Here is a 50,320-nt window from a genome sequence, read left to right on the forward strand (position 1 = left end):
AATCTTTCATTAATACGACGTAGACTATCTCTTTCTGTTTGTAGTTTTTTAATCCTTTCTTTGAGTTGATTAATAATTACCTGGCTGGACTTATCAGAACGAGGTTGTGGAGTAGCTGGTTTCCCATTTCGTTCTTGTTCTCGTCTCAAGTCTTGAATGCGCTGTTTAATCTCTGGATACTTATAAAGATAGCTCACGCTCACGTCTGCTGCCCTGGCAATGTTGGCAAAAGAAAGTCGCTGTCCTTTTTTCTTGACTTCAGCGATCGCTTTTTCGGTTCTAACAAGACAATTTTGTTTTCTTTGTTCTTGAACAGCGTTAAGTTTTGCTATTCGCTTTTCTCTACCGCTCATTTATCTTCCTCCAGTGTCTTAATTATCTTGTCTAAATTCTGGAGGATGTCAGAGTTGACCTGGAGTTGACGCTGCCAATTATTAGCCTGGGCTTTATCTATTACCCTTAAAATACGTTCTCTATGTTCTTGGTGTTGTTCTAAAAACTCCTGCGTGGTACGAAAATCGCCACAAGTCAAGCAGGCGTTGCCTTTAGAACAAGTTTGAGTCACGGGTAATCCACAATAGCCATTGGGAAGAACTTCACCTAAGATTTTGCGTTTTAACCACTGTAGGTCTAGGTCTTCATCAAGCTCAGGATTATTAGATTGAATGACTTCCCCTGCGATATTGACAACTTTAGCGTGAAACTGCTCTATTTCTTTTTTTAGAGTTTGGTCGTAGATGTGGGCATAAACAGAGGTCATTTTGGGACAGAGATGTCCTAGATAACGCTGAACAATGTGCTGTGGGACACCATTGTTAATCATGCGAGTACCGACAGTGTGGCGAAATTGGTGACTTTGAAAGTTCCAGAGCTTACCATTAGCGTCTTTAATCTCGAATTTTTCCGCTAATTGTTTGATGTATTTTATGAAAGTTCCCATAGCCATCACTTTCGGAGCGGGAAAAAATTCAGTTGACCACAGAAAATTCCTACCTTTGGTTCTGGCAGCAAACAAATACTCAAATTCATCTCCTAGCTGGTCGCGGATAAACTTCTGTTGTTCCATAATTACAGCAGCTAATTCCGCTGAAATGGGAATGGTATCTTCTCGCAGTAGTTTCCAACGCATGAATTGGAGAAACCAACCACTTTGAGCATCCTGTTTTAAACAATCAAATCTCAACTGAAGCAGTTCTCCTACCCGCAGACCACATTCCTGAATTACTAGTACCATTCGCATAACTGGTGCAGGAAGAGCATCTAAATTCTGATTGAGTTGCTGAATTACTTCTTCAGGAATGAAGCGCGGTTGATGTCTAACGTCTTTAGGGTAATCTTCTTTAAGAATCAGATAAGGTTGTACTGAAAACCAATTATTGGTTGCGCCACACTCAAAGAATTTATTGATGGTGGATAATATTTTTATTTTACGGTGTGTTGAATAACCTCGTTGATTCATTTCAGCCATTGAATCTAAAATGACAGAACGATTTAGAGTCTCGAATCCTACCTTGGGATATTGGTCTGCTAAAAATTTGGATAGCCAATTAAATATTCCTATCTCACTGAGAATTGTTGAATACTGCTTAGTTGTCGCTATATAGCGAATGTACTTTTTCACAGCTTCCTTTAACCAATCTTGTTTGATATTGGTAAAAATCAACTTGGTATTTGATTGATGCCCATCAACCCGTAATCCTAAAGAGGTAGCTAACCAAACATCATCAGATAGAGGAATTCGGTAGTGACGATTATTTCTTTGATTGGGGTCATTAACACCCTCAACAAAATTTCGGTGGCAATCTTTGCACTTATAAATCTGTCTTCCCGTATCAGCAGAATGACCAAATTTAATGCAGTTAGATCCTCCACATCGAGGACAAGGTTCGAGTTGTTGTAGACGTTCGTAAATATCTTGGGCTTTACCTTCTGTAAAAGAACGCTTACATACATGGCATTTCCCTCTTGGTATGGGGCTTGATTTTCGTTTGATCAGGGAGAATTCACGACTGCCACAGTAGTAACAGATATCTTTGAAGTTAGCTGCTGCTAACGTATTCATTAATTCCTGATGAGGATTTTCAGCTTGTTGAATCTCAACTACCTGCTGAACATTTCGCAGTCGGTCATAGATTTGTTTGGTTAGTTCTCCAGTAAAGTACCGTTGGCAATCTTGGCATTTTTGTCGTTTGCGTCCTTTTTTATCTAACTTACTTGGAACAATATTACGACTACCACAGTGGTAGCAAATCCCTTGAAAGTTTGCTGCTTCTATTTGAGCTATTAATTCGGCGTTGGGAAGTCTATCTGGTTGAAGGGTTAATTGTTTGATTTCTTCTCTGGCTGCTTTGAGGGACTTGGGGTTAAATAGTTTTGGTTTTTGAGATGTTGGTGACATCGCTATGTTCTCGTTGCTGTAAATATTTTTGGTATTCTTGAGCCAAATCGTCTTCAGTCAAATGAACGTAGGTATTGATTGTGGTTTGAATGTTGGCGTGTCCTAATCGTTTCTGAATGTAGGACATATCCCAACCTGCTCTGATTAACTCGGTGGCATGGGTATGTCTGAAAAGATGGGGAGTGGCTTTGATGCCTGTTTTCCTCTTTAATCGCTTGAACAGTCCATTGACATTGCCCTGGCTCATGGGAATGCCGATGGGTTCTGACCAACAGTTGACGAATACGTAGTCAGAATCTAGATCGTCTGGGTACTCTTCAATTAGATAGTCGGAATAGAGACGCATTAGTTCTTTAGAAACGTGAATGACACGCTCTCCTGTTTTCGCTCTAGCATTGTTGAAGTTATCGCTTCGATTGGTTACATGAATCTCATTGATGCCTTGAGAATGGATATCTTCATGGCGTAATCCGAGTACCTCTCCTATCCTCATTCCTGTGGCATGAAGTAGACAAAGTAGAAATTTATCTCTGATGCGGTTACACCCATCAATGAGTTGTCTTATTTCATCTTGGATCAGACAGCCTGAAAAGGTTTTGGGTTCTTTAAGCTTGAGAATTTTGGTCTTGGTTTCCTTGCTTTTGGCTATGCCGTGAAGAAAGGGTTTATAGTTACGTCCAGGTTGAAATTGGTTACGGTAAGCGTTGATTCCTGTAGTTGTTCCAATCCGTTCGTGAAATTCATAGAACATACAGACAGTAGTCAATATGTGATTGATTGTTTTAGCTGACCTTTTTGATTCGAGTTCAAGGTCAGATGTAATATCTGAAGTGGGAATCTTTAACCAGTAAATGAATTCGGCAAGGTTTTCGATGGTTATTTGTTGCCAATCTAAGTGATTGTCTTTTAGGAATTCCCAGTAGAGTTTGAGATTGCGAGCATATCCCTGAATTGTATTGGGCGAGCGATTAAGGCTATCAAGATATTGAAGATACTTGGAGATAGCTTGAATTGGGAGGTAGTTGTCATCTAGTACTAGCCACACAGTTTTATTGTCTGGTGACAGTCCTCTTTGGACTTTCATTATCTACGTCATAGATGTTGTTTAATATTATATTAGATCTTTGCACAACGATTGGTTTTGAGGTTTGATTTGTATCGTTGTTGTTGTTGTTGTAGATAGTTATTTGTTTGGTTCACATAAGAAAACAGCCTAAAGCATTTTTGGTTGGTCAGATTGGAAAGAAATTAAGAGCCAATCCTGAAACAGTCGCGCCCATTATTGTCCAACAGGTTCGGGCTGCTTAATATCAGCTATTAAGGATATACATACCATTGAGAAGATTGACAGGTTATCAGTATCAATCTTCTTCTTTTATTCCCCTATTAGTTTTGTAAAGCATTTGTCATATCTGTAGTGTATGAAGCTGTAGTATGTGCTTTAGATGTATCTCTAAGCTTTTCTATTTCACATACACCATGAAAAAAGCTCTCTTCTTTCCTTTGCAGATTAGTCTTTGCACTGTCGGTTGTCTTTACGCTTCAAGTAGTATTACCCACGCCCAAGTTACCCCTGACGGTACAGTTAATACTCAAATCAATCAAGATGGTAATAGTGCAGTAATAACGGGAGGGGAAACTAGAGGAAGCAATCTATTTCATAGCTTTCAAGACTTCTCGGTTGGTACTGGGAATGAGGCGTTTTTCAATAATGCCAATGACATTTCTAACATCTTCAGTCGAGTTACAGGCGGTAATATTTCCAATATTGATGGTGCAATTCGAGCAAATGCTGGTGCGAGCTTGTTTCTAATCAATCCAGCAGGAATTATCTTTGGGGAGAATGCCAGATTAGATATTGGCGGTTCGTTTTATGGCAGTACAGCCAGTAGTGTTTTGTTTGAGGATGGAGAGTTTAGCGCAGCAGATTTAGAAAATCCTCCTTTGTTAACTGTCAATGCGCCTATTGGTTTGGGTTTTAGAAGTGATCCTGGGGATATTACTGTTAGGGGGAATGGTCAAGGTATACGAACTACAAATGACTTGATCGATAACGAAGATGCACTTCGAGTAAATTCAGATAAAACCTTCGCATTAGTTGGTGGGAATGTAACTCTTGAAGGAGGAGTTATCAAAACCGCAGGTGGAAACATCGAGTTAGGTAGCGTGGAAGGTAATGAACAAGTTAGTTTGAACCCCACAAACAGCGATTTTAGTTTGAATTATGAGGATACAACAAATTTTCGCGATTTAAGATTTACTGGTGCAGCAACTATAGATGTAAGTGGTTTAGGTGCGGGAAATGTTAGAGTCCAAGGTAAAAACATTACTTTGGCAGAAGGTTCTGTAATTGAAGCTAATACTTTAGGCTCTTTACCAGGAGGACAAATAGAAATCAATGCCTCAAACTCCACAGAATTATTAGGTCTTAGTTCAGAATCAGATCCACTTTTTACAGGTATATTTGCATTTGCATCTCCCGAAGCAACAGGTGATGGTGGCGATATTCAAATAAATACATCTTCATTAGTATTAACTGATATCGCTCAAATCGGAACTCAGACAGAAGGAGAAGCAAACGCTGGAAATATTGATATTAAAGCTTCTGATTTTGTGATCTTGAGCAATTTTAGCAATTTATCAGACACTTCATCTTTTTCTCTAATAATTTCCTTAGTTGAGGAGGGTGCAACTGGAAATGCAGGAAATGTAAGCATCGAAGCTAAGAGCTTAACCATTAATGAGAATTCTCAAGTAGGAACAGGCACTTTTGGTGCTTTTAACGATGGAGATGCGGGAAATACGCTCGTAATTGCTACTGATTTTGTTGAAATTAGAGACGAACAAGCTGATGGCTTGATCAATGGTATATTTGCTTTGCAAGGCGCAAATAATAGTACAGGTAGAAGTGGTGATTTATTTGTCAATACATCTCGTTTGAGTATTAGCGGTGAAGATTCCCAAATATCCGTAAGTAATTTTGGTAGTGGCGATGCGGGTGATATTAATCTCGAAATCAGAGAATTAATTATTGAAGGTGGTGCGGAATTACAGTCAATAACTTTTGGAGATGGAAATGCTGGAAATATAAATATTGAAGCATCAGAATCAATACAAGTAAGTGGAAGTTTGTTAGAACGTGGATTCTTAGGTGGTATTTTCGCTAGTGCTATTGGTGGAGGTACTGGAGATGGAGGTGATATTTCAATATCAACTGATAACTTGGTTGTTCAAGATTTAGGAACAATAAGTGTAGGGAATTTCCAGACTACTGGCGAACTTGAACCAGGCTTAGGAAATGTCGGTAATATAGGAATTGAAGCAAACAACATAACACTTGATAATGGCGATATTACTGCTGCATCTAATGCAAGTATCTTCGGTGGCAATGTCAGTTTGGAGACTTCTGAAGATATCATTCTAAGAAATAACAGTGTAATTTCTGTTCAGGCATTTCAAGAAGCTGGTGGAGGAAGTTTATTTATAGACTCAAGATTTGTTGTTGCTTTTCCTAGTGCTGGAACGGGTAGCGATCTTGTCGCAAATGCTGATGTTGGAAATGCAGGACAGATCATCCTCAATGCCGAGCAAACATTTGGATTAGAAGTTGGAACTGCTATTGATAGCAACAATAATTTTATAGAAAATAACTCTAATGATATAGATGCTAGTTCTAATGAAGGTATTGGTGGAAATATTTCTATCAACATTATTAATGTTGTCGATCCTCTCCAAGGCGTAACAGAATTACCTCAAAACATCGATCTCCCAGAACAGACAAGTCAACAAGCTTGTGAGGCTAATAGAGAAATAGCAGCGAAAAACGGTTTTACTATCAACGGCAAAGGAGGAATTCTTCCCGAACCAGGATTGCCATTAAATTCGCTCAACGTCACAGTCAACGGCGAAAACAATCCAACTTCAACCACATCTACACCCATAGAAACAGCCCAAGGCAAAATCCAGCCAGCTAGAGGAGTCAAGGTAACTGAGTCTGGAGAGGTAATCTTAACGGCATATCGCACCAACAATTCAGGCGAACGCATTCCTGAAAAGAGAAACTGTGGTTGAGTATAGGTTATCTGCGACAGTGTGAAGCCGTTATCTTGTCTAGCTTCTGATTGAATTCATCGGGAGTCAGCTGACAAATGGGTTCGCGTTTGGGGTGGACTTTGAGGATATTAGCTGCTGCATCCCTCCCCTGCCCTTCTGGGGGAGCAATTACCCAAGTGGGAACATCAAGCTCGATAATCTGGGGATACATTAGTCTAGCGTAGTCCTCCAGCCCCCCGATATCTTGGGCGTAGTCGGCAAATATCAACAGTGCTGCGGGTTGACCGCATTTGAGACAGGGAATTAGTTTGCTGGCAATCTTTTCGATTGATGTTGGTGGTTTGACCGCACCAGAAGGATCTTTCTCCCCTAGTATCTCTGCGCTGCCTCCCAAGGCTGCATCTAATTGACTGGTAATTGCTTCGCTAATGGGTTTGAAAATGTCGCCCCGCTTGGCTGTCATCGGATCTTCGGGGTCGCCAACTATTTCAGAAAGAATTTGGGTTTGCCCATCGGGTCGCTCTTGAAGCAGGATACGTCCTAAATCGCCGAGTTTGGCATGACGGAAATTAAAAGCAAATCCGTTGGGTACTGGCTCTTGCTGGTAGGAGATTTCAGGGGGGAGGTTAAACACGCTGGTTGCTGCCTAGAAGTTTTTAATCTAGGCTACGCCCTAACCTTCTTCTAAGGCGGTTAACTCAGCTTTTTTTAATGAGAGTGCGGTCGGCATTGATGTAAACACAGCAAAATGTATTAAGGGTTTTACACTTTGCTGTGTTGCTGAATAAACAGTAAAAGGTGTTAATCGCTGTAATGCTTTATTAATAGCCCAATTGCTTTATTGAACAGCTCGTTTTTCGTCACTCTACGCTTTTCTTTGCGCTTGAGTTTAAGCTGAAGCTCTTCGAGATCCAAGAAGTTTTCTTCTTCAATATAGATACTCGTCTTAATTAACTCTCCCCCCTCCTTTTTCTCTTCAGCGGGTGCGGACTTGGTTTTTGCTGCTGCCGTCTTTTTCTTTTTACTAGATGCAGCAGTGGTCTTAGTTTGCTTCTTTGGTGCGATCTCTGGCGTAGGCTTAGGCTCAACTTTTTGATCGTCGGTATTCTCTGCTTCTACCTGCTTGGCTGTATTGTCGGCTGTATCAAAAAAAGCCTCTGCACCTTTGGTTGGAATGCTTACTCTACGGGCTGATTCGGCAGAACTAGACTTGCTGCGTTTGCTAGCGAATGTATTTTCCAGTTTGTTCTTATTATTAGTTGCCATAGATCTCTTTTACTAAACTACGATAAGCCTTTGCTGCTTCAGATTGGGGTTGATATTGGGTGATACCTTGAGAGGAAAGTACGCTGTCTTGGAGTTTTACCGTGTAGGGAATTACCGTATCGAAAACTAATTCTTGATAATTCTCTTTGATATTTTGCAACGAGAGCTGCGAGTGATTGGTTTGTCTATTGAACATCGTGGGTAAGATGCCCTTGATAGTCAGGGCTTTATTAAGCCGACTGCGAACTTTCTTAACCGTCTCTAATAGTTGATCCATGCCCCGCAGTGAAAAATAAGAGGTCTGAACGGGAATGATTACTTTTTCGGCTGCGACTAAGGCATTTAAGGTCAACAGTCCCAACGAAGGCGGACAGTCAATTAAAATGTAGTCGTAATTATCTTTTACTTCAGACAACCTCTCTTTGAGAATTGAATCCCGCCCTGGTTCGTTGAGTAACTGAATCTCCGCAGCAGAGAGATCTATATTGGCAGGAAGTAGATGATAGTTTTCCAACTCCACGATGACCGAAGCCATAGGCAGCTCCGAATCACAGAGGGCGTTGTAGACGGTAATATCCAACTCTTCTGGAGGTACTCCCAGCCCGTCGCTTAAAGCCCCTTGGGGGTCGAGGTCTACTGCTAGTACCTTCTTGCCATCCTCTGCCAAGGCAGCGCAAAGATTAATAGTGGTAGTAGTCTTCCCTACCCCTCCTTTTTGTTGTGCGATCGCATAAATTTGAGATTCCATCTTTCTCTATCCGCTTTTATCGAGCAGCGTTACCAAATACAGCAAAGTGTATTGCTGTAAATACGGCAGTACGCCAAAAGGACTCGATTCGTTATTTACTTTATGCTGTTTTAGTGTAGATACGTAAAACCGTCAACACAGTTTAAGGTTTTAGTTACTATACTTTTTACTGTTTTAATGTATAAACAGCTTAAGGTTTTGCTGTGTTGCTGTTTAAGTGTAAAAACATCTCACTGTTTTGCAGTATTAATGTTTTTACTTCGTAGAGTATCAAGGTATTGCAGGTTCTAGGGTTTGCTGTAGTGCAGTTTTGCTGTGTTTACCTCAAATACTCCACCCTTGCCTAGTTCTCAAGTCCTGGCTGGGTTAGACTGCACTCACCAACTTGGGAGAATGAGCTGGAAGGTATGAAGCATAAGACCGCAATCAAGACTCTTGAGGAATTAGCAGAAGAAGCCAAATCAGCCCAGGCACGGCGAGAACAGCAGCAGCTCCAGCGTGCCAACGAGCGAGGAACGCAGCAGTTTGATTTGGTATCTGTTTTGAATTCTCATGCCCTTATGAGATATCCAGTTTTCTCCACCCGCTACGGCAGCCAGCAGCAGCAGGAAGAGCCAATCCTCTACTATTCATCGGATGGCTCGGTATCTGTAGAAGTAAAGGGCAGCTACGGCATCCCCAATCAGGCTGATGCCAACATTATCAGGTGGGCAATCTCAGTAGCCAGGCAGGTTAGGACTGAAACTGGGGTAGTTCCAGAGGAAATCTCTACTACTCGCTATAAGCTCCTGAAAGACTTAGGAAAAACCGTTACAGGGACAAACTACCGCAATTTAGAGCAAAGCCTCAAAGTTCTTGGGGGCATTAACATATCGGGTAATATTTTTGATAAAAATCAGGAGTTTACAGGTACTCTGATGGAGTTCAACTATACTCGTGATGGGTCGGGTAAAATCGACAAAATCGTAATGATATTCAACAAGAATTTCCGCCAACATCTTCAGAGAGATGAGTCGGTGCTGACTATTCCTGGTGAGGTTCTGGTGAGCAATAATCCTTTGCAAATCAGGCTGATTGAGGTCGCTCGATGTCATATGGGGAAAAAGCCCAAATGGGAAGTTCGTTTAACTAAGCTGATGAGCCTTTGCTACGAAAAGAGGCGTTCTAAGTACGAGTTTAAGCGAGCGGTAAAGAAGACAAACCTGCCCTACAGTGTGGAGTTTCGTAAGTCAGCCGACAACAAAGATGAGGTGGTGGTTTTTCAATCTTCGGTAGAAATTAAGTCTCTCGATTCAGCCAAAAATCAAACATAATTCTGTTTTACTACTGTCATCATCTCCGATAGGTACTGATATCATCTCCGACTTTTTGGCTTTACTACTGTCATCATCTCCGATTTTTGGTTCTTGCTACTGTCATCATCTCCGATGGGTACTGTCGCCATCTCCGACGATTACTGTCGTCATCTCCGACGATTGCTGTCATCATCTCCGAAAATATTCACCAGAACGTCACTAAAAGCCAATAAAAACAAATGGTTATACCACCCAGCCAAAACCCGTAAATATCTTTAAATATTTATAAATTAATACTATAGGTTCGTGCATTGAGATAAAAACCACGTTTTATATTTGCGGTGGTTTTTCAGGTGTTTGTCAGGGTTCGGTCGCTACGCGCCAACCGTCGAGGGCAACCGAGCCTAGCATTGCTCTAAAAGTAAGTGGAAACAGTGTTTTACCAAAGGTTTACCCTCTTGGTTTGTCAATTTACAGTGAGAAAGAGACTCAAACATCCCCTCAAATCCCTCAGAATCTATTCTAGGAGGACTTTATAGCCTCACCCTACCAAGACTATAGGTAAAGAAAAACCGACTCTTAGAGAAGGTCTGGGGAGTTCGGTAGAAATGCTAATCGCCTTGAGCTGGGGGTCTGAGGGTGTGCTTGCGACGCGATCGCTCGTGAAGAATGACTTCGCCCTTGTGCTTGAGATTTTGGTAGGTGGTCTGGTCGTCGAGGATGGGGGAGATTTCCAGCATTGCCCCCAGCAGTGCGCCTCGGTTTACGTCCGACAGTCCAGCGATTTCCACCAATCCACCCAGCTCGATCAGGCGACGAGTTCTGTTTTTCCTTTCTCGTTCTTTGAGCTTGGCTTTCGCCTGGAGCAGATCTGTTTGAACTTTCTTCTTTTTCTGCTCAAGGCGTTCTAATTCTGCCCTCAATTTTTCGGCTGGATCTGTCATAAAAGTAGCATTTTACAGGGTAAATTCACAGCAGTAATTCCGCTTCATAGAGGGTTATTGAGGGATTTCCCGCAGGGAAGGCATCAATACCTAAACACAGCAAAGTGGGTTAGTGTTTTTACCTTTTTACAGATAACCAGCATGGGGTTTTTACTTTTTACCGTAAACACTTCTTGATGTGGATACGGTTTGCTGTATGATTCTGGACTGAAGTTTTTCCGCAGCCACAGATGAAAATCGATGGCGAGGCGCGATTACACGTATCTTTCAACTGTGCTACGCAAAGTCTCAGATACGAATCGCTGAAGAGGGGCAAGCCCCGAAGAGAAAACCACGAAGCGAAGTTTTGACATGGCAGTACCCCACCTCTGCGTAAAATACGGCTCTCGGCAGACGGGTAGCTCGGCAAAAGATCACTTCAAGTACATCTGTCGGTTACAAGCTAATGCCAAAGACGATCTGGTATTTGTTAGCCATCAGAACTATCCAGCCTGGGGCAATAATCCAATAGATTTTTATCAGGCAGCAGATCTTTATGAGCGAGCCAATGCCAGACTATACCGAGAAATTGTGGTGGCTTTGCCCCGCGAACTATCCCAGGAGAGTCAGTTAAAACTGATTACTAAGTGGGCAGAATCAGAACTCGGCAAGTCTCATCCCTACACAATTGCCGTTCATTCTCCTCTGGCTCTTGATGGTAAGCCCAACGCTCATGCCCACATCATGTTTAGCGATCGCACCTTAGATGGTGTTGAGCGCGAGCCAAAACAGTTCTTCAAACGAGCAAATAGGAAAAATCCCGAACTTGGTGGAGCTGCCAAAGACGTAGACTGGAAGCGAAAACAGAAGGTGGTTGAACTAAGACAGTCTTGGGAGAAAGCCCACAATCTAGCACTAGAGCAAGCTGGGATAAGTAAAGAAGCAGCGATTTCGATGAAGTCTCTGAAAGACCAGGGAATCGACAGAGTACCAGAGCCAAAGTTAGGCGTGAGGCAATCCGCTATGCTCAGGCAGGGTAGGGAGAACAACAACACTCGATTAGTGAAGGCTCTGCGAGAAGTCCGCAATATGGAGGCTTCTTTAGGTGGGATACAGAAGGAAATTGATAGTACGATTCGTGATTTAGCTAAGACTGTAGTTCGGGATTCCTCGTTATTTATCCCAGCCAATGAAATTAAGTCTGAGGTAAGAAGTAGGAAATTAGATCTCTATGAGAAACTGCGAGAAATCGAGTCTCAAAGATACAAACTGGGGCTACTTCATACAGCTGATGGTGGAGTGTATCAAAAGTCATCAGACCAAAAGGTTAATCAGAAGCGAGCGGAAGTGGAAAAACGATTTTCTACGCTCAACCAACAGTTAGCTACAACTAAGAAATTTGAGAAGAATCTAAGACTTTTGGGCGAGATACCGATTGCGATAAAGAAGGGTAAGCCATTAGCGGATGAAAAATCGCTATGCGATCGCCCTGGTTTCTTACAGAAAGTAAAAGAAGCAAAGCAACAACTAAAAAGACTTGAATTGTCCAATCAAATTCAGCTCCAGCGAGATCCTCCACCATCTGCACCATTTACTTGAGGTAGATTACTTAAAAGACCCTGCCATAACAGCCACGTTACCGAATACTTCCGCGTGAGTTACCACTAGGCTGTAAGCAAGATGTTCTACCAAACCAAAAAGTCACTGCATCTGTTACTTGTCGCGGTGGCTGCCACAGTATTGATAGCCCTGCTATGGCACTTTGGTGTCTCATCATTTGAGCCATCGACCCAACTTGGGGGGAGATTTGCAGGTCTAACCTGTTTGATATTTGGGGGATTGCAGCACTATAAAGCTCGCTCTTTGGAAAATAACGTTACCAAAGGAACTCAACTAGTCACTCCCAAAAAATTCTCGAAACTAGTAAAAGGAGACGGTATTGGTATTCCCTATGTTTCTGATTCTCTAGGGTTTGGAAGTTCATCAAGCAAAGAACCTGGGCTAATGAAAATTAGAGCTAGCGATCATAGTAGCCACGTCTCGATCATCGGAGATACAGGCACGGGCAAGAGTGCCTTGCAACACACTATACTACGCCAGATACGAGAAGAAACTGATGATTCTGGAATCCTCTACGATCCTTCGGGCGAATACTGGAAGTACTGGGGAAACCCCGATACTGATATTTTGCTTCATCCATTTGCTAAGGATGCCCCATACTGGAGCATTACGGATGAAATAACTTGCAGCGCAGATGCCCAGGCACTAGCTAAGTCTTTCATTCCAGATCGGGTGGACGGAAAGCCTGAGTTTTGGGAAATAGCCCCCAGGAAGCTTTTGGGCTTTTTACTGATGGAACTCAAACGGCAGAAACTCTCAACTTCTGATCTGGTCAAATGGATAGCAGATGGAGAGCTTTTGACAGAGATGGTAGAAGGAACTGCCTTAGAGCCTCTAATCTCTGAAGGTGCAGCAGCACAGAGGTCTGGTGTCCTCGCCACGCTGTCTCTTGTTTCGGACGCTCTAAGCTTACTACCGCCATGTGACGGCAGACCAGTATTCTCCTGGAGGAGTTGGGCAAAAACGAGAGAAGGCTTTGTTTTTATCCCCACCACTGGGACTAGAGAGCGAGTGGCTCTAAAACCAGTTATCTCAGCGATGCTAGACACTGCTTTCAATTGTCTAATGGAGACAACAGAATCAAAATTTAAAACATGGGTCTTCGTGGACGAAATGCCAGCTCTGGGTAAGCTTTCTAGCCTAGAAACGGCTCTCTATGAATCTAGGAAATATGGGGTACAATTTTGTCTAGGCTTCCAGGGTCGTTCCCAGCTCCAATCTTTGTACGGGAAGTCCGCCGAATCTATACTCAGCTGTAGTACTACAAAGATATTTCTTCGCACAAGTGAGTACGATGCAGCAGATTGGTGCAGCAAGAACCTTGGCAAGCCAGAAAAGAGTAAAAGCGTAGAAACGTTTAGCTCTAGCCTGTTGAGTAATGGCAGGGACAGCATATCTTCTCGTACAGATCTTCTGACTGACTATCTGGTGATTCCAAACGAGATTCAAATACTACCGAAACTGACAGGGTACTTGGTCTACGATGGCTATGCAGCTAAATTTAAGTTCAATTACCCCAAATTAGTTGAGCGTAATAAGTTCCAAGACATAGGTAAGGGCTAACAGATATGGTTCTTTACTAGAACGCATCTATTAGCCCTCAAATTTTATGGTTTTGAATACTACCTCAAGCCAAAGTTTGCTTAATTCTGGTCTTCCTCTTCCTCGTTGTCGTCGCTGGAGTTATTATCAACCTCAACTGTTTTACCTTCGATTAGATTTTGCTCCGTTTCTACTACCTCTATTTTTTTCATCGGTTCTAATCTCTCTCGATTCTGTTGAAGCGCGATGTCAGCAGCAGCCTGTAACTCTGGCAACGAGTCTTTAAAGGCTTGGTTCATCATGCTTGGTAGTTGAAGAACGCACCTGACAGTATGAGCAGTTATCTGCTCTTGGAATATGTTCTCAACCAATCCACCAACGAAATTAGTATCAACTGGGGGCTGAACGGGAACTGCCGAATTAGCCGAAGATGAACCGCCATCAGTATCACTATTAGATGTCTGCGTAGACGAGCCTGGGCTTCCCCCAAGCAGTCTCTGCTTCTGCACCTCAGCTTTTCTGCGCTCAATTTCAATCTTAATATCGGGATAAGAGATGTTATGTTGTTCTCGCTTAATGCTTTGAACTTCTCGAATCCAAGCCACCTCTGACTCAGAATAGGATTCTTTGATGGAGCAGCCAGCAGCATCAATATGCTTATTAATGGTGCGCTTATCCTTGGCTTCTAGCACCTCTTTGATATCATCGATCGAGTAAGTCTTATTTGGTTCGTTCATTGCCTTTTATTAATAGGGGAATTTTTAGTTGCTGATGCTGAGATCGTCGTCTTCAAAGCAGGAGAGAAAATGGTCTAAGCTAATGTCCTCGTTACTAGTCTCATCAGTTACGACGATATGGGTATCCTTGTTCTCAAACGCCTGGGCTACCTGTTTTGAGGTGAATCCTTGGTCAAAAAGGAATCTAGCCCATAAAAAGGCAGCGACCTCTTTTTCGCTGTAGGTTGTTTTGCTGGTGCTGATACCGATAGCTTCAAATGTGCGAATGGCGGTACTGCGAGCAATATTGCCAGCCATCTCGCACATATCTCTTTTGCTAGAACAATCAAGTTTTGAATAATCCATAGTTTTAGATATGTGCATTGAGTGGAGATTATTTCTTGAGTATTCGGCGAGTCAGAATCTCAACTGAATCCTGCATGGATTGCCAAACCTTATCAGCCATGAACTTGTCCACGCCATCGGTACATACGCTCATGTAGTCTTGGTAAGCTTTGTCGTCATTGAGGTTGCCAAGTAGGTTAACCATTCCTCTGACAGCCAGATAACGCTCCTGTTCGTCAATTGGCTTAGTATCGGCTGAAGGTAGACTAAGAGTGCAATCGCTCTTGCTACCGCCGAATAATTTACCCAAGAACCCACCGCTCTTACCGCCTTCGCGTGGTCTCAGTTTGTCCACAGTACGAGCATCCATCCGATTAGCAGTAATGCCGTTAAAGTTGGTGGGAGTTTTCATGAGGTAGTAAATGCCATCGTTTGCATCCGCTATAGAGAGGTCAACTATGTCACCAGTGGTAAAAGGGGGACGATATTGACGACTTCTAGAGATGTTGATTCCAGATGATGAGTAAGACACATTTTGTTCGATGATTGACCTTGTACCTAGAGTATCGATTGCCCACTTAGCAGAAGTTGGACTATCGGTATTTAGGAAGATTTTGACCGCTAAATTTGCTGAAATTGCTTCTGCCATGTCTGCACCGTAATAGTGTTTGATGTTGCCGTAGTCCTGCCAGCTAATGATGGCTCTAACCCCACGACTGGGATTAAATTGCAATTGTGTTACAAGACCTGGAAGCCTATGCCAGAAGGGAAGTTCATCAATTACAACTGAAATATACTTGGGGCATTGGTCGGGAAGTCCTGAGATAGTTTCGGTTATGCTTTCAAACAGAAAGTGAACTAGGGGGCGCAGTGCTTTGCTTCTATTGGGAGTAGAAGAAATAATAGTGCAGGTATCAATACCGTCCTCGACAATCGCTCTAGCTGATAGCCAACGAGTTTTAGGAGTTTTACGCTGTAGATCCGCAGCAGGGCGCAGTTCTTGAATTGTGCTAGAACACTCAGCCAGCACCCCTGTTTTTACGTTGTCGCTACTTTTATCACTGAGAAAGCGAGAAATAAATGATTCGCCTTCAGGAGTAGTTTGTACGATCTTAAAGAAGGTATCTAAAGAGGCTAAAGCCGTGTCATAGAGGTCATGGAAGCCCCAGCAATCGCCATACTTTTTGACCAAGGCTTGAATAGTGCAAACTATCAATCCCTGACCCATCAACGCCCAAAAGGGTTGAGCATCTTTGGGCGTAGGCAGAAGAGTCTTAGCCAAATTCATCATCAGGGTTGGATCGTCTCCGACCAACGCTGCAATATCAATACAGTAGGAATCGGGGTAGCCAAACTTAATTACTCGGTATTCGATATCATTTTCGGCAGCTAGAGGGCGAGTCCAAGAGAGGTAATCGCCCTTACTATCGAGGATAATAATATTTTTGCTATCGTAGATTTCGGCTGTGTAGGCTTCAAACACACTCTTGATAAAAATATTCATTAAGTGTGATTTTCCGCTCCTGGATATGCCTTGAATTCCAATGTGACAAGGAAAGCGGTCGATGGGGACAGTTTTACCGCCGACGATTAGATTAGGGATACCTCTGCTACTGGGATAGAGTTCGAGCCGATTCTGGCGTTCAAATTCGGTCTGTTTTTCGTAGTCATCATAGAATTGTTCGGTCGCTTTGAGAGAGCCTATTCGATACTCCAAATCATCAAAATCTGGGTTGAAAGGGTCACGTCTTCTAGGTGTCATAACTCCTTAATCGTCTCCACATAAGTTAGTAATAGTAGTGGAGTCCCGAATAGGTTATTTACTCAAAGAGCGAACCTCAAAGGCTACTCTCTGAACAGACCAAGAATCTTCTGGATAATCGAGCTGGCAGTAGCATTTCGTCTTCTGGCGCGATCGCGTTTTTGCGCCATCTCGCGACGATGTTTATCTGCTAACATTTGTTGATGTCGCTCTTGTTTCTCCTCCTGAGCCATACGGGTTAGAGCGATATTTTGTTCCTTAGCTTCAGCTAAAGTATAGTTACGGGCGATGGCTTGGATATCTTTTTCAAACTGGTTCACCATTGCCCCTAAGACACCGCCACTACCGAGGGCGTGCGACATCACAACGTAAAAGACAAACGTTGTAACGCCATAGGCTACACTATGAGCGAAAAACCCAGAGAAGAAAGTAGCAAGACAGATGGAAGCTAGACTCAAAAGAATTAATGTAGGCAGTCCAATTGTCCACAGAGCGTTAAATGGTAGGAGAAGTTTAGTCCCACTAACAGCAGCCTCCATTCGTTTAATTCCCTTCTTGTTGGCATAAGGCGCAGTGTTAGTGAGAAACGTTCTTTGTTGGCTTTTGATGCGGTTGATAGCTTGAAAGAGGATATGGAGACTATCTAAGAAGAAGAGTACAGCCACGATGGAATAAAGCATGATGATAATGTAATTACCATCACCACCTGCTGAGTCAGCTCCTAGAAGCATCAGCGATGCTTCTGGGATGAGTTCTAGACCAGCAAAGATACCACCCAGTATGAACGGGACTATTGGCATCAGCACCACATAGCCAGCGGTGTAACCTAAAAGCGACCATAAAGAAAAAAACATGATTTTTGGATTGATAGATTAAACACGGAATTTAGTCAGAAGCACTCCCAGTAGAACCAGGAGGCGTGTAACTTAGGCAGGAGTTAGAAGGGTTAAAGCCAAACTGAAAGGCTGCCCGTTTAATAGCGGTTAGATTTGGGTCGCCTCCTGAATGTTTCTCAAGTCCTAAATTCATAAATCTGCTCATGTCATTGGCTACCGTCTCAGCAGGGGAGGAGTAGACAGATCCAAGAATTTCACCCGAATAGCAATCAAGCATCAGGCTTTTGTGTACTGAGTTTTCAAATTCAAAGCCCAAAGTAGAGACAGCATGATCGGCTACCTCTCTGGCTACAATGTAGGCGGATAAGATATTAGTACCAGTGATGGCTTGAGTGGCGTAATGGTCGTTATAGCCCTGATCGTTGATCTTTTTAGGAGTAAGGAAAATTTCATCAGAATGGGGGCAGTAGCCAGAGTACAAGATACGCATTTCATACTCGCCACATTTGGGTGTGCGCTCGCCATTGGGATTAGCAATTAGAAAGTCAATCTCTGGCACTGGTACGCGGTCATAACCTTTGAGGCTGCCGTCATAGCTCAGGATGCTATTGAACTGCGCCACCATTGTTTTGTACGATTTTTTTGTGGGCTTGATATTTCCTGGCTGGTTTTCTCCTGCGATCGCTGGGGGAGTGTGCAGAACAAGGTATAAAGCTGATGTAGCAATAGCCAATAACTTTGGTTGCTTTTTCTCTCTGGCTTTTTGCTTTGCAGACTTGCGACTGGAATTTGTGGCACAGCGATCTGTCTCGCCAAAGGGCATTTTTCTAGCCCTGGCGAAGTGTATAGTCTTCATAGGTATTGTTGGTGAGTTAGTGTTTGATTTTCCTGCGGTTTAGAAGTTCAAAACGGCAGAGGAAGAAAGTCTCCATCATTTGACTGAAGATGAAGACTCATTTGTTGTTGATGATGATGAAGCGAGAAGTTGTTAACTCGCCTCTCTGAATTTGGGTAGACGTTCCGCGATCGCCAACTCAACCCATTTTTCGGAAGTCATTCTGGGGTTAATTCGATGTATCTTCTCAACTTGACTTCGGGTGAGTTGAATCTGAAGACAACATTTAGGATTAAGATCGCAGCAGTAACTTCTCGTTTTCGGCTTGCTACAGAGTGGAATATTCTGTGGTAAAAGAGATATCATGGTTACGAATGCCTTCTTTTGAAGGTAGCTAATTTGAATATCTGGGAAACGTGGTGCATACATTCGTTATGCCGTGCTAGAGCTGTGAATGTATGCGGTAAGTGTTTCCCAGGTTAGGTTGTCGTTATCGCGGAGAAAGTAATTAACCGACCGAGTACCTGGACACTACTCAGAGTTATTTGCTTCTTTGCGTAACCACATTGCTAGTATCCCACTCAAAATCTGAGCTTTTGAAGATGTCCGTTTATCCTCTGAAGAGAAATATAGGGCAAAGCCATATACTGAGGAAAAAACAGATTTATTGAGGATTGTAACGAGGTAATTCCGACTCTAGAAGTTAGTCAGGGAAGAAATTATATTTTTGTTTTTTCCTGCCTTTATTAGTTTCTCTTTTCCCCTTTGCATTTACTTTTTTGATGAAGTAATCTCTAAAGATATAGGGAAACCTAATCAGTTCATCATAACTCATAGCATTTTCATAGTTGCTATTTGGATCTTTAGCTATTTTACCAGGTGCTACATTCAAGAATTTGGCACTATTGAGTCGATTAACCTCGTCATACCAAGCTTTACACTTATGTATCTTTACTACATCGTATTCTTCTTGTTGGTATAACCTAGCAACTTGTCCTTGAGCGATTTTGGTTTTAATCGTATACGATTCGCCGTCTTTACCGTGTCGCTGATGAATAGCTTGATGAATCATTTCGTGAAGGAGATAGTCGCTGAATGCAGCTTTATCTTTGATTCTTCGCCTATAGTCTCCTACTGAGATAGCTTTACCATCGATAGTTCTCAACCACATAAGAGTTGAAAATGTTATTATGTTGCGGGTGAAGTCGTAGTTTGCTGAATGCCCTGCTGGTGGACAACCCCAATGGATTGCTCCTGGTTCGAGCTTTCCATCAAAGTAGTTTTCGTTATGACTCTCCCATAATTCGTAAGCCCAGCGACCGTAACCTGGATCGGTGATGTCTGAGGCAGCCTTAAGAGTCTCAAGAATAGATGAGGAAGATTTGTTTTTGTTCATTGGTTAATAGTCCATAGCTATGGACTACAATAAAATGAACAATACAATATTTTAGTCTCACTATCTATATCTCTTAACTTTTAAGGGAAATATAGCAAGCGGTCGCTTTAGCCTGTCCAGCTATTAAGCGTCTTTGATGAGATTGTAAGTTTGTCGTGTCAAAATGAGCCTCTATAAGAGGAAAACCCCTATGAGTAGCGATCGCTATAACTCTTCTCAATTTCAAGATACCAACAACCCTGGACAGCGTTTTGGTTTCGGCAATAGTAGATCGTCATCCAAAACCTCTAATTTGAGTTCAGTAATCGATCATCTCATAAAACAAGATACTGAAAATACATCAGCATATCAGAACCCTAGAGTATCTAGCACTGATGATGTTTCTATAAAAATGTCGCTGTCGTATCCTACAGCCTCTTTATACGAAAGAGGTTGTAGTGAAATGTTATTCGATCCAGATAGAGCTGAGAAGCTAATTGAGGAGTACGTAGACAGAATCTTGAATTACTATCCAACGGGGGAATATATGCCCTCTTCAGATCCAAACTCATATTTCATCCTCAAGGAGATGAGGAAAGATAAAAGAGTTAGTCAGGAAATGCGTAGGGAGATAGTAAAACGTTTAGCGACTGCCAAGGTTAATCTTTCACGAAGAGATGAAGACAGTCCAGTATTCAATAGGATAGGTGCTGCTGTGATGGGGCTGAAAGGTCAGGATAGTAGAGAGGAAATTAGGAAAATGTTTTTCGATATATTCGATGACCTTAACTATCCTGCCTTAGTAGTCGTTTTAAACACTACATTTTTCAATTCTTGTAGAGAAGCTATTTCCTTGATGGAAAGAGTTCTCGACTCTACCTGTGATTCAGCATTGGTTTTATTATGTTCTGGTAGTTTGAGATTTCTTTATGCACGCTATAGTCCTGAGAAAATATCATCTTTGGATGGAATAGAGAAAAAAATAGATCCAACTACTGATTCTCCAATTGATAAGGGTTAGTAACTCGTTAAGCTAAGAATATTTATTGTTCTTAGCTTACTAAGAAGCTAATTTAGTATTTGTGGAACTTGCGAATCTAGCTCTTTTATGATCTGCTGTATTTTAGGGTGAGTCCTAAAACTTTCAGAGCCAAGACATTGGCGTATGAGAAGATGAACATCTTCAACTTTATTTGTCATCAGCCCGTATGATCTATCTTCGTAATCGTCAGAGAAAAGTGCGTTTCGAGAGTCATTAATAATGCTCATCGAATATGGTATTGAACAATCATGAGGATTTACATATCCTCCAACGTTTTTGAGTGAGCTAAAAATACTATTGCTCCAGCGAATTAATATATGTCCTTCATAGCCAGTAAGAGAGCAGTTGATTGCAAATTTTATAGCCTCGGTATAGATCTCGTAGTATGTATTTTCAAGTTCTTCGATTGAGCCTTGTCGCCAGTCTTCTGATTGTTTTCTTAGCTTGCGATCGCTCCAAATGCAGGGAAGCATAAGAATGATACGTTCGTACTTTATCAACTTATTGCGGAATTGATTGATCCACAGAATCATTGATGGATCATTGAAGAGAATAGTATGCTTATACTCAGAGTCAATTTTTTGGTGACAGCTCAAAAGGTTTTTCACACATACATCTGGGGTTCTTAATTGCACTTTCAAAAACTCTTTTCTTAGGCTCTCTCTCAGAATTACAGCAGTAGGAACTAGAGGGCTGTAGATTTTATACGCTATCAAATAAATAAAACGTATAGTTCCCAGTTTTGGTGCTTGAGATGATTCCCCAGAAATAAATCGAAGAGCGTCTACTACTTCCTGCTTTTTGGGAAGAGGTACATTAAATTTAAGCCTACTATTTTTCCGTCCAATTTTGAGTGAATCATAATCACCTTCATACGTTTTCCACTGTCGATCCGTGATGAGTATTTCTTTATCGTCAAGCTGTCCCCCATCTCTCAAAAATGCGATGAGGTCTTCCGATTGCCAGGGATCTACGCCCTGAATGATGGTTCTGTTGTCATACATGACACATAGTAGAGAAAGTGGCTAATATAGTATGCTTAGTGTCATTGTATATGGCAAAGCTCGTTCGCGATCGAGTAGTTATCAAACTAATTCCCTATTAATTCCCCGACATTAGAGTTCTAGTGAATTCCTAGACACTTGACTAGAATTTTGCCGAAAGGGAGAAAATCACCTACTGTGGTGTTATCTGCCCAATCCCCCAAAGCTTCGCACTTTTTCAATCCTCTGCTGGCTGCGCTCTTTCCTCTGGTTGGCTTTGAGTTCCTTCTCTTTGGCTTCTTTTTCCTTCTCCTTGAGAACCTTATCTCGGTCTTGCCGTATCAGGATATTTGCCATGTGCTGACTGATTCGCTTCTCCTTCAGGGCTTCTCTAACAATATAGGGAGTAGAGGCACGCTTTTCCGCCATCTTCATCAGGCGGTTTTTCTGAGCCTTACTAATCAGGTGCAGGGCATGGTAAACCTCCAGCTTGAACTCCTTACCCTCATAAGGCGACTTGGCTTTACAAGCAAGATACTGAACCCGTCCAATTCTGCCCATTAGAAACAGCCCTAAAGCCCTGCGCTCGAACTTCTCGGCTCGTTTATCAGCTCCAGCACGTCGTTGGTTCAGGACATCTATCCTGTTTCCCTGCTGCCAGTGTATCAATACCCTGGCAGCGTGGGCGGTCTTCTCCGTCATGGTCAGGGAGCTTTCAGGTAGGGTATAGGCTTCATGCCTGAGACTGTGGCGATCGCTCGACCCATATTTGCCACCGCCTTTTCTAGTGTTGGTGTACTTGGATACGAATCTATCGGCGTACTCTTTTGCTTTTGCCGATGAGAGCTTAGATCCACCAACGGTAACACTTGCTGTCATTACCTGATGAAAAGTTACATCTTCTTTTTCTCTCAGACTGCGTGCCATTGCTGCATGGTGCTTGATGTCTTGAGCCTTCTTCTGTCTCTCTTCGAGCTTACTCTTAAGGTCAATTACCTTTGAGGGCTTCTTAACGAGTGCTGGACATATTTTGGAGAGCTTAAACCCGTGTTTTCTACCTTTTTCTTCCCAGTCCTCCTGAACTGGGGACATATCAACAAATTTTTGTTTTTTCTTGCGAGTCTTTAATACTGCTGACTGAACCTGCGCCCCTGTCATTTCAGGGTTCTTTTCGAGTTCAGCTTCTACCTGCTGACTCCTTTTGGACAGCTCACGACAAAGACCAGGAGGAACGCCATGTATCCCGAAGGATTTCCCTTTTTCTTCCTTAAAAGGAATATCAAAGGTTTTGAGCTTAAGCTTTCCAGTTTCTAGTTCATGACGCAGGGTGTTGAGGTAGATCATGCCTACGGTGTACCTCATTTTGAAGAACTCCCGTGTATCTAAAGAGCCTTTAATACTGGGGTCGTCTAAGCCAATAGCCCCCGACATTAGCAGCAGATGACGGTGGCATTGTGGGTCAAGCTCACGGGATAGGTGATGCTGGAAACAGGCGAATATTGGGGCTGCCTTACGGTAGGTGTAGACTTCTTTGCCCTGCTCGTCGTAGGTCTTTTTGCGGATCTGGCAAAAGTCGCTGATGTAGTCCATAGCTGCCTGTTGCGCTACATCTCGGCATCTCTCAATTTCGTTACTGACCTCGCCATTATTGGCGAGATGGTCTAAAACGCTTAGGCTTTTTGGATCGGATAAACAGAAGTCAAAGCCACTGAGTTTTTTGTAGGCTTTGGGCTGCCCCGTCAATCTATCTTTATAGATTCGCTCGGTATCGCCTCCCAGCTTAAGTCTTTCTGTGCCATCTGGACTCTTTCCGTCCAGCAAGTTTTCCAGCCGATAGTCCTTATGTTCTATGGAGTCATTTTCAACTCCAAAATGTTCTGTACCAGAACCAGCGAACCATCCCTGTTCGCCTAGCTCCTCATTATAATAATGGTTGAGATAGTAACGACCGCGCTCACCGCTAATTTTGGCAACAGAACAGACCATTTTCTTTTAAGAGCTTCTTTTTCCCGTGCATGGCTGATGAACAATGCTACAGCGCGATATACGGTGATTTGGGGGGTGTTTTTCCTGATTATATCACCTTGGTGAATATGTGTGATTTCTTTCGACACACCACCGTAGGAGGGATGTCGAAAGAAATCGACCGTGTGAGAAAATTCTAGGATTTTCGAGGACAGTGAGAGTAAAAGGCTTTCAGCCTTTTTCAGAAGCATTACCCGAAAGGTTAGAGCGTAGCGTCTTTCGGGTAATAAGGGGCGCAGAGGGAAAAGCTTTCGGGCTTTTTCGCCTCTGCGATCGGAGGGCGTGCATGGGGGGTATGCAGCCTATGCGCGTGTACTACAGAAATGCGTGCATGGCTGTAGTGCTACAACCCGCCCCGCAGGGAAAAAAAGAGCTTTCCCCTGGCTGTGACCTCCCCCCGCCCACCCTAAAAAGTGGGCTTAGTAGGGGAGCAGACTGGGGAAAGCTCGCGGGGGTTGTCCATAGTTTTTTGCATAGTCGAGTAAAGCGAAGCGATCGACTGTGTGAAAAGCTGTGGGCAACTCACGCTCCACAATAAACGATAGGAGATGAATATGAGTTTAGAAGAGGATCTTAGGCAGTTTATGGGAACGACGGGGTACTTTCGACCGCAGCCGTTACTTTTTCCTAAGTTCCTGTTGACCGACGGGGCGCGGTACGTGGCTGAAAAGGCGGAAGCGTTTTGGTTGTTCGATGCGATCGCCAGTCTTCAGCTACATCCGAAGATTAAAAACCATAGAGAGCTAAAAGATTTGCAGTTTTGGAGGCTAGAAGTGGCAGAGAATAAGTCTGCGATGTTGTCGGTGGAATGGGACGAGGATCGGGTGGTTTACACCCAGGGAATAGGACACACCACGTTTCCACTTAAGAGCCTGCTGCTGTACGTAGCCCCGACAGTGATTGAGGTGGAGAAGAAGGATCGAATTGTAAAGGTCTGCTATCTACCGTCGGAGCATTAATTGAGGGAGTGATGACAATGATTGATTTAGAAGAGCTTCTTAAAACGGTGGGCTTCTTTCGACCACAACCGCACCTTTTTCCTAAGTTTGTGATGAGCAATCGAGCCAGGTTCATAGCTATTGATCAAGATATGTTTTGGGTATTTGAAGCGATCGCAAGCCACCAGCTACATCCAAAGATCTGGAGAAATCCGAAGCTGAAAAAGTTTCAGATTTGGGATTTTGATATAGCTGAAGATGAGTCCGCAGTGCTGGAAGTAAGATCGCACGATGATGAGGAGGCAGTATGTACACAGAGATTCGAGTGGGTCAGTTTTCCGTTTAAGAGCATCCGATTCCTCGTTGTAGAATTTCGGTGCGTAACTGAAAAAAACTGTAAGGTTTTTCAGTACTGCGACCTGCCGTAATGGCACAGTTAAGAATAAGGAGAGAAACGAATGGAAAGCCCGTTCCCTAGAATTCCCGAAGCTGAAGAAATTGACTGTATAGAAAGCACGCACGAAGCAGCCGTCGATCATATACATGACTGCTGCAATTTAACGCGAAAAGAAACCACAATATTTGAGACTCTGGAGGAGATTAAGAAGTCGATCGCCCTGCTAGATATGAGGGTTAGAAGAGGAAGAGAAGAAAGAAGAGAAACCAAAGAGGTTGATAGTAGATTGCGATCGCTCGAATCAAGAATACTAATTAATGAGATGGACGCTGAGAACTACCTCTTCAAATTTGCCCTAATTGCCATAGGGTTAATTATTATCTTTAGCGTTGTTGATGCGGTCTTAAAATAGTTAGGAAAGCCATTGACTTTCGAGTCAATAATTGTTGTAGTAATAATGCACCCTGGAAGGGTGAATCTGTCTAAAATCTTTCCTATTACTTAGCCCTTCTATTTAGCTTTTCTTTGCTTTTTACCTCTTCTTCTATGAGTGTCATAAAAGCTTTGGCTGAAAGCCCAGAAAAACGCCACAAACGAATCATCTTATCAGCATTTAGAGCCAGTTTGGACTTCTCAAATTGGACGTAGCTATTTACGTTTTTGATACCCATTCTTCTCTTCATATCGTGATAAGTCATTCCGTTATCCTTACGGATTTTACGTATGAATTCCATACTCTCTTCTTCTCCTCTTATAGAAAGTATTTGGAAGCCCTGAAAATCAGTCATTTCCTAATACTTAGTTTTGAGAAGGTAGAATATCATTAACCGTTCATTCGATAAATGTTTTTCGGACTCTTATTTACCCTGAAAAGGTAGTGTCATCACTATTATCAATAGTTTGGTATTCCCAAGGGAGGCATTGACTCTAGGGAATCGATAACGTCAAAAAGTCCATTGAACCATACAGTTGCGTGGTGAGGAGCATCAACCTTGATCCACTCATAGATATTTTCAATATCTTTAAGTGCTGATGGGGAGATACTAATCTGGTATGTCATGCTTTGATCGCAGCTTGTTTAATCCCTCTCTGGCATCTACTCCTTTGCCTTGAGAAAACTCCTCTATCCCTTTGGAGATAGCGCGTGCAGAGCGTGATAGTTCCAATTCGTCTAATAGCTGTTGGTACGATTCCGCATCTTGAATTACCAACGCAGCCTTGCCATTAACGGTAAGTACAACGGGCTGATGTGTGCTTTCAAGCTGAGAGATGTAGTCTTTGGTATTGCGTTGAAAGTCCGAGAGCGAGTGAATGTTACGTATATCAACCATAGCCAGCCCAACATGATATTGACAGTTAATATCATGTTCTCATAATGATAGGTTGAGTCAATCAAATTCTTCAGGGAAGACTCTAGTTCGTCGAAATCACGTTGCTTTATTTTTTCTACAACTGAAATTTTCTTTCGGGCTTCTGGTGGCGCAAATATAGGGGCTGAGAGAACTTTTGCTGCTTTCATGAGCAGTGTTTTGATGCGAAGAGCTTAATACTTCTTTACAGAAACCAGACAAAAAACGGTTGGTATTTCCTGCAACTAAACGATAGTAATAGATGTAGCGGTTAAGTACTCAAAATTCTCATTGTTGAGATAGTCCTCATGAGCAAAATTTCACAGGATTGGTTAAGCCATAACGAACAAGAGATCGAGCAGACAATTGAAGCATTATCGAGAATTACTTCTCGTTCACCAGGAGAAGTAAAACCTTACCTGTTGAAGCTTTTAGAGCATCTCGCACCAAATCAGACAGGTGCAGATCCTCATGGAAAGGAATTGAACTATGAAGAATGGTTAGTTGAATTCCATCAATGGCTAGACAGTCATAAGGATCGGGGTATCCCTGTTCTAAGTGACGAAGCGATGAGTAGAGAAAGTATGTACCCAGACCGTTGGTAGTAGAGAGAATAGCCTGTGAGCTATGATCTGTTGTTCTAAGGAGAGGCATCTCTTCAGTCCCCTTATTTAAACACCTAAATTTTTCTTTCGCCCCTGTGATGGCTCAAATATAAGGGCTGAGAGGACTTTTGACCTTTTCACGTTCTGTTTTGCCGAACCAAATGCTTAACACTTATTCATAAAGATGATGACTAGAAAACGCACTTCTGACGGCATGGAAATCCTCGATCGCATGATTGGTGACGATGCCGAACTGCGAGAATTGTACGAACAGGTAAAAGCAAATCTGCATATAGCCCAGTTAATCTACGATGCCCGTACTGAATCTGGTCTTAGTCAGAAGGAGCTAGCTAAGATGCTCAACACTACTGAGTCGGAGATATCTCAATTAGAAGATGCAGATTATGAAGGGAATTCGCTCTCTATGTTGATTCGCGTAGCTAAGGCTCTAAATAGAGAGGTAAAAATAGATTTAGTTCCAGTCGTTGGTTCATGACAGTTCTGAACTCTTTGCTTCGACCACATTTTTTAGTGCTTGTAAGAACGATGACCAGTCACCATCGGCTAACGTCTCAGCTAAAGCAGCCTTTAAATACATGACCGTATATTCTGGATCGCCCAATCGCTTGATTAAATAGGAATGGTAATCTCTAGTAGGCATTGTGTTTCGCCTCATAGTCGCTCACGTCGATGAGGATTCTTGAGAGCCTCCATTGCTTTTTATTTGGTGGGTGACATAGGTTCTCAACACATCGTTAATCAAGGTTTGATAGCCTCTGATGTCTGGATGATTTTTGGCAGTGGTGCGAAACCACTCTAAAGTGTCGGCATCAACGCGAATAGAAATTGCTTCTGTGTTGGGTTGTCTTTTAACTAGTTTGGCGTTTTTGAAGAATGCTTCGTCTAATTCGGGAATATCGGAGAAATCTATATCCTCATCTCTTCTTGCCTCAATCTCTTTAGCTCGCTCCTCGCTCATAGGAGGTATTTCGTTGTTGTGCTTATGAACAGTACTCATAGTATTGATTCCTCTCATTTTTGCTAGCTCGTCGTGCTGAGATAATCCTAATCCTTGATTCTCTCTCGGTATAAGCCACTGTCAGCACTATCATTTGGTTGTTTCTGCCAATTCCAATATATCGAACCTCACCATAGTCTTGACGAGTATCAACGATTTCGTGCATTGGATAGCGGAAGATTTCACTTGCCTCTTCAAAGCTAATGCCGTGTTTTAACTGGTTCGATTGATTTTTGTCGTCATCCCACTCAAATCCCATAATTTAAATATACGTAGTTGTATATACAAAGTCAAGATGTTTTTTTGGGGTGACGGTTCTCAACACAGAAATTTGATAGAGTATTAGAAGGTAGCTAGATACTGAGAGAGTGATATTCACCCTGCCAAAAAAGGGGTACGAAATCGAGCTACGTAAAATCAGTAAGTTAGAGGTTGAGATTTGCCCTATCAAAAAACGACCCTTTTTTGATAGACGTTTTATTTAATGCCCAATTCATATACGATTAAGCTTGATAAGCATGATGTTTAATCATCATTTTTTTCGATAAGCCACTTATATTCATTATCAGAGCTATCCCTTTTATAGTAGGTTTTTCTGAAAGCAGCCATTGCTGCAACATACTGAGATAAAATTAAAGTCACATCACTGTTTTGAGGAATCTCGTTTTCGTCAAGCAAATCGAGAAACTCAATTGAATCTTCATCATCTAGTACCAGCCTTACCTTATCAAGTAAACGATTAACTATTGCAATTTTTCTTTTGCTTACAGCAGCTTCTTGTTTCTTTTTTGTTAGCTCTTCAAATTGATGATACATGGATTTTAGAAGGGGCATAGTTGTCTCATAACATTCCCCTTTTTGTTCTATCGATTCAATCATTTTATTACTGGTAATTAGTCTCTTAATTTTTTAGGCTTTACGGTTTTTTTAAATATGATTTTGCCGTCTTGATATTCATCTTCTCTAGCCTTCTCATTTTCTTTAGCTTCTATTTTCCAGCACCAATATCCATGTTTTAGAACTACATTATCTGCCCTCATCTTTTCAAAGCATTGTAAGTATTGAGAGAGGATAAATACTATATCGCCATTTTGAGGAATATCATCCTCTTCAAAAGCTTTGAAGCTATCGAATGGAAGGTAGTCATCCGAAAGAAATTCATTAGCATTAGTAATAGCATTGTTAATAAATTTAAGCTTAAATTTATTAACAGCATCATTCGGATTTTTCTTTGATAGAATTGATATTTCGTCATAAATACTAATTAGCTGACCTGATAATTTCTCAAAAATATCGATATCATTTCTATTCATACTTTTCACTATCTAAGATGGACACGCCCTTTGAAACTCAATATACTTTTTTTTCAAAACCTCAATTGGTGTTCTCTGCTTGCTTTCATAGATCTCTACCATTAGCTTCAGATCTTCATCGGTTATTGCAATAATACATTTACGCTGTGAAGACCATAAGTTGATCGTGTTGGTAAACATTGCTTTTGATAGAGGATATCTAGTAAGGAAAATACCAAAATTTCCGATTCCATTTTTGAGGTATCTATTTAGTTGATTAATATGATCTCTACTTATTGTTTTAACGTTTTTCATCTCAACTACAAGTTGTCTATTATCGTATTCAGAACATATTTGGTCTAAGAAGTCTATATCTCTATTATTGTAAAAAATTAAGTCTCTAATATGTCTTCCCGAATCTGTTCGGCTTTGAGTTTGTGCAAAGTCAAGATGAGGATAAAATAGCGATGCTAGCAAATCTGATGCTAGTTCCTCATATTTCCAATCTGCCCCGTCTTCCTTACCAGTATTTAGTTTCAAAATATCCCTTAGCTTTCTCTTCGCAGAAACTATTGGTATTTGACTAAAAAGAGGATCATTCTTGCAATCATTTGCTGCCCTACTCTTATACTCAATGTATCCATTAACTACATCATAATTATCTCTATTAAAGTTGAGAACTTTAACTCTTTCTTCTGGTTCATTGGGGTTAAAAACTTCATCTCTTGGGCAATAAGATTGGAAATAATCTTCAAAGTTTATCCAAGGGCTAAATCTTAACCATCTTTTTGGTGTAAAGATGAGAGGTTCTTTAGTTTTCGGATTAACAGGTAAGAACGTTTTTATATTTGTATCGAGAATATTTGTTTTGTAGTTGTAAATAGTGTCAATTATTACTCCTTCCGTTGGAATATTGTTAATATCACATTGTTCGATGGTGTAATCAATTAAAAATGATTTGAGATAGTTGCAAGCAATATCGCTTATCCTGTCTTTAGATATGCCAGCAACATAAAGTTGTATTGTTTCAAAGTGGGTAAAGCCAAACTGACTATACTCAGGAATATCATGGAATAATTGCAATACCTGATGAGCTTTGCTTTTTCCCAGTTTTAAGCCTGCTCTAGTTTTAGATACACCTAGACCTACTTCTTTGCATTCTGAAATGTTAGTAAGTATTTCGAGGGCTTGGTCGTTACGCCCCTTTTTAGTTAGATAGTTGAGATAATTAAATGAGCTTATCATTGCTGTATGCAATGCCTGGTCTTGTTGTGATGGAGACTTCCATAACAAAAACGGATCTATGTATAAAGGTATGTCTTCATCAAAGAACTGGATAGCAAAATCTAACTCAGATTGGCATTTATAAATTCCATAGTGATCAGTAAGTCGTGGTCTAATTAATTCCATCGGGGACTTTTTAATTACATAGCTACTCTAAGACAACCTCTTAGAAAGCATTACTCGTGGGTGCTATACAAGAATAAGCGATTTCTCATATAACTGCACCTTCATCTTGGTAAGCAGAAACTTCAGATGGACGAATCGAATATAGTTTTTTCGTCTTAATGTAGCACTATTAATGATCAAAGAATTAAGAAAACCGCGTATTGCTCCGCTTGTTGCAAGCAGACTATGCTTCCCCAAGAATCTTGTAGACGGTAGAACGTCCTATCTTGAGCTGCTGGGAGATCGCGGTTGCCCCGACTCCCTGAGCATTGAGATTAATCACCCTATCTCGATTAATGCTGCGCTTTCTGCCAAACTTTACCCCTTTGGCTTTTGCTTCGATACGTCCTTCGTTAGTACGTTCAAGAATACGTGTTCGCTCGGCTTCTGCTACTGCGGAGAGGATGGTCACTACCATTTTGCCCATAGTTCCCTCGGTGCTGATACCATCGTCGAGGAATCTAATAGCCACGCCCAGACTATCGAACTCTTTAATTAGAGTAATCATGTCTGCGGTGTCTCTGCCGAGGCGGTCGAGTTTTGTGACGATGACCACATCATCTTTTTCGACTTTGACCTTGAGCAATTCTAATCCTTGGCGATCGCCACCACTGCCCCCAGTGGTTTTGTCAGTGAAGATGCGATTCTTTCTGACCCCAGCAATTTTGAGAGCCTTGATTTGGATATCGAGAGATTGCTGGGAAGTGGAAACACGAGCGTACCCAAAGAGTCTCATAAAAAGTGTCCATCAAATCGAATAGTAGACAGTACTGTCTATTAATAGCATAAAAACGATTTAATAGACAGTGTTTTAGTGGGGGTTTAGTGGTGTCTACGATGTTATAAATTATCGGACACCTTTCAAGATTGAGGTCGAGCGGACGCAGCGCAGATTTTTGAGTAAATAAAGTACGTATTTCAATTGAAGTTTGAAAATTATACTGTTCTATCGTAACGAATTGCGTTCGCTCAATATTGTTTAAGTTTGACAAAAAAGTTTTCAATTAAGTAAATAACTTTTAAAGACGTTAATCGTAACACCCAGTCTATACAGCATAAAAAAACTATCTTTTCTGATTGATGACACTTTCTAATGTGAAAGCTAACATAGATATTGTGAAAGTATTATAGGAAAAACAATGGTTATATTTCTTAAATTTGCCAAGACAATTTTCTGCACGTTTTTAATATTGATGTTATTTTCTTTTGGTAGCCCCAATATGTTTTCTGCTTCAGCAGCTCCTGTCTCTTTTGATAAAAGAGATAGCTGCGTTACAGGAAGTACTTCCAACAGCGGAGAAAGAAAATCTTGCGACAAAGAAATACGTTTAATTGCCGATTCTGGTCGCTTCGTTAAAAGAGACAGTGTAAGTTTAGTGAAACATGATGGACGTGGTTCTGAACACAATTGTGGCACGCCCCAGTTTAAAGCAACTCCTATTGGCACTAGCGGAATTGAAGTTCCAACAGAAGTTTTCACTGTTATTCATGCGAGAAGTGAAGGTGGAATGAGTAACATAGGAAAAAGAGGTCGAATAGAGTGCAGCATAGTAGGTACTACTGAGCAAATTCCATCTCTATAAATCTTCTTAATATGGGAGAGTTTATTATTTTATTATTTAGGGTCGCTGAAGGTAATGATTACATTTTTAAAATTTGCCAGAAAAGTTTTATGTGCAGTCTTAATATTGATGTTATCTTCTTTTGGTAGCCCTAATATATTTTCTGCTTCAGCAGTTCCTATCTCTTTTGAGAAAAGAGATAGTTGCGTTACTGAAGGTACTTCCAACAGCGGAGAGAGAAAATCTTGCGACAAAGAAATACGTTTTGTTGCCGATTATGGTCGCTTCATTAAAAGAGACAGCATAAGTTTAGTAAAACATGATGCAGCTGGTTCTGAAAAAACTTGTGGCACCCCCCAGTTTAAAGCAACTCCTATTGGCACTAGCGGATTGGAAGTTCCAACAGAAGTTTTCACTGTTATTCATACGAGAAGTGAAGGTGGAATGAGTAACATAGGAAAAAGAAGTCGATTAGAGTGCAGCATAATAGGTACTACTGAGAAGATTCCATCTCTGTAAGTATTATTAGTTTAGGAAATATTGGCTCTACAGTAATTCCCGTGGTAGAACGCTACAGATAGTGTAGTTGTCAAGAGTCTGACTATTTTGGGATGATAAAGAGGTTAAATGAATAGTGAGGGGCTGATGGATAACTCGATTCAAATACCTCTTGATTTACCCGATGTTAGGGTACTAGAAGTGTTGAAAACAGAAGAGGGAAACTGGCTGATTCAGGTTGAGAGTACTCTTGAGAGTACATCATGTCGTAAATGCGGTAAAGAGTTGACGCATTTTCACGGTTTTGACCAGCCTATCAGACTGCGACACTTACCAGTATTCGAGCAACCAGTCTACGTGGAGTTGAAACCGAAGCGTTATCAATGTGGTCATTGTAAAGGAAAGCCTACCACAACACAAAGATTAAGTTGGCATGAGCTACGCAGTCCGAATACCAAGCCCTACGAAAAATGGCTGCTGCGTTTATTGGTTAACTCGACGGTGGTCGATGTTGCCAATAAGCTCTCTATTACTGAAGAGAAGGTCACGGGAGTACTCGACCGTTGGGTAAGAACCAAAGTCAACTGGGAGCGATTTCCCAGAATTGAAATATTGGGAATCGATGAAATTGCTTTAAAACGGGGACACAAAGATTATGTGGTTCTGATAACAACTCCCTTGGGCGATCGAGGAGTAGAGGTATTAGCTGTCCTCCCCAACCGTAAGAAAGAGACTGTGGTCAAATTTTTCGCCTCAATTCCTGAGCCTCTGCGGAAGACAATTGAACGGGTGTGTACTGATATGTACCTGGGATTTGTGAATGCAGCACGAGAGCAATTACCACGCGCTCATATCATCATTGATCGCTTCCATGTGGCACGAGCTTATCGTCATTGTGCCGACCGAGTACGAAAAGTTGAACTCAAATTACTCAAACAGAACTTATCAAAAAAAGAGTATGAGAGCATCCAAGGTGCGATGTGGGCTTTTCGCAAATCTCCCCAGCAACTGAAAGATGAGGAATGGGATTTACTACAACGTCTGTTCGCTTACTCTCCCAAAATCAAAGAAGCATACATCTTACGAGAGGAATTAGCAGAAATATTCGATCGCTCTTTTGACCCCAAAGGAGCTAAGTGCGCGATTCGTGCTTGGTGTAAACGAGTGCTAAGAAGCCAAATCTCCCAGTTTAAGAGCTTCTTAAAAACTATTGAAACCTGGCTCGAACCAATCGCTAACTATTTTTTAGAGCGACTAACCAGTAGCTTTGTGGAAGGATTTAATAATCGAGTTAAAGTTTTAAAGCGTCGTTGCTATGGCATTTTTAATGTAGATCGCCTTTTTCAACGACTTACACTCGATATTCATGGTTATGAAAGATTTAGTCTTACTGACATACACCATATCTAGTGTTTACCACGGGAATTCCAGAAGAGCCGAAATATTCTAGTTTTACTTTGCAAACTTTCTAATAAGTGATATTAAGCTATTTCAACTCAAAAGCCTGTCCAGTAGCAGTCTCCTTTACTGGAAGATACTGTGATATCCCCTTGTAGCTATAAGTATTAAAAATAGAGAAGCTGAGAGATTATTCCTTGTTATTATCATTTTGAGGAATTGATTCTGAAGTGCCGATAATTCCGTGAGTCGGTACTTAAAAATTACGCGCTCTTTGAAGACAAATTCACGAGATACTTACTACGACGCTGGCGATTATCCTGCTCCAATTGAACAATTAACTCTTCTAATTCAATTGAAGCTAATTCTAATTCCCGACGATGATGGCGAGATTTAGCAACTGTCTGTGTAACTTGTTGAGGAGTGGGTAAATTGTACTGGTTCATGAGTTTATCCCAATCAGCTTTGATTTCCTGAATACTTCTTGTCTTCAGCAGGAACGCGATTAGAAACAGTTGCCACTCTATCTGTCAATAACCCTAACATATCAGGAGTTACGGTGGGCTGTATCTCTGCTGTACGTAGTAGCAATCGAGATATCTGTACATAGAGATCGGCTGCTTGTCCTGTAATGGCGGTCAACTCGTCTAGAACGACAATAGTTTGGTTAGTTTCTCCATCGCGCTCTAAGCGATGAAATTCGGCAGATAATCGCATCGTCAACGATCGCGCTTAAGATTTTGCTGTATTTTTTCAAGAGTGGATTTGAGTTCGTTGCTAATTTGAGCCATTACTGCCTTGGTTATTGGAAATGTTGATTATCTGCTTTTAAGTCTCAAGCAGCAGTAGATTCAGGTGCGGGTTTTGGCTCTTTCTGCTTAATCTCGAAGATATTAATCCCCGCATCTACTAGTTCCACCACACCATCTGCTGATATGCTCTGCATCTTACCTGATAGGGCAGCTACCCAGTTCTCCCAGGTGTCCATTTTGGCTACTACCTTCTTCAAGCTCTTGCGATTGACTTCGGCTTTGACAGCGATATCATTTTCACCCTTGATTTCGATAGTGGCTTTTTTTCCTTCAGTGGGGATATTTTGAGGACGTTCGGTAAATTTGATAGTTAGTTCTGGTATTCTTCCTTGGATCATAGGTAAAGAGAGGTTCAACAAAGATAGATAATAGACAGGCTATTCCCTTTAGACTACCTATAATTAGAATTAGCACCCAGAAAATTAATGGTTAACTTAGAATTATTCCCGTAAACCCCATTCACCATTTTGCATCAGTTGCAATCAGATCGCCCTCCGTAAGTGAAAAAATAAGTTTTGCTTATCGAAAAAAAATCGCGCCCTTCAGAAATCTGGATATAAGTAAACCCGATCGTTCGATTGATTAACAGATGATTTTAGGTTTTTGGATCTGGTTCTGGAAAAGACAAGTAACGAAGAGGAACAGGTATTCCCAACTTCCAAATCTCACCAGGAGTCTCCAAAGGTTTAACGTAGGTTAAGATTAGATCTGTAGAATGACTGTAAAGACTAGAATGATAATTCTTTCGATCTATCACCACAGTAGTTCCTGATTCAAGAGTTTTAAATTCAAGGATCTCTGGGAGACTAGATACTCTTTTACCTTCTACCAGTTTCTTCAAGCGAACTCTGCTACTAGTACTTGGTTTATGAGGATTCTGATAAACTAATTCAATATTCGTTTTCTTCATAAACTCAGCCAAGTAAATCCTACCAATTGATCTTTCATATAATTTCCAGACAGCCACACACAAACCCTTCATATAGGGCAGGGTGTAACGCGGATCTATATAACAATTGCCCTGTCTAGTTTCTAGCGATTTTGGTTTTTTGACGATTTTGAGCTTTTTGCGTACTACTTTTGCGGGTGTAACGCGCTCAGTAGAATTCCCTTCAGTTGGTTGCTGTGGCTGTAGTATTTCTGAATCTGCTAACTCTGGTGTTTCTTCTTCTTGAGGGAGATTTTCTGGCTCTAGCGGAGGAGTAACATCGTTGGATACCGTTTTGAATGTTCGGTGGCTGGGATGCCAGATTTTAAGGTTGTGTTCTTTTCTGAGGGTATTTTCTGATATACCCTCGCCGTAAGTGCTGCGAGCCTTTTGTTGGATTAGTTCGATGAGCTGTTTGACGTTTTTGGGAAGCTCTCCCAGAGCTTCAGCGATCGCCTGAACTGTCGCAATGATTTTATTGGTAGCGTTTACTTTTCTAGCTTCGTTCTTGTTGTTTTTTCGCTCTTTAGCTTTTTGCTCAATTTCCTCGATCACCTGAGCGTAAGTCACGTCTCTTTGGGGCTTTGAGCGGTATTTACTCCAGTACTTTCTAGCTGCCTTGGCAACGTCACGGCATCGCGCCTCTATTTCGTGTTGGTGTTGGCAGTACAGGGCGTAGTTGGGGGCTGAGGTAGCGGTATGGAGAAGATACTGGACGAGTTCTTGGTATTTGAGTTTAAACTTGAGTACTCCATAGTTGGCGATGGTCAGCAGCAGGTCATTGGTTTGCCCAAAGTCCGTCCAGCCTTCAGCCATGCGTCGCAGGATATTTTTTATCCAGTCGTTGTGCTGTTTGCGAGCAAACCCACCGCGATATTTATCTTTGAACCATTGGTAATCTTCAGCAGCCCGTTGCTTGATGATGGTGGTATCGTTGGCTTTGGCTGATGACGAACCACGGGCGATAAAATCGTCTAGGCTGTCGCTGACGGGTTCAAAGTCTTCATCATCGAGGATGTACGAGCCTTGCTGTAGGGGCAGTCTGTGACCGTTGTAGAGACTGTATCCCTCCCCTGCATTGGCGTACTGCTTAGTATTGGGGAAGATTTCGATCTGCCCTGGTTTGACCTCTAGACCAGCTTCTTCGATGACTCGGCGCATGGAACAAGCCAAAGGGTAGGATTTGACTGGTTCGTCGAAGAAGAAGTAACAGTGGATGCCCTTTGTAGGACTTGAGCGGATCGTTATTTGTTCGTTGAGTCCGAGGTCGTAAAGAGCCTGGATTAGCTTTCGCAGTTTCTCAAAACTTTGATATGGGTGTACTGCACTGTTGATATCGATATCAATCAGGGCGTACTTGGTATACTCGCCAAATCGGACACCGAGAATTATTTCGTTGTCAGTGTACTTGTACCAGAACTTTTCTTGACTGAGATAATAGTTCTTGACGGTATACCAGTTTTCATTGGGATACTTTTCGATAAAGTCCCAAGGGTGGAAATTCAGCAGATCGCAAAGGCGATTTCGCTGTTCTAGTTCTGTTGGGTCAATAGAGCAATCTGAGCGGTGATTGCTTAGGTTGGGATTGGTTATAGAACGGGAATCGTCCTCAAGATAGGTCACTTTGCTATGCCACTAAAGTTTGAACAAAGATGAAGTGGCGTACCGTATTTAGTGATCGCTGTGCTAACGTGTTCTATAATATGAACAAGCACACAAAGCTGTCCCGCAAAAAGGCGTATGCCTCTAAAAAAGACATAGTTAACCTTTAAGCGAATACGGCGTGTTTTAAATCAACTAAACGAAAAACTGTCCAGGTCATCGTGTAGTCAATTCAAAACAACGGTTAGATATTCATAATGACTAGCTGTTCCATTCCGATAGTCTTATACACCATCACATCATAAAGTTTGGCTACCGAATGATGTGATGCGATGTATAGGCACTAGGAATGTAAATATCAATTACATTTTTCTAATCCTATTCTCTTCATCATATTGCGTAAATTATCCAATAAAAGCGAGCAAACTGGCTCGTTTTTTATTGTTTTGTAAAAGAACTTATCTATTTTCTAAATCAAATTTTTGGAAATCTTTACTGTACCTAGAGAAATCCGAGCCAAATACCTCACCACCATCACAGAGATGTATTTAATTGAGATTAGTCTCAATCGTTTGTCCATTGGTGGGTGTAGGTACTGGGGGAAAAACTGGTTTGACGGAGTAGGCTTTTTCTTCAACGGGGGTGAGCATCGACAGATTAGCGATCGCACCTCTTACTTGGTCGGGTCGAACTTCTAAATATTTGTAAAGTTCGTCGAGGGTTCTGTGACCAGAAATTTCTTGAATGATGCGTAGTGGTACACCTGCATTACTCATTTGAGTTAGGGCAGTTCGGCGAAAACTGTGGGTACTGACTCCTTCAATATCAACTCGCTTACAGGCTTCTCTCAGTATCCAATCGGCAGAATCGGTCTTGATGTGACCTTTGCCGTGTCTGCCAGGGAAGAGATAGCCCCTACTATCAGATGGTCGGTATTGTTTGAGCCTGGTTTTTAGATCATCCACGACAGGAATGGTGCGTGTGGCGAGTTTTCCTTTGGTGCAGCCTTTTCTGATGATTAGATCGGGGCGAACTCGTCTTTTGGAATCAAAGACGTCTTGGATGTGGAGAGTGACGCATTCCGAGATACGGCAGGCGGTATAGAGGCAGACGGCGAAGAGAGTTCTGTCTCTAATGGGATTGAGGGTAAAACCTTGATTGAAGAGTAGTTGTATCTCTTGAGGAGTTAGTACCTTTGCTCTGCCATGACGGTCTACCTTCATCTACTACATTGTTATTGTTATCACCCAATAAAACCATCCTATAGGAGTTAGGTACGATCTCGAAGAGTTTTAGGTCGAGAGCTATTCCGAAGCCCTGTTGGGCTGTATGTTTTTGTGGGGTGTTAGTCAACGAGACACCCCACGCCAAGGGCGTTGTACCTGTTGTTAAGAGTGCGCTGGATCGATAATTAATCGGCGACCGTTCCTTATTATTGGCGCACCCTTAATCCGCTTCGCCAACAGGTTGTGGTAACAATTGAAAACATTCTCTGGTCTTCAAAGCGATAGCTCGTATATTATCGTGGAAAAGATGGACTGATATCTAGCCCATTCATGTACTCTAATTAAATCTATGACTACCTATCAAACCGAACTCTGGCAGACGGCATACTGGCGCAGGGGCAATCGCTACTATCATTGCGAGTTAAAGCAGAACCTATTTGCCGATTGGGTCTTAATAAGGTCATGGGGGACAATTGGTACGAAACGGGGGCGACAGATGGAGAACTACTGTAGTAGTTTTGCTCAAGCTCAAGAGACATTTAAAGCAGTATTTAAGCGCAGAGAATATCGAAACTATCAGTTAGTTTCCTCTAAATAATTACTAATATTAATTGATACATTTATTGACATATTTATCAAATATTTTAGCGCGAACAATGATATAATAGAGACATAGAAAAGGACGAATCTCTACACACCTTCACCCTTTTAAAATAATGTCTTTTTACACTCCATCAAATAACAGCCTCAACGATGTAATGCGAATGATACGCTGGGACGATTTTAAGTATGTCGTTCAGTCCACTAAAGATATTGCAGCCGAAGTCAGGAAAGATAATCGCCGAAAGCAGCGAGAGTTTTCTACTTGTCTAATGATTACGCCCATCAAAGAAATTCTCGATCCTATATCTCGGATGTTCAACTATCGCTGTAGCGATGATTCTTTATTTTATTTGATATCTCAGGCGGTTTGTAAAATCGGTACGCTTGTTAGAGAACTTCGAGAATATGCAGAACTAAAATACGTTAGCAGACTAGAAGAAGTCTCCTCAATTCTTGTTAGCTTTATCGGCAAAAATCAAGGAATTCAACTAGAACTCTTTGACTCTCAAGAGTACTTCGATCCTAACGGAGCAAAGCGCAAACTCCCATGTTTCATCCGTTGGTATAACGGCATCTTGAGAGAGATTAGTCTCCACTTTCGAGACAAATCGAAGAAGGTTGGTTTCTCCAATCCATATAAAAACTGCGGGAAGATTCCGCACATGCAGCTAAGTATCCCCTTTGGTAGAGCTAAAGCCGAAGCTGCCAAGAAGCTCTACATGGCTGCCTACTTCGATGTTTCACCAGAGGCGGACACTACTATCTCGAAGGAAGAAAAGCCTCCTGTTGACCTCGCTGGGCTGGGTCTACGGACTTTACGGAAAGTGGCGAAGTCCTTGGGAGTGGCGCAGAAAGTTGATGGTAAAGACCGCACCAAGGCGAGTTTTGTTGAGGTACTGTCAGGATTATTTCAGACCGAGAGGGAAAGAGTTACAGAGGCTCTAGCAGCCGTCGGGTAACTAAGAAGCCTTAGCTTGCTGGTGGGGGTAGCTTCGATACCTGCTTCGGCGATGTCGTACCGCCAGAGCGTTCTTCTTCTCGGTGGCGATGATTCGCCGTTCCACCTGTTTCATGTGATGACCCAGCATCTTACTGACACTGAGGGCATCTTCCCTGAGCTGCCAGAACGTCTTGAAGTCCACATAACCAACAGCATGAGCAACAGAAAGCAGACTCCTAACCTCCCCTGCTGACCCTTTGGCGATGGAAAGAAAGCGCAGATACTCCTTCTTTGAGTGCCTTTGGCGTTCAAATCCCTCACTCACGTTAGCGGAAATCGAAACAGAAGCTCGTCTGAGTTGGTCAACAAGAGAGCGATCGCCCGATAGGTCTTCAGATTCTCTAGTGATTTGATAGATTTTCTGTGCCAGAGCGATCGCCTCCTGCCAAACTTGTAAATCCTCAAAGGTTCTCGATTTTTGTTTGTTTGTAGTCACGTACCTTTTCCTTTAGATGCCAACTAATAGTTAGGTAGCCCATAACATCTGCAACTGTTATGAGGTTTTTTTAAAGGATGGAAAGTAATGAAAACGCCCAAAGTCACCAGATCTATGTTGCTCCTTTAGCAGCTTATAGCTCTGGACACGATACGGGACGGTGGATTGAAGTCACCAAATGCGAAGAGGAGTTGAAAGAAAAGATTACAGAACTATTAGATGATTGCCCCTATTCTGCCATAGACGGAGACTGGAGAATTCACGATTACCAGGGCTTCTGCGATTGCGGTCACTCTCTAGGAGAACACCCCAGTCTCAAGGACTTGGGTGAGTTTGTGGGACTAATCGAGCAGCACGGAAAACTAGTAGCAGAGCTATTAGATTACTTCTGTGGCGATGTTGAAGAAGCTAAAAGATACCTAGATGAGAAATATTTGGGTGCTTTTGATAGTGCAGCCGACTACGCAGAAAAAGATGCTCAGGGAAAAATTCAAGGTGAGATACCAACGGTCATTGCTGCCTACGTCAATTACGAAGCGATGGGCAGAGATTTGCTACTCGGTGGTGAAATCCTGGCTATCGAACTGCTGGATGCTGAAGAACGCAAAATAGTTCACATCTTTACCAATCGACCCACCAATTAGCACCGAAAGACTGAGAGAGAGATTCCCTACAACTATCTCTCTCCACCCCAGCTATTCACAAATTCATTCACTACACACAAAGAGGTTTTTTACTATGTTTGGAGTATTACTGTTCGTTATCTACTACATCTGTGCCGTCCATCTGTTTGTTCCTTCGAGCAAAGCAAAAGTTGTCACAGTAGAAATGCCAGATCAGCCCATCGAGCAACAGCTCAAGGAGGTTCTTTGGGCTGATGTAGAACCAGAAACAACTACAGAAGTTACCACAGTTAGCAAGGTTGAAGAGAAGCCAGCGATCGCCGATCTGCTTGAAGGAGTTGAAGTTGAGAAACTGACCCTCAAAAAAGCGAGAAAAATTGCCAAGGCTCTCGGTATTAGACAATCGGTGAAGGGACGAAAACTTTTTTGCACTTCAAAAGCTGTAATTCTTTCTGAGTAAGGGTTTAACGTTGTGAGCATTTTACACAATGATAGCTTTTTGTAGTAAAAACATTACGGGATTTTTAGTTAGAGATCGCTAATGGGCAGCCGAAAAAGACTAAGTAGAATCTTACAAATTGATAGTTTTTTCTCTTCTGATTAAACAAAGGTTTACAGTTACTTTTTGATCTTGAGAAGGGGTTAAATCTCCTTCTCACATTTATCACCTGAATTTTAGTTAAAACAAAATAGCTAAAAGCTATAAAAAGATTCATGGAAACTAATTTATAGTTAGTTTCGAGTCCATAACCTTTGACTACTAGCATCAGCACTAACTATCAACATATTTTCTCCGTCAACTTGATAGTTACTCGCAATTAATAACCAGGGTTCATCAGGAGAACGTCGAGAATAAAGTTTTTGATTATATACCGCCCATTCTCCAGTATCAACAACTCGTTGGCTATCTCCACGAGATATTCCTAAATCTGCACTCTTAAATACAGAATCATATATGTATAGTTCTCCATTAGCAGCAAAATGCATTTTTTCTTGATATACACCAGTGGTGCCATTGCTGTTATGAGTTTCTACAAAAAACCAAGTACCGTAAAGGTTGGGGTCGCCACCTATAGTTGGATTAATATTTTGAGCTAATAGCTGAACTGAATTATTCACAAGATTATTTATATTACTATTATTCTGGTAATTTGCCTGTACAGATGTTGAACAAGTAGCTATGAAAGCTACAGTTAAACAGCTAATTTGTCGTAAATCTTTGGTACGAAACATGGTACTTAAAGTGAGATGGTTTCTACCCTAAACAGCTTTAAATATGTGTATCTTGAATGTTCTATGCACTATCCAAGTCAATATTAAGAAATATAAGTAAATTAAAGACTCGGAGTTTAACTCAGTATACTTCTAAGAAAGTATCATACCTGACACATTATAGAATTTAGCTAGTAAGTAGTTGAGTTTTGTTGACGACGATCAACGTGGGGAATATATGCTTATAGACACTAAGAACGGCAAAATACTTGTTAATGAGATTGCATACCGTATCATTGGCGAAAAAGCCCCTAGAGAACTACCTTCATATGTTACTATTCGTGACCAATATTTTGCTGACCCTGAAAGTTTTATACATACGAATTTTCTAGATACCGTAGAAGCAGAAGATGAAGAGTTAGCATCTGGGGCAGCAGATGTAATTATGCTCCTTACAAAAGCTGTATTTCCTATAGTTACACCAATTCTTTCTTATGTCTTGGATGCGGTTGCTGACGCTTTGAAAGAAGAAGGAGCGAAGCAGGCTTCTGATTATTTACGTAGCTTGTTTAAGGATAAAACCCCTAAACCCATATTCACACAAGCTCAACTAGAAGTAATTGCTTCTACAATTCAGGATATAGCTAAAACTGAAGCAGATAGACTTGGATTGGAACAGTCTCAAGCCCAAACAGTTAGTGACTCAGTAATTGCTCGTCTAGCACTTGCCAAAAAGTAAAGAAGTATTTGATATGGAACAGTCCTCTAAATCCAGTACCCATCTCAATCCATTTGCTTTTCCCTCAGAAACAGACATTCGGTTTCTACTATTAGTACTATCAATCGCTGGCAGTACTATAATTTTGATTCAGACATTGGTAGGAATTTTCTTTGAATCTCCTTTAATTACTATTCCATTTGCTTTAATCGTTACAGTGAGCTTGTTTATAGTCGCACTTTATCAAACTAGACAATTTGCCTCTAAAACTATTCGAGTTAATCGCTGGGAAGATTTTCCACCCGCAGTTAATGACCCTGCTTTATCTACATCGCTTCAGCAGATGAATTGCTATATTCAGCAAACAATAGATAATGTACCAGAATTAACCTCTACAAAAATTCACTTGATTTGGGATGAAACGAGTAAATCCAGCAGCAAACCAGATGGACAAGCATTTGGATTTGGCAGAAAGCAATATGTTCGTCTGAAAAAAGGCTTGCACGATGCGTTTATGCAATTTCCTGAATTACCTATTTTTCAATCAGTTTTAATGCATGAGTTGGGTCATATTGCCAACCGCGATGCTAGTAAAACAGTTCTAACAAAATGTTTAAGCAGGTGCTTTTTTCCTATAGCAATTTTTAGTCTGATATCTTTCAATCTATATACTATCTGGGAATTGGGAGATCGGTTAATACGAGAAATTTCATTAAATTCTGCTCGATCTGGCATTCTTGAAATTGTCAATATCAACATTAAGTTGATTATTTTGTTATTGATTGTCGAAATTTCTCGTAGCAGTATTTTAAGAGTTCGAGAGTATTCTGCCGATGCTCGTGCTAGGAATTGGCTGGGGACATCTACTCCGATAATTAAAACGTTTTCAGAAGAGAACAGCCAGGAGAACTCCGCTAAGTTTAAAATCTGGACGTTTTTGCAGAAATTATTTCAATTATTTAGGGCTAAAATTGCCCCCAATCATCCAACCAATAAACAACGAATCATCCGACTTAAAAATCCCCGTTATTTCTTCGATCTTAGTCATGAACTTGCTTTATTAGCTGGTTTTTTATCGGGAGTATCCCTTAATTCCAATTTGAGTATTTTAACAATTTCTCCCAACGTTGTAGCTTTAATTGAAAAAATATATCAAGAGGTTCGGATGGCTTCTGAACCTAACTTATCTGTCATATTGGCTATAGTACTTTTTTTTGGTCTAGCAATTGTTTTTTTAGCAACATTTCTGGCTATTTTTGTAATATTCGGATTAATTCCTATTGTGGGAACAGTTGGCTTGCAAATTCAACAAGCTGCTTTTGCCGATCTTGCTCAACCAAAACAGAAGCGTTTGCTGACTTTACAAAAGCTAATTACATCATCCTTAACTTTAGGAATTGGATTTATATTAGGCTGTTTGTTGACACCTTCTACTTATGCACTTTCGATAAGAACAGCAGAAGCTGGAATTTCTTGGTCTGGAATTCTAGGATTAGTTATTGGTTGGACAAGTATTTTCTTGATATGGGAAATGTCAATCGCCAAACTTGCAGGAAGTATTTATTTAAACCATATCGAACCAAATACTCCTCGTCAAAAAATTCGTTGGCTTATGATATTTTCAGCCATCTTACTTTTGCCTCTACTTCTGTGGATGGGCAATATTCAGATGTTCTTTGGCGCACAAGCTGTCAATCCCGATTTATTTGATTTCTCTCAACTCGCAATCTGGAGTATTATTTCGGGGGTGCTTGCCTTCATAGTATTTGGCATTATCTTATTTTTTGTCTGGGTGAGTGCTTCAAGGAAAGGATGGCTGAAAAAACCCCAATGCCCTAAGTGTCAATCTATTATTAGCAATAAGTCAGGTTTATTGAAAAATTGCCCTGTATGCCATCATCCCATCGCAAATTGGGCATGGTTGCCATTGCCCATTTCATTTCCTTCTCCTCCTCCTCCAGAATCTACTTTTGCTATGGATAGCCCTCCACCACTGTAGGATACAAAATACAGAACATTCATATCTAACTAACTATTTAGGGATTCGCATCCTACTTCAAAAATGAAGTTTTGTTTTAGTGTCCTCTTTAAGGTAGTTTCAGCTTTTACTTAGTTGTTCCTTAAGCAATGTATTTTCAGCCCTCAGTCTTTCCACTAACTCCTCTACATTCTGAAGATGATAGACTCTACCAGCCAATCTTTCATTAATACGACGTAGACTATCTCTTTCTGTTTGTAGTTTTTTAATCCGGCGTAGTTCAAAAACGGGGTATTTTGGGTCACAAAGGCAGGACAAATTCAGCCAAGTTTGAACCCAGCTTTTAGAACAAAAGTATTATAATAGTAATCTATTTTTCAGGCACGTTGAAAAAGCTCGAATCCTAACAGTTCTAACCAATGTGGATGTTTTTCACCTGTCATCAGTTCTGTAGGGCTTTTGCCTACTCGTTCTGGAACTCGGCTTGCCATAAAGGTGCGATGATTCAAGAAAAATCGCAGAAGGTCGAGATAATCAGAATTGAGGTGTTTTCTCAAGAAAAAGTAATTTCTCAGACGAGAATTCAAGTTTTCCACTAAAGAACTGGCTCTGGGGGTTGATTTCATCGCTGACTCAACCGCTTCCATTACTGGGAGAAATTTGGCAGAAAGTTGCTGGTAGAGCTGACTCCACTTCTGCCAGTATCGGTTAGTTGAAAGTGATTTTTTCATTAATAAACAGACCTTTCGCACTTGAGAGAGAGAAATTTGAAACGAGTGGGCAATCTGCTCTAGTTTTTCGTCTAATACTTCAGCAAAAGCTAATAAATCAGTTTTTTGATTTGATAAAGCCACTCTAATTGCTCTAATCCCTTTGTGCTTCTTATCTTCCCTCAGTTTGAGTTCTTCAATAATGAAATTCATCAGCTCGATTCTTAGCCAATAGTCTTCCCCTGCTAAGGATAAAATATCATTATGAAGCCAATAGAGTAATATTTGGAGATCGCTGGCTAATTTTTGCAGTTGTGCTTCATTTTTGCGGGCTTGAGTTAACTTAGCTGATAATTGATTCCCTTTTCCCTTTAATTTAGCTGCCTCCATCTTCTGTTCTAGTTTTTCTCGTTGGGTTGTAGCTCCCTGGGCTTTTTTAGCTAAATTACGGCACAAAGCTTCACACTGGTCAAAAATATGCCACACATCTCCATGACATGGCTTATCTCCCCAAGCTGCTTGAACTCCCGCTCTGATTCCCTGACCTGCGTCAGCTATGGTGTAGTCGGGATTCAATCCTTGTGCTTCGGCTTCGAGTAAATACCATCCCCAGGTATCTTCATCTCGGTGTTCGACTTCCTCTAGGAGGAAACAGTAGGTAGAGTGAGCATCTACCCCTGTCAAGACGGGTTGACTGGCATGAAACAGTTCATCAAGTAATGCTACATCAATTGATGATAAATCTTGATTTTGATTGATTTGTCGGGCTTTTTCCGTCGCTTCTTTGATTCGATTGTGAACCGTACCGATACTCAGTGAATAATCAAATAAATCTCTTAATAATTCCATCACTCCTCGATAAGAGCAATGACAGATGAGAATCAAAGCTAGAATCAACTGAAATATCCATTTTTGAGTTACTGGAAGATAATACAGTACTTCATTGTCTTTTTCTGGCTTGTCAAAAGCACTATTTAAGGCTTGTTGAGCGATCGCTTTTTGTTGATAGATGAATTTACGACTTACTTGCTCTTGTTTGGCTATCTGGCTTACCGACTCTTGTTTTGAGAGAACATTGATAGCTAATTCTTGACGATGACGAGGTTGAAGACCAGAAGCTACAGAAGAAGGATTCACTCAGTTTACTCATAAATTGGGCTTATTTACTCTAATTTAACCCTATTCAATCTTTTTTGGTGGTAGTCTAATATCTTAGAACTTATGTTCTTCTTGAATGAAGGATTTGTCCTTAAACTGTAACCCTCCTTTGAACTACGCCGATAATTCTAGTTAAGGGTAACGGAAAATTTATTTATGTCAGATCTGGCGAGTGCAATTACTCGTTTAGAAGCATCTTTATCTACTCCCATAGGGTCTTCATTTCTCATTGATGAAGCACCAGATGTTGTTGCCGATTTGCTGGCTTCATTGCGATCGCCTAATACTAGAAGAGCTTATCAAAAAGACATCAATGATTTCTTCAAGGTAGTCACGAATCGAGATCCTACAAGAGATTTGGTTCTAGAATTTCTTCATTTAGAACAAACTCAAGCAGTACGCTTAGTATTAGGGTACAAAGCCAAGTTAATCGAAAATAAATTAAAGGCAGCTACGATTAACCGCCGTCTGGCAGCAATTAAATCTCTAACTGCCATTGGTCGCAAAATTGGAGTTTGCAACTATACCCTAGAAGATATCAAAGGCGAAAAAACTAAACCCTATCGCGACACAACAGGAGTAAATAAAGACGCTTTTACCAAGGTTTTAGCGATCGCAGACAATGCCCGTAATGCCAAAAGTAAACGGTCAAGGCTTAAAGGTATTAGAGATTATGCCTTATTAAGATTATTGTGGGGTAATGCCCTCAGACGGGGAGAACTACATCTAGCCAATATCTCTGATTTTGATGTTGCTGCTAAAACTTTGGCGATTATTGGTAAAGGAGAGGATGGGGAAAAGCAAATTATTGGCTTGCCAACTCAAAATGCGATCGCTATATCAGAGTGGTTGACCGTAAGAGGTGAAACAAATTTAGATTATCCTTTATTTATAGCTGTTGACAATGCTAACTACGGAAATAGGTTAAGCGGTAATGGGATATATACCATCGTCGACCGACTCTGTATTAAAGCAGGTATACCCAAAAAAATGTCACCCCATAGAATTCGACATAGTGCTATTACTGCTGCTTTAGATGCTACTGACGGCAATATTCGGAAGGTACAAAAGCTTTCTCGTCACAAGAACATTAATACTGTGATGACCTATGACGATAATCGCAGTAAGCACCAGGAGGAAATAAGTCAATTACTAGATGATTTGATTTAGTAATTTGGCATTATTCACCGCCAAAGCGTTCAATCATTGACTTAGCTCGACGATAGTTAGCTATTTTTTGCCTTTGCCGATCTCTTTTACGAGCTTCCTGGAGTACTTTTGACTGCATAGATTTGTGATTTTCAAAGTATATAAATAAAGCTTCTAAAAAAACTTCTCGACTAATTTCTTCCGACTGACATTTTTGACTCAATTTTTGGCTGAGTTCTTGTTCTAGTCTAATAGTGCTTTGTTTAGTCTTGAGATCCATGCTCGATGAAGATAATCCATTGAGAGCAGGTAAGGAAGACGGCGATATTGTCTTGGCATCTATAGTTGTAGATATCTCTATATCTTGATTGCTAGAATCTGAGACATCAATATTACTATCTTGATCGACAGAAGGCTTATCTAAAGATGATTGCTCCGAATTGCTAACTAAAGGAATTGTTGATAAATCTCGACTTTGTACTGTTGGTTTAGCTTTATTACGCAGTCTTTCTAAAGCATCTTGATTCATTATGTTTGCTATTTAAATTTAAATTTTATACTGCTACTTTAATTCCAGGTTTACTATCTTGTACGCCTGAATCTAACTCCTTGCAGTCTTCGAGTAATTCGATTATTTTTTCAAAGGGGTATTCTAAATCTCGTACTCCCAATTCACTCAAAAGTTGACCTTGACGGGTTGCTTGTTTAAATTTTTCTGATTCTCTAATAGTAGGAAGTACGGGAGCGTGATTGGCAAACTCTTTCATGGCAGCAATGTTATCTTTACTTTCTAATGTTTGAGTTCTTCCTACCCAGCGATCGCGAAAGGGAACGATTCCTAATATTTGTCCTCTAAATGCCATGACTTTAGCTTGTTCATCTAAAAACTTTTGTGTGTCGAGTAATGAATTAACACCTTTAGTCGCTGACTCTGCGGGAATTAATACCCAGTCTGCTGCTCCTACTGCTGTCAGACAGATCTGAGATCTTGTAGGCTGTACATCTATAATTACGTAGTCAAACAGTTCTTGTATAGCTTGAAGTCTAATCTGTAAGATTAGTGCGCCAGTGCCACTACCACTTAAATATTCAGATACTTTTGCTAGTCCACTATCGGCAGGAATTAGAAACAAATTATCTTCACTAGTAGGATAAATTCCGTCAACTGTAGAGACTGTACCTTTGATAACTTCCAGTAAAGTAGGCTGATTAGATGCTACTTCATGATTCAAGAAAAAAGTTAAATTAGCTTGTGGATCGCAATCGATCGCTAAAACTTTTTTACCCGCTTTTGCCAGCATTTTGGCAAGGAAATAACAAGTAGTAGTCTTTCCTTGTCCTCCTGCTAAACTAACTGCTGCTAATGTTTGCATTTCTTTTAATAACCACTTATTTTCAGCCTTATTTATAGCCTCATAGTTTATAGATGTCCAATATTTTTGCTATCTTTACAACTAAGTTTACAGAAACTAACATATTAAGATATCTTTATGTCTAATTATCAAGATTTCAAAGTTAATGGATATCTGGAAGTCTAGGTATCTAGACTTATTTAGTATTTGAAATTAATGTATCTACATAGTAAGAGTTCTAAAAATTTAGTAATTTGTAATTTTAGATGCAACTGATCCTAGAATATAAATACCTGAATGTAATGATAATTTGGCTTCAAGATACCTAGACATAAAGATATCTAGATGTTTAAAAATCCAGATGTATATCAACTATATATCGAGATATTTTGGTTAAAACATATTTAGATATACAGAAGAAAGAATAATAACAACTGATAAAGTCAAAGGCACTACATCATTGCGGGATAATTCCAAAGGTAATGGCAAGGAACTGGTTGCGGGTTTTCTCTACTGAGTGAATTTATCTGGAAGGCTTAATCT

General features: G+C 41.1%; 57 protein-coding genes. 21 read left to right on the forward strand and 36 right to left on the reverse strand.

Going from position 1 to position 50,320, the window contains the following annotated elements; all coding sequences use genetic code 11:
• The 3 genes from I4641_RS13675 to I4641_RS13685 all read right to left on the reverse strand — a co-directional run.
• Nucleotides 1–353, reverse strand: a 353-nt coding sequence (locus tag I4641_RS13675) for a DUF6262 family protein (protein ID WP_229641094.1), incomplete at its 3' end; no start/stop codon positions are given.
• Complete coding sequence (locus I4641_RS13680; protein ID WP_229641095.1) at nucleotides 350–2,398, reverse strand: tyrosine-type recombinase/integrase; 2,049 nt, start codon at nucleotides 2,396–2,398, stop codon at nucleotides 350–352. The genes I4641_RS13675 and I4641_RS13680, both read right to left, overlap by 4 nt.
• Nucleotides 2,364–3,482, reverse strand: coding sequence for a tyrosine-type recombinase/integrase (locus I4641_RS13685; RefSeq protein ID WP_229641096.1), 1,119 nt, complete (start codon nucleotides 3,480–3,482; stop codon nucleotides 2,364–2,366). The genes I4641_RS13680 and I4641_RS13685 overlap by 35 nt, the downstream gene beginning before the upstream one ends.
• A gap of 395 nt (nucleotides 3,483–3,877) precedes the next feature.
• Between I4641_RS13685 and I4641_RS13690 the strand changes: the two genes are divergently transcribed.
• Nucleotides 3,878–6,469, forward strand: coding sequence for a two-partner secretion domain-containing protein (locus I4641_RS13690; RefSeq protein WP_229641097.1), 2,592 nt, complete (start codon nucleotides 3,878–3,880; stop codon nucleotides 6,467–6,469).
• Between the two features lie 7 nt (nucleotides 6,470–6,476).
• On the opposite strand, the gene I4641_RS13695 is transcribed toward I4641_RS13690, so the two are convergent.
• From I4641_RS13695 to I4641_RS13705, 3 genes are all read right to left on the reverse strand, one after another.
• Complete coding sequence (locus tag I4641_RS13695) at nucleotides 6,477–7,085, reverse strand: hypothetical protein (protein WP_229641098.1); 609 nt, start codon at nucleotides 7,083–7,085, stop codon at nucleotides 6,477–6,479.
• Between the two features lie 167 nt (nucleotides 7,086–7,252).
• Entirely contained in the window at nucleotides 7,253–7,717 is a 465-nt protein-coding gene (locus I4641_RS13700) for a hypothetical protein (RefSeq protein WP_229641099.1), read from the reverse strand.
• Nucleotides 7,707–8,465, reverse strand: a complete 759-nt coding sequence (locus tag I4641_RS13705) for a ParA family protein (protein WP_229641100.1) — start codon at nucleotides 8,463–8,465, stop codon at nucleotides 7,707–7,709. The genes I4641_RS13700 and I4641_RS13705 overlap by 11 nt, the downstream gene beginning before the upstream one ends.
• A 407-nt stretch (nucleotides 8,466–8,872) precedes the next feature.
• On the opposite strand from I4641_RS13705, the gene I4641_RS13710 reads away from it, so the two are divergent.
• Nucleotides 8,873–9,778, forward strand: a complete 906-nt coding sequence (locus I4641_RS13710) for a replication initiator protein A (RefSeq protein WP_229641101.1) — start codon at nucleotides 8,873–8,875, stop codon at nucleotides 9,776–9,778.
• 593 nt (nucleotides 9,779–10,371) lie between these two features.
• Here the strand turns inward: I4641_RS13710 and traD are convergent.
• Nucleotides 10,372–10,704 carry a conjugal transfer protein TraD gene (gene traD, locus I4641_RS13715; RefSeq protein WP_229641102.1) on the reverse strand — a complete coding sequence of 111 codons (333 nt, stop codon included), beginning with the start codon at nucleotides 10,702–10,704 and terminating at the stop codon, nucleotides 10,372–10,374.
• A 351-nt stretch (nucleotides 10,705–11,055) separates the two neighbouring features.
• Between traD and I4641_RS13720 the strand changes: the two genes are divergently transcribed.
• Complete coding sequence (locus I4641_RS13720; protein WP_229641103.1) at nucleotides 11,056–12,282, forward strand: MobA/MobL family protein; 1,227 nt, start codon at nucleotides 11,056–11,058, stop codon at nucleotides 12,280–12,282.
• A gap of 37 nt (nucleotides 12,283–12,319) precedes the next feature.
• Here the strand turns inward: I4641_RS13720 and I4641_RS13725 are convergent, their stop codons facing one another.
• The gene (locus I4641_RS13725; RefSeq protein ID WP_229641104.1) at nucleotides 12,320–12,469 is read right to left on the reverse strand and encodes a hypothetical protein; all 150 of its coding nucleotides are present in this window, start codon (nucleotides 12,467–12,469) and stop codon (nucleotides 12,320–12,322) included.
• Between the two features lie 77 nt (nucleotides 12,470–12,546).
• Here I4641_RS13725 and I4641_RS13730 point away from each other — a divergent pair, with 77 nt between their 5' ends.
• Complete coding sequence (locus tag I4641_RS13730) at nucleotides 12,547–13,866, forward strand: type IV secretion system DNA-binding domain-containing protein (RefSeq protein ID WP_229641105.1); 1,320 nt, start codon at nucleotides 12,547–12,549, stop codon at nucleotides 13,864–13,866.
• 80 nt (nucleotides 13,867–13,946) lie between these two features.
• Here I4641_RS13730 and I4641_RS13735 read toward each other — a convergent pair whose 3' ends face one another.
• The 6 genes from I4641_RS13735 to I4641_RS13760 all read right to left on the reverse strand — a co-directional run bounded on the left by I4641_RS13735 (nucleotide 13,947) and on the right by I4641_RS13760 (nucleotide 19,735).
• Nucleotides 13,947–14,582 (reverse strand): hypothetical protein, encoded by a 636-nt coding sequence (locus tag I4641_RS13735; RefSeq protein WP_229641106.1) that lies wholly within the window; start codon nucleotides 14,580–14,582, stop codon nucleotides 13,947–13,949.
• Between the two features lie 24 nt (nucleotides 14,583–14,606).
• Nucleotides 14,607–14,927 (reverse strand): hypothetical protein, encoded by a 321-nt coding sequence (locus I4641_RS13740; protein ID WP_229641107.1) that lies wholly within the window; start codon nucleotides 14,925–14,927, stop codon nucleotides 14,607–14,609.
• Nucleotides 14,928–14,955: 28 nt separating this feature from the next.
• Complete coding sequence (locus I4641_RS13745; protein WP_229641108.1) at nucleotides 14,956–16,668, reverse strand: type IV secretory system conjugative DNA transfer family protein; 1,713 nt, start codon at nucleotides 16,666–16,668, stop codon at nucleotides 14,956–14,958.
• A gap of 83 nt (nucleotides 16,669–16,751) precedes the next feature.
• Nucleotides 16,752–17,399 (reverse strand): hypothetical protein, encoded by a 648-nt coding sequence (locus I4641_RS13750; protein WP_229641109.1) that lies wholly within the window; start codon nucleotides 17,397–17,399, stop codon nucleotides 16,752–16,754.
• Nucleotides 17,400–17,553: 154 nt separating this feature from the next.
• On the reverse strand, nucleotides 17,554–18,360 hold the full coding sequence (locus I4641_RS13755; RefSeq protein WP_229641110.1) for a hypothetical protein: 807 nt from the start codon (nucleotides 18,358–18,360) through the stop codon (nucleotides 17,554–17,556).
• 682 nt (nucleotides 18,361–19,042) lie between these two features.
• Nucleotides 19,043–19,735, reverse strand: coding sequence for a hypothetical protein (locus I4641_RS13760; protein WP_229641111.1), 693 nt, complete (start codon nucleotides 19,733–19,735; stop codon nucleotides 19,043–19,045).
• A gap of 163 nt (nucleotides 19,736–19,898) precedes the next feature.
• Here I4641_RS13760 and I4641_RS13765 point away from each other — a divergent pair, with 163 nt between their 5' ends.
• Nucleotides 19,899–20,735 (forward strand): hypothetical protein, encoded by an 837-nt coding sequence (locus I4641_RS13765; protein WP_229641112.1) that lies wholly within the window; start codon nucleotides 19,899–19,901, stop codon nucleotides 20,733–20,735.
• A gap of 47 nt (nucleotides 20,736–20,782) precedes the next feature.
• Here the strand turns inward: I4641_RS13765 and I4641_RS13770 are convergent, their stop codons facing one another.
• Nucleotides 20,783–21,760, reverse strand: a complete 978-nt coding sequence (locus I4641_RS13770) for a hypothetical protein (RefSeq protein ID WP_229641113.1) — start codon at nucleotides 21,758–21,760, stop codon at nucleotides 20,783–20,785.
• A 183-nt stretch (nucleotides 21,761–21,943) separates the two neighbouring features.
• On the reverse strand, nucleotides 21,944–23,725 hold the full coding sequence (gene mobF / locus I4641_RS13775; protein ID WP_229641114.1) for a MobF family relaxase: 1,782 nt from the start codon (nucleotides 23,723–23,725) through the stop codon (nucleotides 21,944–21,946).
• A gap of 193 nt (nucleotides 23,726–23,918) precedes the next feature.
• Here mobF and I4641_RS13780 point away from each other — a divergent pair, with 193 nt between their 5' ends.
• The 4 genes from I4641_RS13780 to I4641_RS13795 all read left to right on the forward strand — a co-directional run bounded on the left by I4641_RS13780 (nucleotide 23,919) and on the right by I4641_RS13795 (nucleotide 25,511).
• Nucleotides 23,919–24,302: a hypothetical protein gene (locus tag I4641_RS13780; RefSeq protein ID WP_229641115.1), complete on the forward strand. Its 384-nt coding sequence runs from the start codon at nucleotides 23,919–23,921 to the stop codon at nucleotides 24,300–24,302.
• A gap of 16 nt (nucleotides 24,303–24,318) precedes the next feature.
• Complete coding sequence (locus tag I4641_RS13785) at nucleotides 24,319–24,723, forward strand: DUF6876 family protein (RefSeq protein WP_229641116.1); 405 nt, start codon at nucleotides 24,319–24,321, stop codon at nucleotides 24,721–24,723.
• A gap of 131 nt (nucleotides 24,724–24,854) precedes the next feature.
• Nucleotides 24,855–25,130 (forward strand): DUF6876 family protein, encoded by a 276-nt coding sequence (locus I4641_RS24170; RefSeq protein ID WP_369426791.1) that lies wholly within the window; start codon nucleotides 24,855–24,857, stop codon nucleotides 25,128–25,130.
• 30 nt (nucleotides 25,131–25,160) lie between these two features.
• The gene (locus tag I4641_RS13795; protein ID WP_229641118.1) at nucleotides 25,161–25,511 is read left to right on the forward strand and encodes a hypothetical protein; all 351 of its coding nucleotides are present in this window, start codon (nucleotides 25,161–25,163) and stop codon (nucleotides 25,509–25,511) included.
• An 85-nt stretch (nucleotides 25,512–25,596) separates the two neighbouring features.
• Here I4641_RS13795 and I4641_RS13800 read toward each other — a convergent pair whose 3' ends face one another.
• From I4641_RS13800 to I4641_RS13810, 3 genes are all read right to left on the reverse strand, one after another.
• Nucleotides 25,597–25,887 (reverse strand): helix-turn-helix domain-containing protein, encoded by a 291-nt coding sequence (locus I4641_RS13800; RefSeq protein WP_229641119.1) that lies wholly within the window; start codon nucleotides 25,885–25,887, stop codon nucleotides 25,597–25,599.
• 104 nt (nucleotides 25,888–25,991) lie between these two features.
• Nucleotides 25,992–26,159 carry a type II toxin-antitoxin system RelE/ParE family toxin gene (locus tag I4641_RS13805; protein WP_229641120.1) on the reverse strand — a complete coding sequence of 56 codons (168 nt, stop codon included), beginning with the start codon at nucleotides 26,157–26,159 and terminating at the stop codon, nucleotides 25,992–25,994.
• Nucleotides 26,143–26,430 carry a type II toxin-antitoxin system Phd/YefM family antitoxin gene (locus tag I4641_RS13810; RefSeq protein WP_229641121.1) on the reverse strand — a complete coding sequence of 96 codons (288 nt, stop codon included), beginning with the start codon at nucleotides 26,428–26,430 and terminating at the stop codon, nucleotides 26,143–26,145. The genes I4641_RS13805 and I4641_RS13810 overlap by 17 nt, the downstream gene beginning before the upstream one ends.
• Nucleotides 26,431–26,756: 326 nt before the next feature.
• Between I4641_RS13810 and I4641_RS13815 the strand changes: the two genes are divergently transcribed.
• Entirely contained in the window at nucleotides 26,757–27,053 is a 297-nt protein-coding gene (locus I4641_RS13815) for a hypothetical protein (protein WP_229641122.1), read from the forward strand.
• 184 nt (nucleotides 27,054–27,237) lie between these two features.
• Complete coding sequence (locus I4641_RS13820; protein ID WP_229641123.1) at nucleotides 27,238–27,549, forward strand: helix-turn-helix domain-containing protein; 312 nt, start codon at nucleotides 27,238–27,240, stop codon at nucleotides 27,547–27,549.
• On the opposite strand, the gene I4641_RS13825 is transcribed toward I4641_RS13820, so the two are convergent.
• The 7 genes from I4641_RS13825 to I4641_RS13855 form a co-directional block, all read right to left on the reverse strand.
• A complete protein-coding gene (locus I4641_RS13825) occupies nucleotides 27,544–27,729 on the reverse strand; it encodes a hypothetical protein (RefSeq protein ID WP_229641124.1) in 186 nt (61 codons plus the stop codon). The genes I4641_RS13820 and I4641_RS13825 overlap by 6 nt on opposite strands.
• 6 nt (nucleotides 27,730–27,735) lie before the next feature.
• Complete coding sequence (locus tag I4641_RS13830; protein ID WP_229641125.1) at nucleotides 27,736–28,071, reverse strand: BrnA antitoxin family protein; 336 nt, start codon at nucleotides 28,069–28,071, stop codon at nucleotides 27,736–27,738.
• Nucleotides 28,055–28,330 (reverse strand): BrnT family toxin, encoded by a 276-nt coding sequence (locus tag I4641_RS13835; RefSeq protein ID WP_229641126.1) that lies wholly within the window; start codon nucleotides 28,328–28,330, stop codon nucleotides 28,055–28,057. The genes I4641_RS13830 and I4641_RS13835 overlap by 17 nt, the downstream gene beginning before the upstream one ends.
• A gap of 266 nt (nucleotides 28,331–28,596) precedes the next feature.
• Complete coding sequence (locus I4641_RS13840; RefSeq protein ID WP_229641127.1) at nucleotides 28,597–28,950, reverse strand: hypothetical protein; 354 nt, start codon at nucleotides 28,948–28,950, stop codon at nucleotides 28,597–28,599.
• Between the two features lie 14 nt (nucleotides 28,951–28,964).
• Nucleotides 28,965–29,384 carry a hypothetical protein gene (locus I4641_RS13845; RefSeq protein ID WP_229641128.1) on the reverse strand — a complete coding sequence of 140 codons (420 nt, stop codon included), beginning with the start codon at nucleotides 29,382–29,384 and terminating at the stop codon, nucleotides 28,965–28,967.
• 12 nt (nucleotides 29,385–29,396) lie between these two features.
• Nucleotides 29,397–30,773 carry a DUF8370 family protein gene (locus I4641_RS13850; RefSeq protein ID WP_229641129.1) on the reverse strand — a complete coding sequence of 459 codons (1,377 nt, stop codon included), beginning with the start codon at nucleotides 30,771–30,773 and terminating at the stop codon, nucleotides 29,397–29,399.
• Nucleotides 30,774–30,996: 223 nt separating this feature from the next.
• Nucleotides 30,997–31,548: a recombinase family protein gene (locus I4641_RS13855; protein ID WP_229641130.1), complete on the reverse strand. Its 552-nt coding sequence runs from the start codon at nucleotides 31,546–31,548 to the stop codon at nucleotides 30,997–30,999.
• Nucleotides 31,549–31,951: 403 nt separating this feature from the next.
• Between I4641_RS13855 and I4641_RS13860 the strand changes: the two genes are divergently transcribed.
• The 3 genes from I4641_RS13860 to I4641_RS13870 all read left to right on the forward strand — a co-directional run bounded on the left by I4641_RS13860 (nucleotide 31,952) and on the right by I4641_RS13870 (nucleotide 34,282).
• On the forward strand, nucleotides 31,952–32,395 hold the full coding sequence (locus I4641_RS13860) for a hypothetical protein (RefSeq protein WP_229641131.1): 444 nt from the start codon (nucleotides 31,952–31,954) through the stop codon (nucleotides 32,393–32,395).
• Between the two features lie 54 nt (nucleotides 32,396–32,449).
• Nucleotides 32,450–32,893, forward strand: a complete 444-nt coding sequence (locus I4641_RS13865) for a hypothetical protein (RefSeq protein WP_229641132.1) — start codon at nucleotides 32,450–32,452, stop codon at nucleotides 32,891–32,893.
• Between the two features lie 126 nt (nucleotides 32,894–33,019).
• Nucleotides 33,020–34,282 carry an ISL3 family transposase gene (locus tag I4641_RS13870; protein ID WP_229641133.1) on the forward strand — a complete coding sequence of 421 codons (1,263 nt, stop codon included), beginning with the start codon at nucleotides 33,020–33,022 and terminating at the stop codon, nucleotides 34,280–34,282.
• 251 nt (nucleotides 34,283–34,533) lie between these two features.
• Here I4641_RS13870 and I4641_RS13875 read toward each other — a convergent pair whose 3' ends face one another.
• The 5 genes from I4641_RS13875 to I4641_RS13895 all read right to left on the reverse strand — a co-directional run bounded on the left by I4641_RS13875 (nucleotide 34,534) and on the right by I4641_RS13895 (nucleotide 38,835).
• On the reverse strand, nucleotides 34,534–34,716 hold the full coding sequence (locus I4641_RS13875; RefSeq protein WP_229641134.1) for a hypothetical protein: 183 nt from the start codon (nucleotides 34,714–34,716) through the stop codon (nucleotides 34,534–34,536).
• 13 nt (nucleotides 34,717–34,729) lie between these two features.
• Nucleotides 34,730–34,987 (reverse strand): hypothetical protein, encoded by a 258-nt coding sequence (locus I4641_RS13880; RefSeq protein WP_229641135.1) that lies wholly within the window; start codon nucleotides 34,985–34,987, stop codon nucleotides 34,730–34,732.
• Nucleotides 34,988–35,105: 118 nt separating this feature from the next.
• Nucleotides 35,106–35,420, reverse strand: a complete 315-nt coding sequence (locus I4641_RS13885; protein WP_229641136.1) for a hypothetical protein — start codon at nucleotides 35,418–35,420, stop codon at nucleotides 35,106–35,108.
• 257 nt (nucleotides 35,421–35,677) lie between these two features.
• Nucleotides 35,678–37,633, reverse strand: a complete 1,956-nt coding sequence (locus tag I4641_RS13890) for a hypothetical protein (RefSeq protein WP_229641137.1) — start codon at nucleotides 37,631–37,633, stop codon at nucleotides 35,678–35,680.
• 527 nt (nucleotides 37,634–38,160) lie between these two features.
• On the reverse strand, nucleotides 38,161–38,835 hold the full coding sequence (locus I4641_RS13895; RefSeq protein WP_229641138.1) for a tyrosine-type recombinase/integrase: 675 nt from the start codon (nucleotides 38,833–38,835) through the stop codon (nucleotides 38,161–38,163).
• Nucleotides 38,836–39,187: 352 nt separating this feature from the next.
• Between I4641_RS13895 and I4641_RS13900 the strand changes: the two genes are divergently transcribed.
• Both I4641_RS13900 and I4641_RS13905 read left to right on the forward strand, forming a co-directional pair.
• A complete protein-coding gene (locus I4641_RS13900) occupies nucleotides 39,188–39,436 on the forward strand; it encodes a WGR domain-containing protein (RefSeq protein ID WP_229641139.1) in 249 nt (82 codons plus the stop codon).
• 118 nt (nucleotides 39,437–39,554) lie between these two features.
• Complete coding sequence (locus I4641_RS13905) at nucleotides 39,555–40,400, forward strand: hypothetical protein (protein WP_229641140.1); 846 nt, start codon at nucleotides 39,555–39,557, stop codon at nucleotides 40,398–40,400.
• Here the strand turns inward: I4641_RS13905 and I4641_RS13910 are convergent, their stop codons facing one another.
• The gene (locus I4641_RS13910; protein WP_229641141.1) at nucleotides 40,401–40,877 is read right to left on the reverse strand and encodes a four helix bundle protein; all 477 of its coding nucleotides are present in this window, start codon (nucleotides 40,875–40,877) and stop codon (nucleotides 40,401–40,403) included.
• Nucleotides 40,878–40,954: 77 nt separating this feature from the next.
• Between I4641_RS13910 and I4641_RS13915 the strand changes: the two genes are divergently transcribed.
• Complete coding sequence (locus I4641_RS13915; protein ID WP_229641142.1) at nucleotides 40,955–41,521, forward strand: antirestriction protein ArdA; 567 nt, start codon at nucleotides 40,955–40,957, stop codon at nucleotides 41,519–41,521.
• A 94-nt stretch (nucleotides 41,522–41,615) separates the two neighbouring features.
• The gene (locus I4641_RS13920; RefSeq protein ID WP_229641143.1) at nucleotides 41,616–41,960 is read left to right on the forward strand and encodes a hypothetical protein; all 345 of its coding nucleotides are present in this window, start codon (nucleotides 41,616–41,618) and stop codon (nucleotides 41,958–41,960) included.
• A gap of 272 nt (nucleotides 41,961–42,232) precedes the next feature.
• Here the strand turns inward: I4641_RS13920 and I4641_RS13925 are convergent, their stop codons facing one another.
• Nucleotides 42,233–42,619: a hypothetical protein gene (locus I4641_RS13925; RefSeq protein WP_229641144.1), complete on the reverse strand. Its 387-nt coding sequence runs from the start codon at nucleotides 42,617–42,619 to the stop codon at nucleotides 42,233–42,235.
• A gap of 295 nt (nucleotides 42,620–42,914) precedes the next feature.
• Between I4641_RS13925 and I4641_RS13930 the strand changes: the two genes are divergently transcribed.
• Both I4641_RS13930 and I4641_RS13935 read left to right on the forward strand, forming a co-directional pair.
• Nucleotides 42,915–43,451 (forward strand): hypothetical protein, encoded by a 537-nt coding sequence (locus tag I4641_RS13930; protein ID WP_229641145.1) that lies wholly within the window; start codon nucleotides 42,915–42,917, stop codon nucleotides 43,449–43,451.
• A gap of 13 nt (nucleotides 43,452–43,464) precedes the next feature.
• The gene (locus I4641_RS13935) at nucleotides 43,465–45,429 is read left to right on the forward strand and encodes a M48 family metalloprotease (RefSeq protein WP_229641146.1); all 1,965 of its coding nucleotides are present in this window, start codon (nucleotides 43,465–43,467) and stop codon (nucleotides 45,427–45,429) included.
• A 356-nt stretch (nucleotides 45,430–45,785) separates the two neighbouring features.
• On the opposite strand, the gene I4641_RS13940 is transcribed toward I4641_RS13935, so the two are convergent.
• Nucleotides 45,786–47,255: a hypothetical protein gene (locus I4641_RS13940; RefSeq protein ID WP_229641147.1), complete on the reverse strand. Its 1,470-nt coding sequence runs from the start codon at nucleotides 47,253–47,255 to the stop codon at nucleotides 45,786–45,788.
• Nucleotides 47,256–47,432: 177 nt separating this feature from the next.
• Between I4641_RS13940 and I4641_RS13945 the strand changes: the two genes are divergently transcribed.
• Nucleotides 47,433–48,446, forward strand: a complete 1,014-nt coding sequence (locus tag I4641_RS13945) for a tyrosine-type recombinase/integrase (protein WP_229641148.1) — start codon at nucleotides 47,433–47,435, stop codon at nucleotides 48,444–48,446.
• Between the two features lie 10 nt (nucleotides 48,447–48,456).
• On the opposite strand, the gene I4641_RS13950 is transcribed toward I4641_RS13945, so the two are convergent.
• Nucleotides 48,457–48,954, reverse strand: coding sequence for a carboxysome distribution maintenance protein McdB (locus I4641_RS13950; RefSeq protein WP_229641149.1), 498 nt, complete (start codon nucleotides 48,952–48,954; stop codon nucleotides 48,457–48,459).
• Between the two features lie 25 nt (nucleotides 48,955–48,979).
• On the reverse strand, nucleotides 48,980–49,798 hold the full coding sequence (locus I4641_RS13955) for a ParA family protein (protein ID WP_229641150.1): 819 nt from the start codon (nucleotides 49,796–49,798) through the stop codon (nucleotides 48,980–48,982).
• Nucleotides 49,799–50,320: the final 522 nt, after the last annotated feature.

Origin of the sequence: Waterburya agarophytonicola KI4 (assembly GCF_020640915.1) — a bacterium.
Taxonomy (GTDB): domain Bacteria; phylum Cyanobacteriota; class Cyanobacteriia; order Cyanobacteriales; family Xenococcaceae; genus Waterburya; species Waterburya agarophytonicola.

What these genes read in the sequence shown, in the direction of transcription:
- I4641_RS13855 (WP_229641130.1), bottom strand. Translation starts at nt 31,548, where the DNA reads ATGAGACTCTTTGGGTACGCTCGTGTTTCCACTTCCCAGCAATCTCTC.
- I4641_RS13860 (WP_229641131.1), top strand. Translation starts at nt 31,952, where the DNA reads ATGGTTATATTTCTTAAATTTGCCAAGACAATTTTCTGCACGTTTTTA.
- I4641_RS13765 (WP_229641112.1), top strand. Translation starts at nt 19,899, where the DNA reads ATGAGCCTCTATAAGAGGAAAACCCCTATGAGTAGCGATCGCTATAAC.
- I4641_RS13750 (WP_229641109.1), bottom strand. Translation starts at nt 17,399, where the DNA reads ATGCTTCTAGGAGCTGACTCAGCAGGTGGTGATGGTAATTACATTATC.
- mobF (WP_229641114.1), bottom strand. Translation starts at nt 23,725, where the DNA reads ATGGTCTGTTCTGTTGCCAAAATTAGCGGTGAGCGCGGTCGTTACTAT.
- I4641_RS13690 (WP_229641097.1), top strand. Translation starts at nt 3,878, where the DNA reads ATGAAAAAAGCTCTCTTCTTTCCTTTGCAGATTAGTCTTTGCACTGTC.
- I4641_RS13845 (WP_229641128.1), bottom strand. Translation starts at nt 29,384, where the DNA reads ATGAATAGAAATGATATCGATATTTTTGAGAAATTATCAGGTCAGCTA.
- I4641_RS13770 (WP_229641113.1), bottom strand. Translation starts at nt 21,760, where the DNA reads ATGTATGACAACAGAACCATCATTCAGGGCGTAGATCCCTGGCAATCG.
- I4641_RS13805 (WP_229641120.1), bottom strand. Translation starts at nt 26,159, where the DNA reads ATGACATACCAGATTAGTATCTCCCCATCAGCACTTAAAGATATTGAA.
- I4641_RS13905 (WP_229641140.1), top strand. Translation starts at nt 39,555, where the DNA reads ATGTCTTTTTACACTCCATCAAATAACAGCCTCAACGATGTAATGCGA.
- I4641_RS13835 (WP_229641126.1), bottom strand. Translation starts at nt 28,330, where the DNA reads ATGGGATTTGAGTGGGATGACGACAAAAATCAATCGAACCAGTTAAAA.
- I4641_RS13735 (WP_229641106.1), bottom strand. Translation starts at nt 14,582, where the DNA reads ATGAACGAACCAAATAAGACTTACTCGATCGATGATATCAAAGAGGTG.
- I4641_RS13950 (WP_229641149.1), bottom strand. Translation starts at nt 48,954, where the DNA reads ATGAATCAAGATGCTTTAGAAAGACTGCGTAATAAAGCTAAACCAACA.
- I4641_RS13810 (WP_229641121.1), bottom strand. Translation starts at nt 26,430, where the DNA reads ATGGTTGATATACGTAACATTCACTCGCTCTCGGACTTTCAACGCAAT.
- I4641_RS13900 (WP_229641139.1), top strand. Translation starts at nt 39,188, where the DNA reads ATGACTACCTATCAAACCGAACTCTGGCAGACGGCATACTGGCGCAGG.
- I4641_RS13795 (WP_229641118.1), top strand. Translation starts at nt 25,161, where the DNA reads ATGGAAAGCCCGTTCCCTAGAATTCCCGAAGCTGAAGAAATTGACTGT.
- I4641_RS13895 (WP_229641138.1), bottom strand. Translation starts at nt 38,835, where the DNA reads ATGAAGGTAGACCGTCATGGCAGAGCAAAGGTACTAACTCCTCAAGAG.
- I4641_RS13815 (WP_229641122.1), top strand. Translation starts at nt 26,757, where the DNA reads ATGAGCAAAATTTCACAGGATTGGTTAAGCCATAACGAACAAGAGATC.
- I4641_RS13725 (WP_229641104.1), bottom strand. Translation starts at nt 12,469, where the DNA reads ATGGCTCAAATGATGAGACACCAAAGTGCCATAGCAGGGCTATCAATA.
- I4641_RS13840 (WP_229641127.1), bottom strand. Translation starts at nt 28,950, where the DNA reads ATGATTGAATCGATAGAACAAAAAGGGGAATGTTATGAGACAACTATG.
- I4641_RS13800 (WP_229641119.1), bottom strand. Translation starts at nt 25,887, where the DNA reads ATGACTGATTTTCAGGGCTTCCAAATACTTTCTATAAGAGGAGAAGAA.
- I4641_RS13915 (WP_229641142.1), top strand. Translation starts at nt 40,955, where the DNA reads ATGGAAAGTAATGAAAACGCCCAAAGTCACCAGATCTATGTTGCTCCT.
- I4641_RS13875 (WP_229641134.1), bottom strand. Translation starts at nt 34,716, where the DNA reads ATGAACCAGTACAATTTACCCACTCCTCAACAAGTTACACAGACAGTT.
- I4641_RS13830 (WP_229641125.1), bottom strand. Translation starts at nt 28,071, where the DNA reads ATGAGTACTGTTCATAAGCACAACAACGAAATACCTCCTATGAGCGAG.
- I4641_RS13920 (WP_229641143.1), top strand. Translation starts at nt 41,616, where the DNA reads ATGTTTGGAGTATTACTGTTCGTTATCTACTACATCTGTGCCGTCCAT.
- I4641_RS13680 (WP_229641095.1), bottom strand. Translation starts at nt 2,398, where the DNA reads ATGTCACCAACATCTCAAAAACCAAAACTATTTAACCCCAAGTCCCTC.
- I4641_RS13865 (WP_229641132.1), top strand. Translation starts at nt 32,450, where the DNA reads ATGATTACATTTTTAAAATTTGCCAGAAAAGTTTTATGTGCAGTCTTA.
- I4641_RS24170 (WP_369426791.1), top strand. Translation starts at nt 24,855, where the DNA reads ATGTTTTGGGTATTTGAAGCGATCGCAAGCCACCAGCTACATCCAAAG.
- I4641_RS13760 (WP_229641111.1), bottom strand. Translation starts at nt 19,735, where the DNA reads ATGAACAAAAACAAATCTTCCTCATCTATTCTTGAGACTCTTAAGGCT.
- I4641_RS13745 (WP_229641108.1), bottom strand. Translation starts at nt 16,668, where the DNA reads ATGACACCTAGAAGACGTGACCCTTTCAACCCAGATTTTGATGATTTG.
- I4641_RS13740 (WP_229641107.1), bottom strand. Translation starts at nt 14,927, where the DNA reads ATGGATTATTCAAAACTTGATTGTTCTAGCAAAAGAGATATGTGCGAG.
- I4641_RS13880 (WP_229641135.1), bottom strand. Translation starts at nt 34,987, where the DNA reads ATGCGATTATCTGCCGAATTTCATCGCTTAGAGCGCGATGGAGAAACT.
- I4641_RS13820 (WP_229641123.1), top strand. Translation starts at nt 27,238, where the DNA reads ATGATGACTAGAAAACGCACTTCTGACGGCATGGAAATCCTCGATCGC.
- I4641_RS13700 (WP_229641099.1), bottom strand. Translation starts at nt 7,717, where the DNA reads ATGGCAACTAATAATAAGAACAAACTGGAAAATACATTCGCTAGCAAA.
- I4641_RS13935 (WP_229641146.1), top strand. Translation starts at nt 43,465, where the DNA reads ATGGAACAGTCCTCTAAATCCAGTACCCATCTCAATCCATTTGCTTTT.
- I4641_RS13755 (WP_229641110.1), bottom strand. Translation starts at nt 18,360, where the DNA reads ATGAAGACTATACACTTCGCCAGGGCTAGAAAAATGCCCTTTGGCGAG.
- traD (WP_229641102.1), bottom strand. Translation starts at nt 10,704, where the DNA reads ATGACAGATCCAGCCGAAAAATTGAGGGCAGAATTAGAACGCCTTGAG.
- I4641_RS13945 (WP_229641148.1), top strand. Translation starts at nt 47,433, where the DNA reads ATGTCAGATCTGGCGAGTGCAATTACTCGTTTAGAAGCATCTTTATCT.
- I4641_RS13870 (WP_229641133.1), top strand. Translation starts at nt 33,020, where the DNA reads ATGGATAACTCGATTCAAATACCTCTTGATTTACCCGATGTTAGGGTA.
- I4641_RS13720 (WP_229641103.1), top strand. Translation starts at nt 11,056, where the DNA reads ATGGCAGTACCCCACCTCTGCGTAAAATACGGCTCTCGGCAGACGGGT.
- I4641_RS13955 (WP_229641150.1), bottom strand. Translation starts at nt 49,798, where the DNA reads ATGCAAACATTAGCAGCAGTTAGTTTAGCAGGAGGACAAGGAAAGACT.
- I4641_RS13825 (WP_229641124.1), bottom strand. Translation starts at nt 27,729, where the DNA reads ATGAGGCGAAACACAATGCCTACTAGAGATTACCATTCCTATTTAATC.
- I4641_RS13850 (WP_229641129.1), bottom strand. Translation starts at nt 30,773, where the DNA reads ATGGAATTAATTAGACCACGACTTACTGATCACTATGGAATTTATAAA.
- I4641_RS13885 (WP_229641136.1), bottom strand. Translation starts at nt 35,420, where the DNA reads ATGATCCAAGGAAGAATACCAGAACTAACTATCAAATTTACCGAACGT.
- I4641_RS13685 (WP_229641096.1), bottom strand. Translation starts at nt 3,482, where the DNA reads ATGAAAGTCCAAAGAGGACTGTCACCAGACAATAAAACTGTGTGGCTA.
- I4641_RS13785 (WP_229641116.1), top strand. Translation starts at nt 24,319, where the DNA reads ATGAGTTTAGAAGAGGATCTTAGGCAGTTTATGGGAACGACGGGGTAC.
- I4641_RS13710 (WP_229641101.1), top strand. Translation starts at nt 8,873, where the DNA reads ATGAAGCATAAGACCGCAATCAAGACTCTTGAGGAATTAGCAGAAGAA.
- I4641_RS13705 (WP_229641100.1), bottom strand. Translation starts at nt 8,465, where the DNA reads ATGGAATCTCAAATTTATGCGATCGCACAACAAAAAGGAGGGGTAGGG.